Origin of the sequence: Pontibacter toksunensis (genome assembly GCF_042686245.1) — a bacterium.
GTDB lineage: Bacteria > Bacteroidota > Bacteroidia > Cytophagales > Hymenobacteraceae > Pontibacter > Pontibacter toksunensis.
Map to the genome: position 1 here is coordinate 173015 of NZ_JBHUOX010000004.1, position 57671 is coordinate 230685.

32 protein-coding genes (2 of these 32 running past the window's edge) are annotated in these 57671 nt (G+C 48.8%); 15 read left to right on the plus strand and 17 right to left on the minus strand.

What is annotated here, in order from left to right; genetic code table 11:
* The 4 genes from ACFS7Z_RS07245 to ACFS7Z_RS07260 form a co-directional block, all read left to right on the plus strand.
* Positions 1 to 828, plus strand: the 3' portion of a protein-coding gene (locus tag ACFS7Z_RS07245) for a ChbG/HpnK family deacetylase (protein WP_377482838.1). The gene continues 90 nt to the left of window position 1, outside the view; the window shows 828 of its 918 coding nt (coding positions 91-918); its start codon lies off the left edge, out of view; its stop codon occupies positions 826 to 828.
* A 1-nt stretch (position 829) separates the two neighbouring features.
* Positions 830 to 1798: a nitrilase family protein gene (locus ACFS7Z_RS07250; protein ID WP_377482840.1), complete on the plus strand. Its 969-nt coding sequence runs from the start codon at positions 830 to 832 to the stop codon at positions 1796 to 1798.
* Positions 1788 to 2390, plus strand: a complete 603-nt coding sequence (locus ACFS7Z_RS07255) for a DapH/DapD/GlmU-related protein (protein WP_377482842.1) — start codon at positions 1788 to 1790, stop codon at positions 2388 to 2390. The genes ACFS7Z_RS07250 and ACFS7Z_RS07255 overlap by 11 nt, the downstream gene beginning before the upstream one ends.
* 253 nt (positions 2391 to 2643) lie before the next feature.
* Positions 2644 to 3939, plus strand: a complete 1296-nt coding sequence (locus tag ACFS7Z_RS07260) for a hypothetical protein (protein ID WP_377482844.1) — start codon at positions 2644 to 2646, stop codon at positions 3937 to 3939.
* A gap of 138 nt (positions 3940 to 4077) precedes the next feature.
* On the opposite strand, the gene ACFS7Z_RS07265 is transcribed toward ACFS7Z_RS07260, so the two are convergent.
* Positions 4078 to 5253, minus strand: coding sequence for an acyltransferase family protein (locus ACFS7Z_RS07265; protein ID WP_377482846.1), 1176 nt, complete (start codon positions 5251 to 5253; stop codon positions 4078 to 4080).
* Positions 5254 to 5421: 168 nt separating this feature from the next.
* Positions 5422 to 6291, minus strand: a complete 870-nt coding sequence (locus ACFS7Z_RS07270) for a creatininase family protein (protein WP_377482848.1) — start codon at positions 6289 to 6291, stop codon at positions 5422 to 5424.
* A 150-nt stretch (positions 6292 to 6441) separates the two neighbouring features.
* On the opposite strand from ACFS7Z_RS07270, the gene ACFS7Z_RS07275 reads away from it, so the two are divergent.
* Complete coding sequence (locus tag ACFS7Z_RS07275; RefSeq protein ID WP_377482850.1) at positions 6442 to 7203, plus strand: creatininase family protein; 762 nt, start codon at positions 6442 to 6444, stop codon at positions 7201 to 7203.
* A 59-nt stretch (positions 7204 to 7262) separates the two neighbouring features.
* Here the strand turns inward: ACFS7Z_RS07275 and ACFS7Z_RS07280 are convergent, their stop codons facing one another.
* Both ACFS7Z_RS07280 and ACFS7Z_RS07285 read right to left on the minus strand, forming a co-directional pair.
* On the minus strand, positions 7263 to 7793 hold the full coding sequence (locus ACFS7Z_RS07280) for a TlpA family protein disulfide reductase (RefSeq protein ID WP_377482853.1): 531 nt from the start codon (positions 7791 to 7793) through the stop codon (positions 7263 to 7265).
* Positions 7794 to 7913: 120 nt separating this feature from the next.
* A complete protein-coding gene (locus ACFS7Z_RS07285; protein WP_377482855.1) occupies positions 7914 to 8681 on the minus strand; it encodes an NUDIX hydrolase in 768 nt (255 codons plus the stop codon).
* Positions 8682 to 8786: 105 nt separating this feature from the next.
* Between ACFS7Z_RS07285 and ACFS7Z_RS07290 the strand changes: the two genes are divergently transcribed.
* The 3 genes from ACFS7Z_RS07290 (at position 8787) to ACFS7Z_RS07300 (ending at position 13426) form a co-directional block, all read left to right on the plus strand.
* A complete protein-coding gene (locus tag ACFS7Z_RS07290; protein ID WP_377482857.1) occupies positions 8787 to 10733 on the plus strand; it encodes a glycoside hydrolase family 3 protein in 1947 nt (648 codons plus the stop codon).
* A 130-nt stretch (positions 10734 to 10863) separates the two neighbouring features.
* The gene (locus ACFS7Z_RS07295; protein WP_377482860.1) at positions 10864 to 12378 is read left to right on the plus strand and encodes a DUF1593 domain-containing protein; all 1515 of its coding nucleotides are present in this window, start codon (positions 10864 to 10866) and stop codon (positions 12376 to 12378) included.
* A 94-nt stretch (positions 12379 to 12472) separates the two neighbouring features.
* Positions 12473 to 13426 carry a sugar phosphate isomerase/epimerase family protein gene (locus ACFS7Z_RS07300; protein ID WP_377482862.1) on the plus strand — a complete coding sequence of 318 codons (954 nt, stop codon included), beginning with the start codon at positions 12473 to 12475 and terminating at the stop codon, positions 13424 to 13426.
* 124 nt (positions 13427 to 13550) lie between these two features.
* Here the strand turns inward: ACFS7Z_RS07300 and ACFS7Z_RS07305 are convergent, their stop codons facing one another.
* The 4 genes from ACFS7Z_RS07305 to ACFS7Z_RS07320 all read right to left on the minus strand — a co-directional run bounded on the left by ACFS7Z_RS07305 (position 13551) and on the right by ACFS7Z_RS07320 (position 21261).
* On the minus strand, positions 13551 to 15272 hold the full coding sequence (locus ACFS7Z_RS07305) for an IlvD/Edd family dehydratase (protein WP_377482864.1): 1722 nt from the start codon (positions 15270 to 15272) through the stop codon (positions 13551 to 13553).
* A gap of 211 nt (positions 15273 to 15483) precedes the next feature.
* A complete protein-coding gene (locus ACFS7Z_RS07310; protein WP_377482867.1) occupies positions 15484 to 16314 on the minus strand; it encodes a fumarylacetoacetate hydrolase family protein in 831 nt (276 codons plus the stop codon).
* A 38-nt stretch (positions 16315 to 16352) separates the two neighbouring features.
* A complete protein-coding gene (locus ACFS7Z_RS07315; protein ID WP_377482869.1) occupies positions 16353 to 17684 on the minus strand; it encodes a GntP family permease in 1332 nt (443 codons plus the stop codon).
* Between the two features lie 190 nt (positions 17685 to 17874).
* The gene (locus tag ACFS7Z_RS07320; RefSeq protein WP_377482871.1) at positions 17875 to 21261 is read right to left on the minus strand and encodes a ThuA domain-containing protein; all 3387 of its coding nucleotides are present in this window, start codon (positions 21259 to 21261) and stop codon (positions 17875 to 17877) included.
* Between the two features lie 509 nt (positions 21262 to 21770).
* On the opposite strand from ACFS7Z_RS07320, the gene ACFS7Z_RS07325 reads away from it, so the two are divergent.
* The 4 genes from ACFS7Z_RS07325 (at position 21771) to ACFS7Z_RS07340 (ending at position 32843) form a co-directional block, all read left to right on the plus strand.
* A complete protein-coding gene (locus ACFS7Z_RS07325; RefSeq protein ID WP_377482873.1) occupies positions 21771 to 25283 on the plus strand; it encodes a VCBS repeat-containing protein in 3513 nt (1170 codons plus the stop codon).
* A 227-nt stretch (positions 25284 to 25510) separates the two neighbouring features.
* The gene (locus ACFS7Z_RS07330) at positions 25511 to 26863 is read left to right on the plus strand and encodes a vanadium-dependent haloperoxidase (protein WP_377482875.1); all 1353 of its coding nucleotides are present in this window, start codon (positions 25511 to 25513) and stop codon (positions 26861 to 26863) included.
* A gap of 94 nt (positions 26864 to 26957) precedes the next feature.
* Positions 26958 to 30515 carry a VCBS repeat-containing protein gene (locus ACFS7Z_RS07335; protein ID WP_377482877.1) on the plus strand — a complete coding sequence of 1186 codons (3558 nt, stop codon included), beginning with the start codon at positions 26958 to 26960 and terminating at the stop codon, positions 30513 to 30515.
* A 147-nt stretch (positions 30516 to 30662) separates the two neighbouring features.
* The gene (locus tag ACFS7Z_RS07340) at positions 30663 to 32843 is read left to right on the plus strand and encodes an FG-GAP-like repeat-containing protein (RefSeq protein ID WP_377482880.1); all 2181 of its coding nucleotides are present in this window, start codon (positions 30663 to 30665) and stop codon (positions 32841 to 32843) included.
* Between the two features lie 11 nt (positions 32844 to 32854).
* On the opposite strand, the gene ACFS7Z_RS07345 is transcribed toward ACFS7Z_RS07340, so the two are convergent.
* The 9 genes from ACFS7Z_RS07345 to ACFS7Z_RS07385 all read right to left on the minus strand — a co-directional run bounded on the left by ACFS7Z_RS07345 (position 32855) and on the right by ACFS7Z_RS07385 (position 53288).
* The gene (locus ACFS7Z_RS07345; RefSeq protein WP_377482883.1) at positions 32855 to 36454 is read right to left on the minus strand and encodes a VCBS repeat-containing protein; all 3600 of its coding nucleotides are present in this window, start codon (positions 36452 to 36454) and stop codon (positions 32855 to 32857) included.
* Positions 36455 to 36581: 127 nt separating this feature from the next.
* On the minus strand, positions 36582 to 37145 hold the full coding sequence (locus ACFS7Z_RS07350) for a hypothetical protein (RefSeq protein ID WP_377482886.1): 564 nt from the start codon (positions 37143 to 37145) through the stop codon (positions 36582 to 36584).
* Between the two features lie 174 nt (positions 37146 to 37319).
* Positions 37320 to 38942, minus strand: coding sequence for a RagB/SusD family nutrient uptake outer membrane protein (locus ACFS7Z_RS07355; protein ID WP_377482888.1), 1623 nt, complete (start codon positions 38940 to 38942; stop codon positions 37320 to 37322).
* A gap of 24 nt (positions 38943 to 38966) precedes the next feature.
* Positions 38967 to 42128: a SusC/RagA family TonB-linked outer membrane protein gene (locus tag ACFS7Z_RS07360; protein WP_377482890.1), complete on the minus strand. Its 3162-nt coding sequence runs from the start codon at positions 42126 to 42128 to the stop codon at positions 38967 to 38969.
* A gap of 629 nt (positions 42129 to 42757) precedes the next feature.
* Complete coding sequence (locus tag ACFS7Z_RS07365; protein ID WP_377482891.1) at positions 42758 to 43951, minus strand: FG-GAP repeat domain-containing protein; 1194 nt, start codon at positions 43949 to 43951, stop codon at positions 42758 to 42760.
* Between the two features lie 87 nt (positions 43952 to 44038).
* Entirely contained in the window at positions 44039 to 44353 is a 315-nt protein-coding gene (locus ACFS7Z_RS07370; RefSeq protein ID WP_377482893.1) for a hypothetical protein, read from the minus strand.
* Positions 44354 to 44369: 16 nt separating this feature from the next.
* On the minus strand, positions 44370 to 47774 hold the full coding sequence (locus ACFS7Z_RS07375) for a VCBS repeat-containing protein (protein ID WP_377482895.1): 3405 nt from the start codon (positions 47772 to 47774) through the stop codon (positions 44370 to 44372).
* Positions 47775 to 48158: 384 nt separating this feature from the next.
* A complete protein-coding gene (locus ACFS7Z_RS07380) occupies positions 48159 to 49916 on the minus strand; it encodes a RagB/SusD family nutrient uptake outer membrane protein (RefSeq protein ID WP_377482897.1) in 1758 nt (585 codons plus the stop codon).
* Between the two features lie 24 nt (positions 49917 to 49940).
* Complete coding sequence (locus ACFS7Z_RS07385; RefSeq protein WP_377482899.1) at positions 49941 to 53288, minus strand: SusC/RagA family TonB-linked outer membrane protein; 3348 nt, start codon at positions 53286 to 53288, stop codon at positions 49941 to 49943.
* 472 nt (positions 53289 to 53760) lie between these two features.
* Here ACFS7Z_RS07385 and ACFS7Z_RS07390 point away from each other — a divergent pair, with 472 nt between their 5' ends.
* From ACFS7Z_RS07390 to ACFS7Z_RS07400, 3 genes are all read left to right on the plus strand, one after another.
* Complete coding sequence (locus ACFS7Z_RS07390; RefSeq protein WP_377482901.1) at positions 53761 to 54969, plus strand: ROK family protein; 1209 nt, start codon at positions 53761 to 53763, stop codon at positions 54967 to 54969.
* 97 nt (positions 54970 to 55066) lie between these two features.
* The gene (gene nagB, locus ACFS7Z_RS07395; RefSeq protein ID WP_377482903.1) at positions 55067 to 56986 is read left to right on the plus strand and encodes a glucosamine-6-phosphate deaminase; all 1920 of its coding nucleotides are present in this window, start codon (positions 55067 to 55069) and stop codon (positions 56984 to 56986) included.
* Between the two features lie 200 nt (positions 56987 to 57186).
* On the plus strand, positions 57187 to 57671 hold the 5' portion of the coding sequence (locus ACFS7Z_RS07400) for a sugar MFS transporter (protein WP_377482905.1). 841 nt of this gene lie beyond the right edge of the window; the window shows 485 of its 1326 coding nt (coding positions 1-485); its start codon is at positions 57187 to 57189; its stop codon lies beyond the right edge, outside the window.

Consider the following 57671-nt stretch of genomic DNA (forward strand, 5'->3'; position numbering starts at 1 on the left):
ACCCTGTTGCTGCGCGTGGACGACATTGGCATGAACCACGCCGTGAACATGGGTGTGAAGCAATTAGCTGAAACAGGTGTTCCTTTTTCTGCCTCTGTTATGTTTGCCTGCCCCTGGTACCAGGAGGCCGTGGAAATACTGAAGAAGCACCCGCAGGTGGCAGTAGGCGTGCACCTGACACTGAATGCCGAATGGAAAAATTACCGCTGGGGGCCGGTAGCAGGACGCACCGCTGTGCCCAGCATTGTAGACAGCCTCGGCTACTTTCTTCCGTCCATTGAAGCTTTTCTGAAGAGTGACTATAAACTGGCTGATGTAGAGAAAGAGCTGACCGCCCAGATAGAAAGAGCACTGAACTCAGGACTGAAAATAAGCTATGTGGACCCGCACATGGGTATGGCCCTGGCTACTCCCGAGCTGCGCGCGCTCACTGAGCGGCTGGCCAAAAAGTACAATCTGGGTATATCAAACTACTTCGGCGAGACCTACAAGAGCATGTGGCCGGTAGCAGTAGAGACCAAGGCAAAGGAGTTTATGGATTTTGCCAATGCCCTGAAGCCGGGTAGTCTGAATGTGGTGGAACTGCATGTGGCGCAAAGTGCACCTGAAATGGATGTGCTGGTGGATATGAACAGTAACTTGATGAACACAGACGATGGCAAGCCCAAGGCCAGTCAGCACCGCCAGACAGAGTTGAACATGCTTGTATCGCCAGAATTCCTGAAGCTGGTAGACAAGAAGTTCAAGCTCATTACCTATGCGGATTTAGTAAAGACAAGAGGCCTCAGCAGCATGAAGTCACCAGTACCACAGTACGAGAGGAAGTAAAATGAGACACCTTAAAGTTGCAGTTGCGCAGTTTGAGCCAAAGGACGGCGACAAAGCCTATAATCTTTCTGTTATTGAAGAGTTAACAGCCAGAGCAAAAGCCCGTGGCGCTGAAGTCATCTCCTTCCATGAAATGTGTATTACGGCTTATACCTTTCTAAAAGACCTGACACGGGAGGAAATGCTGGAACTGGCCGAGAAAGTACCGGACGGGGAAAGCGTACAGCAACTCACCCGGCTATCGGAAAAGTATGACATCCCTATTTTAGCAGGTTTGCTTGAAGTAGAGGAGGACAAGCTATACAACACCTATGTGTGCGTAGACAAGAGCGGCCTGATAGCAAAATACCGCAAGATTCACCCGTTCATCAGCAAATACCTGGAGCCGGGCTCAGAGTATGTGGTCTTTGACCTGAAAGGCTGGAAGTGCGGTATCCTGATTTGCTACGACAACAATGTGATAGAAAACGTGCGAGCTACTTCGCTGCTCGGAGCAGAGGTTATTTTCGCACCGCACGTCACTATGTGCACCCCTTCCTCCATGCCGGGCCGTGGCTATGTGGCAGATGAACTCTGGCAGGCAAGGCATACAGACCCGGTGCCCCTGCGGCTGGAGTTCGACGGCCCCAAAGGATTACGCTGGCTTATGCGCTGGCTGCCCGCCCGGGCCTACGACAGCGCCGTGTACTATGTGTTCACCAACCCCATCGGGTATGATGGTGAGCACCTCAAAAACGGAAATTCCCTCATCCTGGACCCTTATGGCGAGGTGCTGACAGAAATAAAAAGCTTTGAAGATGAGATTGCCGTCGCCACGCTGACGGATGACAAGTTGGAGCTTGCCGGGGGCCATCGCTATAAGAAAGCGCGAAAGCCCGATCTCTATAAAGACATCATCGGGGCAGAACATCGCTCTGAGACAAAACCTGTCTGGCTGACAAGGAATGCCCCTGCGCCTGATGACAGATAGTTACATAGCAGGCTTCTCCGGAATTTTTGCCGCACAAAAGGATATCCTTCCCTGGCTCATACCTCAAAGCCTTCCAGGCATGATAGAGGAAATGATGGACCAACTGGATAGTGGCTATACCGTGAAAGATGGTGTAGCCATTCACAAAACGGCCACCGTAGAAAGAGGCGTTGTACTGAAGGCGCCTGTTATCATTTCAGAGAACTGCTTTATTGGTGCAAACGCCTATCTGCGCGGTGGCGTGTACCTGGGCAAAGGTGCAACAATAGGAACCAGTTGTGAGGTCAAGACGAGTATCATTTTACATGGCAGTGCTGTCGCGCATTTCAATTTTATAGGCGACAGCATCATCGGCAGCAATGTTAATTTTGAGGCTGGCTCCATCGTGGCGAATCATTATAACGAAAGAAAAGACAACCGAATCTGGGTAGTGCTAAGCGGTGAAGTCATCAACACTGAGGTAACGAAGTTTGGCGCCTTAATAGGAGATAACTGCAAAATAGGAGCAAATGCGGTGCTGTCGCCGGGTACCGTTTTACCTCCAGGCACCATTGTAAAGCGCCTGGAACTGGTAGAGCAGGTTGTTTCCTAACGAATTAACAAAGGCTCATAGCCCCTTTTCTCAAACAGAATACTATCCTTACTCCACATTGCCGGGTGCTCAGGCAAACAGCTTCTTGGCAAAACTTTGTTCTGCTGTTCTCTGCCCTCCTTCCTTCTGCAAGCACAATTCCAGCGAGGCTGCTCCTCCTGCACAAGTATTGAACATACACCTCAATTAAAAAATGCTAATATTTGATAATAGTATATATATTGCCTATAAAATATATGCGTCATATTATCCTATGAAACAACACTTCTTTCTTCTACTCTTACTACTTCTGCTATCAACATTATCTTTCGCCCAAATAAACTACAAAGAAGGCTTTGTGGTCACCGCTAATGGAGACACCTTACGTGGTTTCATAGACTACAGAGAATGGGACTTAACACCCGGCGAAGTGTCCTTCCGGACCTCTGCCACTAGTGGTACCGCACAGGTATTTAACCCTAGCAACACCAGGTATTTCGAAATAACCGGAATGGAAGCGTACCGCAGCTATGAAGGCCCTATTTCTATGGACAAAGTAAATAAGGACGACCTTACGTACGGCAAGGCTGACACGATTACCCTCATTAGCAGGGTGTTCCTTGAAAAACGACAGGATGGTCCTAATGTGGCCCTCTACTCCTACAAAGACAGTGTCAAAGAAAGGTTCTTCATTTTAGAGAAAGGAGAAAGCAGGCCACGGGAACTAAGTTACAAGCGGTACCTGCTTGCCACAAACAACGCAAAAGTTGTGGAGCAGCGTTATTATGTAGGCCAGTTACTGAACGTGGCAAGGCAGCAGGGCACACTAACCGACAAGCTTCAGCAGGAGATCGAAGCAACCGGCTATAAGGAGCAAGACCTCCTTCGGGTAATAAGTAAACTCAATGGCCTTAGTAATGAAGAAATTGAGCTGGACAGGAAGAGTAGAATCGGTACCGCGTATTTTGCTGGACTTGCACTAAGTAGAGGCACAATAAAGACATATGGCGCTGATCACTTTGCTGATGCAGATGAGAACCCTGCTTCGTACATGCCACGATTAGCTTTTGGCTTGGATGTTTTTCTAAACAAAAATGTGCAAAAAACTTTTCTGAGGTTAGAGGCAGGACTAACGAACGCCAGTTACAGTCTAATGAAAAGAGAGCAGACTGGAAACACTAGTTACCATGAGCTTTCTTACGAAGTTACACAGCAAACACTTTCCCTCTCTCCCCAAATTATCTACAGCCTTTACAATAAAGAAAACTTAAAGGTGCATGCAGGCGGCGGCTTAGCCTTCAATTATTCTAACTACTCCAGGAACAGATATCGGAACCAGTACTTTAGCCCAACTTATAATTATCAACGGCCGCCAACTGAAAAGGACAGTTATAATGCATTACTTTCTTTTTGGGGTACCTATACAATTAGAGCGGGAGTTATTGTGAACAAAAAATATGAGATTTCTGCCATGTACCTGGCACCCGGTACCATAACGAAATATGTCAGCAGAGAGGTAAAAACCGGTTCTATGAATCTAGGCATTTACTACCTATTCAGAGATAGATAGAATTATAGGAAAGCTGTAAGCCCATGCCTGTTTCTGGCATTGTGATACCCTGCAGCAAACAGGCACTATATAACAGGAAAGGCTGGTACCACTATCTGCGTTACCAGCCTTTCTTTTTCTGAAAGTAGTAGTGAAGCACTACACCTTAATGTACACCTTCTGCTTGTCCATCCAGTACCCGATGCACCACAGCAGGAGCATATAGGAAACAGCAAACAGCAGGGACGCATTGTTATCTGATAGCCACGTCAGGTACAGGTTTTGATAGATCCACCCGTTCAGGCTTTGGCCGCCTACCCTGGTAAGGCTCATCAACTTGATAATGACACCCGACAGGATGTAAATGAACAGCGGGTTCCGGCCAAACACTTCAAAGAAATAGGTCCATCCCTTGTAACCGGCCACTTCAATCACCAGCATGAGCACAGCCAGTATGAGCAGGTCCAGGCCAACGGTATACACCACATATGAGCTTGTCCAGATAGGTTTGTTGATGGGAAAGAAAATATCCCACACAAGCGCCACCACAATAAAAGCCGCTGCCCATAAGGCCAGTTTGAACACTGTGCCCATGTTGTTACCGTTCCGCTGTATGTACAGGCCAGCCAGAAAACCAGCAATCACGTTCACTACGGCTGGCAACGTACTCAGCAGCCCCTCCGGATCGAAAGGTATACCATATCCTTTGTACAGGTTTTCGGCACGTAGAAGCAGCAGATCAAATTTCAGGGCAGCATTTCCCTCCAGACTGTACGGGTCAGGCTGGTCACCGAAGAAGTACATGATGGCCCAGTAAGAGAGTAAAGCGACAAGGCTGAAAAAGATGGCTCCTTTTACTTTCAGGTAATGCACCACCAGCGCTGCAATGCCATAGCACAGGGCAATGCGTTGCAGGACACCCATTATCCGGATGCTGGAGAAGTCAATGAGTGCCAGCTCGCCGGCAGCATTGCGTGTAACAAAAGGGAAAGTGTTCAGCAGGAGGCCCAGCAGGAAAATCAGGACAGTCCTTTTGAAAACTTTTTTCAGGAAAACTTTGTCGTCTTGCTGTTCAAATTTCCGCATGCTAAAGCTCATGGCATTGCCCACCACAAACAGGAAAGTAGGAAAAACCAGATCCGTCACCGTAAACCCGTGCCAGGCGGCATGCCGGAACGGTGCATAAATAGTCTGCCAGCTTCCGGGGGTGTTCACCACGATCATTAGCGCAATGGTCATTCCCCGCAGCACATCCAGCGAAAGGTAGCGCTGCCGTGCAGTTTCCTTTAGCAAACCATTGTCTGCAACTGGACTGGCTGTATAAAGCTTATTCATGTGTCTGACTTAGCTAGCTCCAATTTTTGTTTTTACAGCAGGAGTAAATATCTGCTGCTTCCTTCCCTAGCCCTTCCCTCCCCGGAAGGGCTATAAGTATACTTTAATTTCCCTCCCCGGAGTGATTTGGGGTGAGTTAAGCATCAATTGCTCTGGTAGAGCCGTACTTTACTTTAGACTGCCCACTTTATCTACCCTATCAAAATATTCCTTCTGCAGTTCCAGTGTCTTCGTATCAGATTTAACCGCTTTCAGCGCTTTTGTCAGTTGCTCCACTTTATTTTCTATCAGCAGCTTCCCCAGTTCTTTAGAAGCTTTTGCTCCCTCACCGGCATAATGATTGGGGTAGCTGGCATACCACCAGATGCCGGTATACAGGTTGGGAAGCGATGCCATTCGCTTCAGGTTTTCGCCGGATTCCTGCGTGGCCCGCTCCTGCTTTACCAGGTCTGGGCGCAGGTACAGCAGCGAGGATGTTTCGTTTTCGCCGCCATGCTGGTCGCCGGCAGGATCAGATTTACGTATTTTGTTCACCTTCTCTGTAAAGGCAGGCTCATTCACTGGGTCAAAAAAGTAAACGGCATAGTCCTGCCGGTCCTCCAGCTGCGACTGCACGAAGTAGCGCAGCAACTGCGGGTTTCCGCCGTGGCCGTTCACGATCACAATCTTATTGAAGCCGTTTCTGGCAATTTCCTTTACCGTTGCATCCAGCAGGTCCCACACCACCCTGCTTGGCAGCGCAAACGTTCCCGGCTGCTGCTGTGCCTCATACACCTGCCCGTAGAAGTAATCAGGAAAAACCACGGCATACTCATTCTTTGCAGCCCGCGCCGCCCACTCCCGCACGTGAATCAGGTCAGAGCCAATCGGGGCATGCATCCCGTGCTTCTCCAGGATGCCGATAGGAAGTATGCAGGTCCGGTTCGATTTCTCCAGCGCCTTTGGCCAGTCGCTGGCAGTTAGCTCATCCCAACGGAAGGGAATATCCTGTGCAAATGCAGTGGTCGAAAAAAACAAGAGTAGTAGCAGTAGTCTCATGTGGTGTTTTTATGTAAGGGTGAGAAAATTCTTTATTCAATATAGAGAAAACCCCTTTTTCCTGCTACTCTTTCCGAGCTTTTGTCTCTAAATTAGTGGAGATAACAGCAAAAGACACCGTACAAAGGCAAAAAACATAAAAGCTCGCTTATGAGACCGTACATTTTAGCAGAAACAAACTGGAGAGACATACAGCACCAGAACTTTGAGGTGGCTGTTTTACCCTGGGGCGCAACAGAGGCGCACAACTACCACCTACCTTATGCCACAGACATTATAGAAGCAGATAACATAGCGGCCGAGTCAGCCCGCAAAGCATGGGAGGCCGGTGCAAAGGTTATTGTGCTGCCCACCATTCCGTTTGGTGTCAACACCGGGCAGGCGGACATCCTGCTGGACATTAACATGAGTCCCAGCACGCAGGCTGCCGTGCTCAACGATGTGCTGGAGGTACTTAATAGGCAGGGAATACAGAAACTACTCGTGATGAACAGCCATGGCGGCAACGACTTTAAGATGATAATCCGGGAGCTGGGATTGAAGTACCCTGCCATGTTTATATCGAGCTGCAACTGGTTTCAGTCTATGAACAAGAGCGAGTTCTTCGAGAACGCCGGTGACCATGCCGATGAGATGGAAACAAGCCTGATCCTGCATCTTCGGCCCGATTTAGTACTGCCGCTGGAGGAAGCCGGCGATGGACGTGACAAGAAACCTAAAATAAAGGCCTACAGGGAAGGCTGGGCCTGGGCAGAGCGGAAATGGTCGCAGGTAACGGAGGATACCGGGGTAGGCAACCCGAAGAAAGCCACAAAAGAAAAAGGAGAAAAGTTCTTTGATGCCGTGACAGATAAAATGAGTCAGCTATTCATCGACCTCGCTAGGGCAGACCTGAACGGCCTGTATGAATAACCTGGCAGCTGACTGAGGGACCGCTAAGACTCCTCAGTCAGCTGCTGTTATACTATTATCTAAAGAGAACTTTTAATCTGCTCGATGGGAGTCTCTCCTATAAAAGAATTTACTAAACGGCCCTCCTCTGAATACACGAAAACAGAAGGCGCCTCTACTGGTCCTAACGTTTGGATAATGTCATTGATAGTGGTCTGCGCAAAATAGATGTTGCTTATACCTGCCAGTTCATACTCCTCGGCAAACTTACTTAGCTGTGGCAGCGCTGCATCTGACACAAAATACAGTATGTAACCCTTAAAAGCATCTAAATTCTCCCGTATCTCAACGGCTTCACGCTGGCAGTGGTCGCAATCGGGCTGAAAAAGCACCAGCACGGTTTTACCTTTCAAATCCTTTGCCACTACCCTGGAACCATCTAAACGGGTGAGCGGAAGCTGGGGAAGATCATTCGTCACTACTGCCGCTACAGGCCCTGCTGCTGTTGGCTCCATTGCCCTGGTTGCAGATCTACTGCCCCGGCTATCGAAGTAAAAAATGAGCGCCAGCACCAGAACCACCCCTACTATAATAATTATGCCCTTTTTCATAGTCTTTTCATGTAATGCTTACCAAGCAGCAAGTAGTGCTATAACATAATTTAAATCTGTCAGTTCAAAAAAAGCCCGCCTGATGCGTAGAAATAGCTTTCAAGTACATGATAAAGCTTTCTACCAGCCCTGCTGCAATCCGTCCTGCAGTGCGGCAGCATACTTATCTTTATCGAAAGAGTAAAGGTACGGTGCCTTGTGAGCTACACCCAGTTTTCGCTCTTCCAACCTGTTCAGTATATCATAGCCCAGCATTTTCCGCTGGAAGTTGCGGCGGTCCAGCTGCTTGTTCAAGATAGTCTCGTACAGCCTTTGCAGTTCCGGCATAGTGAACTTCTCGGGCAGCAGGTTATACCCGATAGGTTGGTCGTTGAGTTGCTTCTGCAGTATTTCCAGCGCTTTCTGCAAGATGTGGTTGTGGTCCATAACGAGTGCCGGCACATCCTGCAGGTCCCACCAGGCACAGTCCTCTGAGGTCGCATCAGGGCGGGGCACAGCTTTAGAGAAATCAACAAGGGCATAATACCCAACGGTAATAAAACGCTGCAGGAACCAGTGTCCCTCATGCGCCTCTATTCCCGAGGATACCAGCAGCTGCCTGTTTAGCTGCCTGTCGGATCGCGAGGGGCTGCCGAAGGTGTGAAACTGGCGTAGAAAGATGTTGCCAAGGCCGGTGCGGGACTGCAGCACCCGCACAGCAGCATGCTCTACCTCTTCATCTTTATACACAAAGCCTCCCGGCAACGCCCACTTGTCCGCATGCTTCATTTTCAGGAGCAAAACCTTCAACTGGTTGTCATGGAACCCAAATATTACACAGTCAACAGAGAGGCCCGGGTGAAAAAGCTCCCCTCCTTTTTTTAGTATGTTTCCTACTTCTTCTACCACTTTTTGTCTGATTTCAATTTTAAATAAGCAATAAAAGGAGAAGGAAGACAAAAAGACAGGAAAATAGTTTACATTGTGTTTCAAAGACACATAGACAGAAATCTTATGTCACTTATATCTCATATGATGCGCGAGTTCTCCAACCATCTCATAATGAAGCTGCCACTGGCCCTGCTGCTGGCGGGCATATCCTGTAACAGCAGCCAACCCACAGGCAGCACAACCACTTCTGCCACTGCTCCTGCTGCAGAGGCCAGTTACCGCGACCTGAACAAAAACGGCACCATGGATGTGTATGAGGACAGCTCCCAACCCGTAGAGGCCAGGGTAAAAGACCTGCTCGCGCAAATGACGCTGGAAGAGAAAGCCGGCATGATGTTTATTAACGGCACCTTTATCAATGAAGATGGCACCATTGAGAAGACTGCCGAAACAAAGGGTATGGCTGCCAGGCTCCCCACAGCAGGCGAATCCATCTCCGGAAAGATGATGAACCACTTCAACTTCTGGGACGCGCCTGGAACGCGGGCACTGGCTACGGGTTATAATGCCATACAGAAAGCCGCTGAAAATACCAGGCTCGGCATTCCGGTCACCATTGCCTCTGACCCGCGCAATCACTTCAGCGAAAGCATCTTTTCGATGGCTGCGGTTGGCTTTTCGCAATGGTGTGAAACACTGGGGCTGGCAGCCATCGGCGATGAGGCCCTGACAAGGCAGTTTGCTGACATTGCACGACAGGAATATGTTGCTGTGGGCTTGCGGGAGGCGCTGCACCCGCAGGTTGATTTGGCAACAGAACCACGCTGGGCGCGCATCAGCGGCACCTTTGGAGAGGATGCCGAACTGACAGCCAGAATGGCTAAAGCATACATTCTGGGTTTCCAGGGGGAGGAACTGGGCCCTAACAGCGTCGCCTGTATGACAAAGCATTTTACCGGAGGTGGCCCCCAGAAAGAAGGTCTTGACCCGCACTTCGAGTTTCAGAAGGGGCAAGTATACCCGGGCAATAACTTCGATTATCACCTTATTCCTTTTGAGGCGGCGTTTGAGGCAAACACGGCTGCCATCATGCCATACTACGGTGTTCCAACAGGCCAGACTGACGAGGAAGTAGCCTTTGCTTATAACAAAGCCATTATCACAGGTTTGCTGCGCAACAAGTATAAGTTTGATGGGGTGGTGTGCACCGACTGGGGACTAATTACGGATGTAAACATGGGCGTAGCAGTTTGGCCAGCACGCGCTTGGGGAGTAGAGCACTTAAGTGAAGAAGACAGGGTAAAGAAAATCATTGATGCCGGTGTAGATCAGTTTGGCGGCGAAAGTGTGCCGGAGCTGGTGGTGAAACTGGTGAAGGACGGCAAGCTGACAGAGACCCGCATAGATGAATCTGTGAGAAGGCTACTGCGCCAGAAGTTTCAGCTGGGCCTGTTCGACAACCCTTATGTGGATGTGGAAAACGCGGTGAAGGTATTGAGCAACCCAGCCTTCAAAGCAGCCGGTGAAGCCTCACAGCGCCGTGCCATGACCTTGCTGAAAAATGACAACAACGTGCTGCCGCTCCAGCAGGGTAAGCTGAAGCTGTACGTGAAGAACGTAGACCCTAAAGTAGCTGCCCTGTATGGCACTGTGGTAGAAAATCCGAAAGAGGCAGATATGGCCATTATCCGCCTGAAAACACCGTGGTACCCGGTAGAGACAAAGAATCCGTTTGCTCAAAGCTTCCACCACGGAGACCTTGACTTCAAAGGCAAAGAGAAAGAAGAAATACTGCAACTCCTTAAAACAGTACCCACCATCGTGGACATCAACCTGGATCGCCCTGCCGTAATCCCGGAAATCAGCCAAAACGCAAAAGGCCTGTTTGCAGATTTCGGAGCCAGTGATGCAGCGGTGCTGGATGTGATTTTTGGCAAGGCTAAACCGGAGGGAAACCTGCCGTTCGAGCTGCCGTCGTCCATGGAGGCCGTGCGCAACCAGAAAGAGGACCTGCCCTACGACTCAAAAGACCCGCTGTATAAGTTCGGGTTTGGGTTGAGGTACGAGTAATTTTATTTACCGACCTTAGCAAAAGCTTTTTCCTCCAAAAAGGAGACGACACATAACTAAGGAGACGACACATAACTTAAGACTGGCAGATGTCAGGTTATGTAACAGGAACTGTAAAAAGGATAGACACATGCAAAAGATAGTATCAACACTTTTAGTGCTGCTAGGTGTATGGGTGGGAACTGTGTCTGTTGCCACAGCGCAGGCAAAAACCGGTAAGCCCCGCACAATTGTCACCACGGATGGCGAAGTAGACGATGTAGACTCTTTTATCAGGCTCCTGCTGTACTCCAGTGAATTTGACATTGTAGGGCTGGTGTACAGCAGTTCGCAGTGGCATTATGCCGGCGACGGGAAAGGGACGTTGTATACCTCCGAAATGCAGAACACAGCAGAGCGGTACGGAGAGCGGAAGGACCTTCGCTGGCCCGGCACCACCTGGATGCAACACCACATTAACCAGTATGGGAAGGTTTACAATAACCTGAAGCAACATGCCGCAGGTTATCCTACTCCTGACTATCTCCTGAGCCTTGTTAAAACAGGCAATATTGAATTTGAGGGCGAAATGGAGAAGAACACGGAGGGTTCAAACTTTATCAAGCAGATCCTGCTCGATGATAATCCGAGCCCGGTGTACCTGCAGATATGGGGAGGCACCAACACCGTGGCCCGTGCCCTTAAATCTATAGAGGAAGAATACAAGGGCACGGCAAAGTGGGAAGATGTGTACAAAAAGGTATCAGAGAAGGCTGTCATCTACGCTGTACTTGACCAGGACGCAACCTACCAGAAGTACATAGCACCTAACTGGCCACAGGTAAAGGTGCTGTATAACTCAGACCAGTTCTGGAGCTTTGCTTACCCCTGGCCACAGGTGGTGCCGAAAGAGTTACAGCCTTACCTCGGCGGCAAGTGGTTTAAAGAGAACATCAAGTATAACCATGGACCCTTGCTGGCAGGGTACTACCTCTGGGGCGACGGAACGCAAATAGAGAATGATCCGGAACACGACCACGGAAGCATGGAAAAGACGCTCAGTTCCGGCCGCAATCAGTACGATTTTATTTCGGAAGGAGACTCCCCTGCTTTCTTTTACCTGGTGGATGTTGGCTTACGAAGCATGGAGGATGCCTCCTTCGGTGGTTGGGGAGGGCGCATGGTGCAGTCCGACAAGAATCCATACCGCTGGGAAGACGGGAAGCACGTGACCGACTATAACTACTACACGAATAAAGCCGATGCTACTTTTCCGCAGACCCGCTGGGTAGATGTGCTGCAGAATGATTTTGCCGCCCGTGCCGATTGGTGCGTGATGAGCTACAAGGAAGCCAACCATCCTCCTACCGTAAAGCTGAACCAGCCACAGGACATCGTCGTGAAGCCGGGCCAGAAAGTAAGCCTGAAGGGCTCGGCCAAGGACCCGGATGGGAATAAACTCAACTACCGCTGGTGGCAATACGAAGAGGTTGATACCTACAAGGGCAAAATAAGCATCCAGAACGCGAACAGTCCAAATGCTGCTTTCACGGTTCCTGATAATGCAAACAGTGGCGAGACCATCCATCTTATACTGGAGGTGACGGACTCCGGCACGCCCAAATTAACCCGCTATCAGCGCGTTATTGCAACAGTTATTAAGTAACCACCTCACCATCTTACTACCTCAGCTGTATGCTGGCTGGGCAAAAGCATGCTATAAAAAAGCACACACCATACTAATTCATATCACTGAACGAATGCTAAACAGAAGAAACTTTTTTAAGACGACAGGTGCCCTCGCCTTAGGTAGCCTGTTACTCCCTGCTTGTGCTGATGGCACCACATCGCAGGCCGAAACCACTGAAACAACGGAAGGCGTGGGCAGCGCAAACACAGCTACAAGGGAGTTGTCTGTAGGCTTGCAATTGTTTACTGTTCGCGAACTGCTGGAGAAGGACCTGCAGGGCACACTGCAGAAGATAGCTGCTTTGGGCTATAAAGACCTGGAGTCAGCTGCTGGTTCGAAGGGCCACTACTATGGCATGAAACCAAAAGAGTTTACCGCCATGGTAGAAGGCATGGGCATGAAGCTCCGCAGCAGCCACGTACTGCCGGGCACGCAGCTCCCTACAGAGGCTCCCCTTCCTCCGGAGTTCCTGACGCTGACTAACGGACTGCAGCAGTTGGTGGATATGGCCGCTGAGACAGGCCAGAGTTATCTTACCTGCGCCTATTTGTTCCCAAGCGAGCACAAGACCTTAGACCAATACAGGCGCCACATCGAGCTCTTTAACCGCGCCGGTGAAGCCTGTAAAAAAGCAGGTTTGTCCTTTGCTTACCACAACCACGACTTCGAATTTGAAACACTGGAAGGTCAGCGGCCATACGACCTGATCCTGGCCCAAACAGACAAGGACCTGGTGGAGATGGAACTTGACCTCTATTGGGCTACCAAATCTGGTAACGATCCGGTTGCCTTATTTGAAAAGTACCCGGGCCGCTTCCCGATGTGGCACGTGAAGGACATGGACAGGACAGAAAAGCAGTTTTTCACAGAGGTAGGCAACGGTTCTATCGATTTCAAACGCATCTTTGACAAAGCAGAACTGGCTGGCATGAAGTACTACTTCGTAGAGCAGGACGTAACGCCGGGCAATCCGATGGACAGCATTGCCACTAGCTATAAGAACCTGGTGAATGTTTTGAGCTAAAACAGGGCTGAGAAAAGAGAAGCACAAGTTATCCTACATAGTTGTAGGCACTTTGTGCTTCCCTTTTTAAGAAGTACGTGCTGAAGCAATAGCTGTGAGACAGGCTAGAACCTACCTTCGAAGATTAGTGTAAATCGCGCGTAACCTCTGAACCGGAACCACCCCGCAATACATCCAGGTCGGCTCCCAGATGGGCCTGCTGCACATGTTCGATGTGTATTCTCACGTATCCTCTTGCAGCCAGGGGCGCAGGAGGTATCCAAGCCGCTCTGCGTTTCTGCAGTTCTTCCTCGCTCACATCCAGATGGAGCCTTCTGTTTGCCACATCCAGCTCAATCATATCGCCGTCCATTACCAAGGCCAGTGTTCCACCAACAGCAGATTCCGGAGATACATGCAGCACCACCGTGCCAGCTGCCGTACCGCTCATTCTTCCGTCGGAAATACGCACCATGTCCCGCACTCCTTTTCGCAGCAGCTTTTCCGGAAGGTCCACATTCCCGACCTCCGGCATGCCTGGATAACCCTTTGGGCCCACTCCTTTCAACACGATCACACAGGTTTCATCAATATCCAGATCCGGTTCGTCAATACGCTGGTGATAATCCTCAATTGACTCAAAGACCACCGCCCGCCCACGATGCTTCATTAGCTCCGGAGAGGCAGCCGAAGGTTTGATGATGGCCCCGTTCTCACATAAATTTCCTTTAAGCACGGCAATACCCGCCTCTTTCTGAAGCGGCGCATCCACAGTCACAATCACATCATTATTATAGCAGGGGATTTCCGCATTATTCTCACCTATCGGGCGGCCGTTCACGGTGATTGCCTCATTATGTAGGTACTGCTTCATCTCCTTCAATACCACAGGCAGGCCTCCGGCGTAATAGAAGTCTTCCATCAGGTACTTTCCGGACGGCTTCAGGTTGACCAGCAATGGTATCTTGCTTCCGATGGTATCAAAGTCTTCCAGGTTCAGTTCGACCCCAAGTCGGCCGGCAATAGCCAGCAGGTGAATGATGAAGTTGGTAGACCCTCCCACTGCCGCATTCACCACTATGGCATTCTCAAAGGCTTTCCTAGTCAGGACTTTAGAGAGTGTGAGGTCTTCTTTCACCATTTCCACAATTCTTCTACCTGATAGCTGGGCCATTACCTTTTTCCGTGAGTCTACGGCAGGAATGGCTGCTGCCCCCGGCAGTGTCAGCCCCATGGCCTCTACCATACAGGCCATGGTGGAGGCGGTACCCATGGTCATACAATGGCCCTGGCTGCGGGCCGCTCCTATTTCCATTTCATGGATATCGGCATCAGAGAAGTTAGCCACCTTTTGTTTCTCCTTATGCAACCAATTAAACGATCCCGAGCCCACACACTCTCCCCTGTACCGGCCGTTCAGCATTGGCCCACCCGGCACCACAATAGTAGGCAGGTCCACGCTGCAGGCTCCCATCAGGGTAGAAGGCGTGGTTTTATCACAGCCGGTCAGCAGCACCACCCCATCCAGCGGGTTTGCCCGGATAGACTCCTCGGTATCCATGGCGGCCAGGTTTCTGAAGAGCATGGTGGTAGGCCGCATGATAGTTTCCCCAAGCGAGGTGACCGGAAACTCCAACGGAAAACCGCCCGCCTCAACTACTCCTCTTTTCACTATCTCTGCAAAATCACGCAGGTGCCCGTTGCAGGGCGTCAGTTCCGACCAGGTGTTACAGATACCAATAACAGGCCTCCCTTTAAAGTAATCATCAGGGTAGCCTTGATTGCGCAACCAGGACCGGTGCACAAAACCCATCTTGTCAGACTTACCAAACCAATCGTAGCTTCTCAATTTCTTATCTGTTGACATACATTAAAGTGTGTTATACTGTAATATAATTGAAGTCAGGATTACCCTGTAACTGTTTACCTCACCTGTTCTTGCCGCTGTTGTGTTTTTTTACCAACAGGCCTGTAGGCTCTACTTTCGCTGTTCTAAACCCACCCCTACCCCTCCGAGGAGGTGAATCTTAGCAAGGGTAGTATCAGTATATCTCCTCTTCCGAGAGGATGGCTAATCCTTACTCCACAAAGTTTACCAGTGTGCCGATGGGAGCTATTGTAATCCTAATTTCATCGTCCTGCTGCAGCGTAAATTCGTTTTCGGGTACTATGCCTGTTCCGGTCATGAGCAGGCTGCCGTGCGGGAAGGAGCATTCTCTGTAGAGAAATGTCACCAATTCCTCTGGTGTGCGCTTCATCTGAGAAATTTCAATACTGCCATCAAAGACCTTATCGCCCTTCCGGTGAATTTCTATTTGAATAAGTGTGTCTGCCGGCAGCGGCTCTTCCGTCACCAGGATGCAGGGACCTACCGCTGCGCTTCCATCGTAGGTCTTCGCCTGTGGCAGGTACAGCGGGTTCTCACCTTCAATGCTACGGGAGCTCATGTCGTTGCCAATGGTATAGCCCACAATCTTACCGGAAGAGGTCACCACCAAGGTCAGTTCAGGTTCGGGTACATTCCAGGAAGAGTCTTTGCGTATGCGCACCTTTCCTCCCGGTCCTATCGTTCGGTGCGCGGTTGCTTTAAAAAACAGCTCTGGCCGCTCCGCTTCATACACCAGCGCATAAAACTCTCCTCCACCGCTTTGTTTCGACTCCTCCTGCCTGCCCACTTTACTGCGATAGTAGGTAACCCCACTTGCCCAGATCTCCTGGCTCTGAATAGGGGCTAGTAAACCCTGCTGAAGCACATCGCCTGCATCCGGGGATGATGCTTGCGTTAGCTGCAGCATCTTTCCGTAAAGCCGATCATCATTCAGAAAATCATCCCACTCCTGGTCCTTTACAAGGTATAGCGCCTCGTTTTTTTCTATTACTATACCTCTTTGCGTTCTGTATAATTTCATAAGATTTCTTATTTATCTAAATCATTTCAGGCGATGCATCATGTAAAGAGCAGGTAGCTCAGGAAAAGAAAGAAAGCGGCTGACATGCCGAGCACCAGCGTCCCAACTGTATAAAGCCTGTACCCCGTCCTGACTTTCATGCCCGACATCTGCGTCACTACCCAGAAAAAGCTGTCGTTAGCGTGTGACACCACCGCAGAGCCTGCCCCAATGGCAATTACCACCATGGCTTTTTCCAGTTCTGTCTCAAAACCAAGCGAAGTCATCATCGGCAACACAATAGAAGCTGTCGTGATTAAGGCAACCGTAGAGGAGCCTTGTGCCGTTTTGATGGCCGCCGCCAGCAGGAATGGTAACCAGATATTCAGGTGTATACCCGCCAATGATTCTCCTAAAGTGTCTGCTATGCCGGAGTTCTGCAGAATTTTCCCGAAGATTCCCCCTGCTCCCGTTATAAGTATAACGGAGGCCGCATCGCGTAAAGCGTTTCCTACCCATCCCTGTGCAGACAGCATTTCAGATTTCAGCTTCCTGGGGAGAAGCAAGGACAAAAACGCTCCGATGCACAAGGCCACAACAGGCTCTCCGAGGAAAGAGATAATGCCATAGGCATTGGGACTAAAGACTTGTTCGAAATTCTGAGCAGAAGATTTAGCAACAATCAGGATGATAGGCACGAGTACCGGTACGGAGGATTTCAAGGGACCGGGAGCATCTTTCAGCAACAGGTTGATTTTTTCTTCTGTGGCCTGTGGATTAGGGTCAATATACGTTTTTGCTGCATACTTTGTGGCATACATAAGCCCTACAACCAGCGCCAGTGCACTTATCGGCAGCCCCACCAGCAACACAAGCCCCAGGTCGGCGCCTAAAATACCGGCGGCGGCAATAGGACCTGGCGTGGGCGGAACCATGGTGTGTGTTGCTGTAAGACCGAGCCCCAGGGCAACAGCAGGACCCGCCAGGGATATGCCTGCTTTTTTAGACAGGCTCCTGTTGAGAGGAGAAACGAGCAGGAAACCGCTATCGGCAAAAACCGGAATAGAAACGAAGTAGCCGATAACGCCCATCGCTGCGGTTACCCGCTTTTGCCCGACAACCTGAAGCACTTTCTCGGCCAGCGCATAGGCACCGCCCGAGTTTTCCAGAAAAGCGCCAATAATGACTCCGAAGATGATGATGAGCCCGATTTTACCAAGCGTTTCGCCGAACCCGGTATTGATGGACTGCACAATGGTGGACAGTGGCATACCTACCAGGAACCCATAGAGCACAGCAACCAGAAACAAAGCAATAAAAGGGTGTACCTGAAGTCGTGTTGTCAACAAAATAATGAGTGCCACACTGAGGAGCAGGTAAATAACGGTCATAGTGGGGTGAGTCCTGTTGGTTTAGTTTCCCTTATTTCAAATGCTATTGTTCGTATTCCCGCTCTCTCTGCAACTCCTCCTCTTTAAGATTTTATGTTGTTTTTAATTTCTTTCTCCTTCCTCTCCCACTTACCTGATATACATGACCACCTTATCAAGGAAAATTTTCGCCTGATTCGAATGGGGTATGTCAGTTTGTGGCCATACCCTGGCCACTGCCTGTCTCAAATAATATCCAATCCAGACTCATCAATGGTTTGTCTTTTACCGCCTTGTTGCGGAACACAAAGAACAGTTCGTTTACACCTCCCGGATCTTTCACGGGTGCAGTCACGGTTCTTGCTGTGCCCCATCCGGAGCGGTCAGCACTTGGGGGCACAGTAGCAGTACCCACCAGCTTACCATCCGGAGCGCCTTCCCTGATTTCGATAGTGCCTCCGTCTGTGCCTGCTGCAAGGTTAAAGGTCACCGCTTTTATACCTGTCAGGTCAATGTTTCGGAAAGAGATATAAGAGTTGTCTTTGATGTCGCTTACAAGTGACGGACCATCGCCATGCGGCTGTTGGCGCCCTACGTTCCGGAACGAGTCGAAATCCTCTGCCTGCACTTTCGGATGGCGCAGGAGCACTATCTCCCGGCCAGTCAGTGGCCCGGTTACCTGGTGCCCTTTGTCGGTGTAACTGGCAGAGACAACGTACGTGCCGGACTCACCACCGCCTGCATGGTCGTTCAGTTTATAAGCTCCGGCCAATGGCAAACTACCCTGGTCACCGTCTGCCAGCGACAGGATGTACCGTACCATCTCCGTTGTTTCCTGCTCGGTATGCTGCGGGTGCGCCGCCATCATTGTTTTACCCCAGTTCCCGTTGCCACCTGAAATAATCTTTTTCGCCAGCATAGGCAAAGCGGCGTCATTTCCTTTGTAGCGCTCCGCTACTTCCTTGTAGCTCGGACCTATGGATTTGTCGGCCACGGCATGGCAGGATTTACAATCACTTTCTGCAATCAACGTTTTGCCTCTCACAAACTTCACCGATCCGCCTTCTGTGTTCTGGCTATTCGAGCTTAGCAAGGCCAGGTCTTTCCCTTCTGAAAGGTAATCCACTGCGAACTTCACCTGATTGGCAAGGATTCCCTGGTTTAGTTGACCGTCTTCTTTGTCCCGCACGTTCACCTTGTAATTCAGTGTTCTGTCGTCGAAATAGAAGCTGCGGTTGCCAGCAATGTCTATGGACACCTCCGGTATGTCGTTCCCGACTTTTATCTCTACCTCGCTTGTTGCTTTGTCGCCTTTTTTATCTGTTACTGTTAGCTTCGCCCGGTAAACGCCTGGCTTGGTATAAGTAAACACAGGAGCTACTTCTGATGACTCTTCCCCGGCACCTGACGCCCAGGTATAGCTTAGTTCATCTTCCTTATCATAGTCATAGGACTGCTCCGCGGAAAGCTTCGCCTTGAAGGGTGCTGCCCCTACTGTTTTCTCTGCCTCTATCTGTGCAACTGGCTGCCTGTTTCCCTCGGCATATTCTATTTTAACAAGCGATGCATCCGGGTTTCGGGCAAAATAATTGGCGCCATACTGCAGCACATACATGGCTCCGTCCGGCCCGAACTTCACATCGATGGGGTGGGCAAACTTCTGGCTATCCAGGAAGGGCTCTATTTTCTGCAGGTTACCGTCCTTATCGAATGTGAGCACTTTCATCCAGTCGCGTGCCCACTCGAAAATGAACATCTTATTGTCGTAGTACTCCGGAAACTTGCTGCGGGACTTCCGGTAATCATCAGCATAGAAGAACGGTCCGGCCATGGCAGAGCGCGAGCCGGTGCCCAGCATCGGAAACTCTTTTGACTCTCCGTAAGGGTACCAAATCATGGCTTCGCGGGCAGGAGGCAGCACCTTTGAACCGTAGTTATATGGCGAGTCATTTATGGGGCGCTTAGGATTAAACTTAGGTCCTACCTCATTCGTAGCGAAATTAAAATCAGAATAAGCTTTGTTGTCGCCACCAAAATAAGGCCAGCCATAGTTCCCCGGTCCTCGGGCCTGGTTCCACTCATCCTGGCTCAGCGGGCCGCGCTCATTGGCTATACCGCCATCCGGCCCTACGTCTCCCCAATACACATAACCCCGTTTGTCCACGGTCATGCGGTACGGATTCCGGGCGCCCATCACATAGATCTCCGGCCTGCCCTGCGAGCCGTCCCGCGGGAACAGGTTGCCTTCCGGAATAGAGTAAGAGCCATCCGGATTCACCTTGATGCGCAGAATTTTGCCGCGCAAATCATGAGTGTTACCTGATGATTTCTGCGCATCGAAAGGCCCACGCCCCGGCCGCTCATCAATTGGGGTAAAGCCGTCAGATTCTTTTGAGCTGGTGTTATCGCCGGTGGTCAGGTAGAGCAAACCATCAGGTCCGAAGTAGACGTTTCCGGCGGAGTGGCAGCAGGTTTCACGCTGCACAGGCACTTCCATCACCACTTTCTCAGACCGCATGATCAGGCTGTCGCCGCCCAAAAGCTTAAACCGGGAGAGGTTCTGCACTGCCTTGTCTCCTACTGGCGAGTAGTACAGGTAAATGTAGTTATTGCGGTCAAAATTGGGGTCCAGTTCCAGGCCCAGGAGGCCGTCTTCATAGTTGCCTTCGGTATGCACATCCAGCTTGGCCAGCACCTTCGTTTCCTTTTTTTCCGGGTCATACAGCTTCACTGAACCAAGGCGCTCGATGAACAGCACACGGCCATCGTTCAGGATTTCCATTTCAATCGGCTCGTGCAGGTACGTATCCAGCACTACCTGCAGGAAGCGGTTATCTTCCGGCACCTGCTCGGTACGTGCTTTATCATAGTCAAGCGCAGGTCCCTCCAAAGTATACTTGATACCATTCAACACATGCTTCAGGAAATCCTGGTTCTGGTAACTTTCAGCGGTACCTCCCGCCAGGGTGTAAAACATGCGGCCACCGTCAAACTCACGGTACCAGGAAACCGGCTTTCCCCCTTTTCCTTTTATCAGTACGGTTGCGTCAGGGCTCAACGTATAGGTTGTGTGAAGGGCATCCTGCTGCTTCCAGCTTTTGGCCAGCCCTTCTGTCAGAGCGCCCTCTCCTCCTACCAGTTGCATGTTTTCTTCAGAAGCCGTGACAAGGCTATCGACCTGTTGTTCAGGGGCAGCGCCCAGCATGCGGTTGTACCAGGGCCACTGGTACTGTGAGGAGCCGGCGGCATGTATACCTGCAAAGCCTCCTCCGGCCTGTACAAAGCGCTCTATCTCATTTTGCTGCCGGGTATTCAGGACATCCTGCGATGTGTTCAAAAAAACGATGGAGCCATATCTTTTCAGGGAATCTTCTGCAAAATAAGCGGGGTTGGTAGTGGTATCCACCTGCAGGCCATTCTCAGTGGCATAGGTTGCCAGGGCTGTCATGGCAGCATCAGAAGTCTGCTGGGCGGTGCTGTTCTTAGAGAAAACAAGAATGCTGTTCTCCTTCTCCCCGGAGCAGCTCCACAGCAAAACAAGCAGGGTATATAACAGGACGTGTCTGAAAAATTTAGAAGGGTGTTGTTTTAGTGTCATTTAGGCTGAAATTACCGTGATTACTCACTACTGAATCAATTTATGGATTTCATATTGTTTAGGCAAACAAAAGGTTCAGTATCTGGTGTTGTGCCTCTGAAAGAAGGAGGGCAACCAAATATTAGTTCCAGTGAGTTTAAGCAACTCGAAACCTGAAAAGGACCACAGCACGACAAAGCAAAGGCTCTTTGAAATATTGAGAGCAGTTTTACCAAAGTCTTGGAATTACAACCCCTGCTTTTATACCCTGAAATGAACTTTATTTTTGCAATAACTGCTAAGCAGGTACTGTGTTGTATGTCCATTTCACATCTGAATAACCCTATGAGAAATTGTTGTAGCTTCTGATTTGCAGAGAGATGGTTTTTGTTTAACTAATTCTTAAATTTAAGGATCCGTTTTACAAGGAATTTGTTCCAGAACCAACATTAGGTTGTATTCATTATTTAAAGTTTCATGTGGCTAACCGTGTTTTCTGTACTGCTTACGCGTCCTTTGCCATGCATAATATGAAGTATATAGTCCACTTTTTTATCTGTGCCATCATTCTGTTTAGCAGCTGTGACAGCAATAAGGGCGATCAGCTCTTTCACTTGCTGTCACCGGGTGATACAGGCATTACTTTCAGCAACACCTTGTCTGAGAACGACACGCTCAATGCCATTGAGTACGATTACCTGTACAATGGAGCCGGGGTAGCTGTCGGAGACATCAACAACGACGGACTGCAGGATATATTCTTCGGCGGCAACATGGTGTCCAGCAGGCTGTACCTGAACAAGGGAGACCTGAAGTTTGAGGACATCACCCAAAAAGCCGGTGTGGCTACCGACCGCTGGGTAACGGGCGTGTCGATGGCTGACATTAACAGCGATGGCCATACGGACATATACCTATGCGTGGCCGGGCCGAATAAATCAGCAGAAAAACCGAACATGCTTTTCATTAACAACGGCGATGGCACCTTTACAGAGTCTGCAAAGGCGTATGGCTTAGCTGATACAGGCTACAGTACCCAGACTGCCTTCTTCGACTATGACAAGGACGGCGACTTAGACATGTACCTGCTGACAAATGCACTGGAGAGTTTTCCGCGCAACAACGTCCGGCCTAAAAAAACAGACGGCCAGGGTCTGAGTACTGACAGGCTGTACCGCAACAACGGTGACAACACCTTTACTGATGTTTCAAGGGAAGCCGGCATCCTGATTGAAGGGTATGGGCTTGGCCTGGGTATTGCGGACATTAACAATGACGGGTGGCCGGATATTTATGCGGCCAACGACTTTATCACGAACGACATCCTGTATATCAGCAATGGTGACGGCACTTTCACAGATCGTTCAAAGCAGTACCTGAAGCACCAGAGTTGGAATGCAATGGGCACTGATATCGCTGATTTCAACAACGATGGCCTGCTGGACATTATAACGGTGGACATGCTTCCCCCTGATAACCAGCGGGAAAAGACCATGATTGCAGCCCCCAACTACGACCGTTACAAGCGAAACCTATCGATGGGTTACCAGCCGCAGTATATCCGCAATACCCTGCAGCTAAACAACGGTAACGGTACTTTCAGCGAAGTGGGCCAACTGGCGGGCATCCACAGAACAGACTGGAGTTGGGCTCCGTTATTTGCTGATTACGACAACGACGGCCACCGCGACCTCCTGATAACGAACGGCTACCGCAAGGATGTCACCAACCTTGATTTCATCATTTACAAGCGCCAGGAAGGTCAGTTTGGAGACGATGCGCATCAGGCTAAAGTAATGGCTAAACTGATAAAGGAACTCCCCGGGGTAAAAGTGCATAACTATGTCTACCAGAACACCGGCAACCTCTCCTTCACAGACAAATCTGAGGAGTGGGGGCTGGATGCCCCCTCCTACACCAACGGCACCGCCTTTGCTGACCTGGATAATGATGGTGACCTGGACCTCGTCATGAATAACATTGATGAGGCAGCCTTCATCTACAGAAACAACGCTAATACCCTGTCCGACCGGCATTACCTGCGCGTTAAGCTGGAAGGCGATGCAAAGAACAAAGCCGGGCTCGGAGCGAAGCTCACTTTAAACTATAACGGCCAGCAGCTGTTCCACGATCATTCTGTGTACCGGGGCTATAAATCTACAGTGGAGAATGTGGTTCATTTTGGAATTGGGAAAGCCACCATGGTTGATGCGTTGGAAGTAGTATGGCCGGACGGCAGGCGGCAAACCCTGCAGCATGTAAAAGCCGATCAGGTTTTAACCGTACGGTATGCAGATGCTAAAACCCCGGATGCTGCCCCTGCCCCCACTACCATTACCACACTTTTCAGGGAACTGGACAGTACAGCAACCGGAATCAGTTACCAGCACAAGGAATACGACTTTGTAGATTTTAAACTGCAGCCCCTGCTCATGCAGAAGTACTCGCAGGGAGGCCCGGGCATTGCCGTGGGCGATGTGAACGGAGACGGACTGGAGGACTTCTATGTAGGAGGCTCTTCTGATGTCTCAGGGAAACTTTATTTACAATCCGCTGCAGGCAAGTTTAAAGAAGCGCCTTTCACAGATGCAGTGAAGCACGGGGATGACATGGGCAGCCTTTTCTTTGATGCAGACAACGACGGCGATTTGGACCTGTACGTGGTCAGTGGGGGGAGCGAGTTTAAGGAAGGATCGGCAGAGTACCAGGACCGGCTCTACTTAAATAATGGCAAGGGAGAGTTTACCCAAAGCCCGTCTGCACTGCCTGCCTTGAGAACCAGCGGCTCCTGCGTGATAGCAGCAGACTATGACCAGGACGGTGACCTGGATCTGTTTGTAGGTGGCAGGGTAGTGCCACAGCGCTACCCATTACCAGCTACCAGCTACATTCTCCAGAATAATGGCGGAAAGTTTACAAATGTGACGGAAAAGGTGTGCCCGGAGCTAAAGCAAATGGGGTTGGTTACCGCCGCGCTCTGGACTGATTCCGACCAGGACGGGCAGGTAGACCTGATGCTTGCCGGGGAATGGATGCCGGTAACTTTGTTCCGGAACAAAAACGGCCGGTTTGAGAATGTAACGAAGAGTTCCGGCCTGCAGGATGCCATTGGCTGGTGGAACAGCCTGACAGCCGGAGATTTCGATAACGACGGGGACATGGATTATGTAGGCGGTAACTTTGGCCTTAACTCAGACTATAAAGCATCCCCGAAGGAGCCCATCACCATTACGGCAAAAGACTTTGACAAAAATGGCAGTATAGATCCGGTGTTAGGCCGCTACCTGATGGGCAAAAATTACCCGGCCCACCCCCGCGATGCCATGACAGATCAGATGGTTTCAATGCGCAGGAAGTTTCAGACATTCGAATCGTATGCGAGCATGAGTTATGAAAACCTATTCCCGAAGGAGGACCTGACCGATGCCATTGTCGCAAAAAGCACGCATCTGCAAAGCAGCTATATTAGAAACCTGGGGAACGGAAAGTTTGAGGTTAGCCCTTTGCCAGTACAGGCACAAGTAGCACCGGCCTTTGGAATCATGGCAAAGGACTATAACGGAGACGGCAACCTAGACTTACTGCTGACCGGTAACAACTATGGCACAGAAATACAGGGGGGCTGGTATGATGCCTCTATCGGATTATACCTGCAAGGAAACGGGAAAGGAGCTTTTGCACCAGTTCCTGTTAACCAGAGCGGTTTTTTTGTTGACACAGATGCAAAGGGCATTGCCGAACTTTCGCTGCCAGATGGCAAAGGCTTAGTACTATCTGCCTCTAACCAGGGCCTGGTGAAGACATTTGCTTATCCGCAGCAGGCAGGAGCCATACAACTCAGGCATGCTGATGCATGGGCCGTTGTGACACTTCTGGATGGCAGAAAAATGCGGCAGGAGTTCTACTACGGTTCAGGTTACCTGTCACAGTCGTCCAGAACAATGGCTGTACCAGCAGAGGCAAAGGAAGTTACCATCTATGACTTCTCCGGAAAGAGCCGACAGGTTTCTGTCCGGACAGACAAACTTGCACTGCGCCCATAGCTCATCCGGCACTGCTTTCTTCATCATTGGATACATCAAATAAGGTTAATTACTTACTTTTAGCAGGTAACTTTGGATTAAAGCCAAACAATAGTGGCGAATGCAGGAACTAGTTTTACAAGAAAGTAATTGGTTACTTACAAGCGCTGTCGTAATTTTAAGAGCCGAAATCACACATAGTGAAGGCACTGAACAAATTGCCGAATTAAAACATCCTTTCAAAGACCATGAAAAGTGTTAAATCCCTATTACTGTTCTTATTTGCAATACCCTTCATTTTTGGTTGCGAGGAAAAGCACGACCAGGCAGGTCTGGATAAGTTCTCTCAGTCACAGTTGGTCGTATGGAACAGGCATCTGAGTGAGATTATTATCAAAGACATCTTTAGCCCGCCAGTTGCCAGCCGCATTTACTCTTACCCGAATATTGCAGCCTATGAGGCCCTGGCGCCTGCCTACCCGGCTTACGAATCCCTTTCCGACCAGTTTAACGGTCTGTCAGAAATTCCTCAGCCCGATACAACAAAAGAGATGTACTTGCCTGTGTCGAGTATTATTGCCTTCTCTACAGTAGGAAAAAAACTTATCCTGGATGAACTGAAGATGGAGGAATATGAGGTCGAATACCTAGCCCGTATCAAAGAAATTGGCATTAAGGAAGAGGTGCTGAATAACTCAATAGCATATGGCCGGCAGGTGGGAGAACACATACTGGCATGGGCCAAGCAGGATGGGTACGTAGAAACACGTGCGCTCACAAGACATGTGATTTCAAAGAAACCGGATACGTGGCAACCCACTGCTCCGGATTATATGCCTGCCGTAGAACCTCACTGGAATAAGATCAGGCCGTTTGTGATGGATTCTGCCGCACATTTTAAGCCTAGAATGGCAACTGCTTTTGACTCCACAACTACTTCTGATTTCTACAAAGAAGCCATGGAGGTATATGACATCGTTAAACACATTGATGAGGAGAAACTCCTGATAGCCCGCTTCTGGGATGATAATCCAAACATATCCTACACAAAGGGGCATGTGACCTATTTCCAGCAGAAATTGACTCCTCCCGGCCACTGGGTTTCTATTACCAGTTCCGCTATCCGCAAGAATAAACTAAGTATGATGGAAGCTGCCGAGACCTACGTAATGGTTACTACTGCACTGGCGGATGGCTTTATTTCCTGCTGGGATGCCAAATACGCCTATAACTCTATTCGCCCGGACACTTACATAGAGCGCTACATAGATCAGGATTGGGACCCTATACTGCAGACGCCTCCCTTTCCTGAATTTCCAAGTGGCCACAGCGTTATATCAGCAGCAGCAGCCACTGTCCTCACACAGAAGTTCGGAGACAACTATGCTTTTGCAGATTCTACACAGTTAGCCATAGGCCTGCCAGTGCGTAAGTTTAACTCCTTCAACGAGGCGGCATACGAAGTAGGAGAAAGCAGAATTTACGGTGGCATTCACTTCCGCCCTGCCTGCGACCTGGGAGCCGAGCAAGGCAAGGCTGTAGGAAACCTTGTCGTTTCAAAATTACGAACCCGAAAACCAGAGCAAACAGCAAAACTGTAGCTCATCAGCCTTCATTCGTTTTTCACAAGTAATTCTTTAAAAGCAGTCTGCAGGTTTACACGCCTGCAAACTGCTTTTTTCAATTGCAGAATCCATGTACAGATTATATAAAGCTTGTCACCTTTACGAGCTAAAAGCTATAGCACTAGCGGCCACTTTTATGCTGGCGGGCTGCAACGCCAAACAGGAAGAAGAGAGCCATAAAAAAGCAGAAGCCGCCGCATCAGCGCCTGCATTGTTCCAAAGCCTTTCCGACGCAGAGACAGGCATTACCTTTACGAACACTCTGACTGAAACCCCTGCCCTTAACGTGCTGGAATTTGAGTACTTCTACAATGGCGGTGGCGTTGCGGCGGGTGATTTTAACAACGACGGGCTTCAGGATATCTTCTTTTCGGGTAACATGGTTCCCAGCAAACTATACCTGAACAAAGGAAATTTAAGGTTTGAGGATATAACAGAGCAGACCGGCATTAACACCTCCGGCCGCTGGGCAAGCGGTGCGTCCGTAGCAGACGTAAATAACGACGGCTATCAGGACATCTATGTTTCTGTAACGGGCAGAACCTCTCCTGAAAAGCGCAAAAACCTGCTGTACATCAACAACCAGGACAACACCTTTACAGAGGCAGCACAGCAGTATGGCCTGGCTGATGACAGCTACTCCACGCATGCCGCCTTCTTTGATTATGACAAGGATGGTGACCTGGATCTCTACCTGCTCAATCACTCGCTGGAAGAAAAAAATCCTAACCTCCTGCGCCCTCAGGTAAAAGATGGTTCAGGAAAGAACACTGATAAGCTGTACCGGAACAACGGGAACAATACTTTCACAGATGTTTCGAAACAGGCGGGCATACAGGTGGAAGGCCAGGGTTTAGGCGTGGCTATCAGCGATATCAACCAGGACGGATGGCCGGATATTTACGTATCAAATGACTACCTGGCAAACGACATTCTTTACCTGAACAACGGAAACGGCACCTTTACAGATAAGGCTGCCGCTTACTTCAGGCACCAGAGCCAGTCGGCTATGGGCAACGACGTAGCTGATTTCAACAACGACGGCCTGGTGGATATCATCACGGTAGACATGCTGCCGGAAGACAACTTACGGAGCAAGCTGATGTTCGGGGGCATGAACTACGACCGCTTCATGGGTGAGATCTACAACGGTTATACCCCACAGTACATGCGCAACACGCTTCAGCTGAACAACGGCAATGGTTCTTTCAGTGAGATAGGGCAACTGGCCGGCGTGCATAGTACAGACTGGAGCTGGAGCCCTTTATTAGCTGACTTCGACAATGACGGCTATAAAGACCTGCACATTACAAATGGCTTCCCGAAGGATATCACCAACCGGGACTTTATCATGTACCGCATGCAGGGCCTTAACAGCACTGTACCAATGGATGTGCTGAACAAGGAGCTGATGAAGGTAATCAACCAGCTGCCCAACGCGGAGAAGTCGAACTACATGTACCGGAACAACGGAGACTTTACGTTCAGCAACCAGACCAAGGCCTGGGGTCTGGAGGTGCCTTCCTTCTCAAACGGAGCGGTGTATGCCGACCTAGATGGCGACGGGGACCTGGACCTTGTCACTAACAACATAAACGGGAAAGCCTTTGTGTACCGCAACAATGCGGACAAGCAAACCGGTAATAATTTCCTGCGGATAAAATTGCAGGGAGATAAGGCAACCGCAGCAGGTTATGGTGCCAAAGTGAGGCTGTCTCAGAATGGTAAGATTCAATACCAGGAGTACTCTCCTTACAGGGGGTTTATGTCTACGGTGGAGCCTTATTTACATTTTGGTCTGGGGCAGGATTCTGTTATAACTGCTCTGGAAGTCACCTGGCCTGATGGAAAAGAACAGCACCTGGAGAACGTAAAAGCAAACCAATTGCTTACCCTGCACTACAAAGATGCTGCTGCGACAAAGCAACTGAAAAAGGATGCCGCAACACCGGTATTTCAAAACGCAAACGCGAAGCATAAGATAAACTACACCCACAAAGAGGAGCCTTATATTGATTTTAAAGTACAGCCGCTGCTTCCGCACAAATACTCGCAGAACGGGCCGGGCATATCGGTGGGCGATGTAAACGGCGATGGGCTGGAAGATTTCTATGTGGGAGGAGCCTTCAAGTATCCGGGAAGAATTTTCCAGCAATCTAGGAACGGGACCTTTACAAGCACAGCTATCACAGACCAGACGAAGTACGAGGAGGACATGGGCAGCCTGTTCTTTGATGCAGATAGTGACGGAGACCTGGACCTGTATGTGGTGAGCGGCGGAAACGAATTTCCAGCTGGTTCGCCTTACTTCCAGGACAAACTCTACAGGAACGACGGCAAGGGCAACTTTAAGCTGGATACGCAGGCATTGCCTAACACGACCACCAGCGGCTCGTTTGTGACAGCTGCTGACATAGACAGGGATGGCGACCTAGACCTGTTTGTTGGGGGCAGAATGTACCCGCAGCACTACCCGGCCCCGGCTATCAGCTATATCCTGCTGAATGAAGGCGGGAAGTTCCGTGATGCCACGGCACAGGTTTGCCCTGAGCTGCACAACCTGGGGATGCTGACCTCTGCCCTGTGGACCGACTTTGACAATGATAAAGCGGTAGACCTAGTCGTTACCGGGGAAGGTATGCCTATTACTTTCTTCCGGAATGTGAATGGCAAACTGCAAAACGTGACTGCTGCTACTGGCCTGCCCAATACCAGCGGCTGGTGGAACAGCCTGGCAGCCGGTGACTTTGACAACGACGGCGACATAGATTATGTGGCGGGCAACCTAGGCCTGAATACCAAACTGAAAGCATCCGACAATGAACCTGTAAGTGTTTATGCAGCCGATTACGATGGCAATGGCAGCATGGATCCTATCGTGGCACATTATGTCATGGGCAAGAATGTGCCGGCGCGTCCGCGCGACGATATCTTTGACCAGATGGTATCTATGCGCAGGCGCTTTACCACTTACGACAGCTACGCACGTGCTTCTGTCACAGAGGTGTTGTCGCCGGCAGAAATACAGCGTTCTTATGTGCAGCGAAGCGTAAACATGCAATCCAGCTACGTTGAGAACCTGGGTAACGGTAAGTTCAGAATAACTTCTTTGCCTATGCAGGCGCAGTTTGCTCCGGTATTCGGTATCACAGTAAACGATTATGACGGCGACGGAAACCTAGACGCGCTGCTTTCCGGAAACTCACAGGCACCAGAAGTGCTTAGCGGTGCCTACGATGCTTTTACAGGCTTGTTCCTGAAGGGAAACGGCAAAGGTGGTTTTCAACCGGTTAGCCTGCAGCAGAGCGGCTTTTTTGTGAATGGCGATGCAAAAGGAATGGCAGAGCTGACACTTTACAATGGCCAGCCGCTTATCCTGGCTGCAAACAACGACGGGCCTTTACAAGCTTATACTGCTGGTGGCACTGCAGGCAAGGCACAGGTAGTCATGGCCAAACCTTCTGAAGTGAAGGTGGAAATAACGCTTGACACTGGTAGAAAGATTGTAAAAGAACTTTACTACGGCTCAGGTTATTTGTCACAATCCACCAGAAGTATTGTCCTGCCTCAGAATGCCGCATCTGTAGTGGCATACGATTACAACGGGAAGAGCAGAAAGATTAAATAGCAAAAGCCTCTGAGGGGGCTCAATCAGTAACCAAAAAAGATGCGTCAGCTTCATAGACATATAATAAATACATCCTGTGCCATTCTTTCAGCTTTACTCTTGCTGACCTCCTGTAGTGAGGAAAAGCAGGCAACCGGTAACAAAGATATGGTAGCACTACTGGAGGATGTTGCACAAAGGTTTTACATTCCTGATAACAGGTTTGCAAACCACGCCCGTGTAAAGCACTTTGATGAACTTGCGTCCAGAGCTTCCGGCAGAAAGAAATTTGATTACGAATACCAGAAAGCGGTCGAATTACTACGGGCAGGAAAACCTGAAGAGGCTGCGAAGTTGTTTGAGAAGCTACATAAAGAGCTTCCTCAGATAGCATACAGCTTCACTCCAAAAGACGTAGGTTTAGCAGACAAGCTGGAAGCAGATATTGCACAGGCCTACTTACGTTTCGGTGAACAGGAGAACTGCCTGATCAATCACACATCAGCCTCCTGTATTTTCCCTATTGCCAGCGCTGGATTTCATCAACTCCCTACTGGCTCCCGGAAAGCCATAGCGCATTATACAGCCCTTTTAACACGCAATCCTGATGCGTTGCAGTATCGCTGGCTGCTGAACATTGCTTATATGACACTTGGGGAGTATCCGCATCGGGTGCCTGAGAAATGGCTTATTCCCATAGAGACAGAATTAGAGCATCCGGTAGCGCGTTTTGAAGAAATTGCCGGAGATCTGGGCGTTGATGTGAATGATATTTCCGGAGGTTCTATCTTGGAGGATTTTGACAACGACGGGTATCTCGATATCATGGCCTCATCCTATGGACTACGGGATCAAATTCATTTTTTTCATAACAACGGCGACGGCTCTTTCTCTGACCATACAGAAAAAGTCGGTCTGAAAGGCATCACCAACAGCCTGAACATGACACAGGCCGACTATAACAACGATGGCTTTATTGATGTGCTGGTGCTACGCGGTGCCTGGTTTGAGCAACAAGGCAAGCAACCAAACTCACTCCTGCAAAATAACGGGGACGGCACCTTTACAGACGTAACGGCAGAAGTGGGCCTGCTCTCTTTCTACCCTACCCAAACAGCCACCTGGAGCGATTTTAACAACGATGGCTGGCTGGACCTGTTCATTGGCAATGAAACATCCGATAAGTTTACTCCAAACCCCTGTGAATTATACCTTAACCGCCGTGGCAGGTTTGTGGATGTTGCCAAAGAGGTTGGTATTGAGTTAAACCAGTATGTGAAGGGAGTAACTTCCGGTGATTTTGATAACGATGGCTGGCAGGATATCTATATTTCCACGCTATATGGCCAGAACTATTTGTTCCGAAACTTAGGCCTAGGAAAGAGTGAGCAGCTGCGGTTTGAAGATGTAACAGCAAAGGCTGGCCTGGATAAACCCATGATGTCGTTCCCCACCTGGTTCTATGATTATGATAACGATGGGTGGCTGGATATTTTTGTATCAGGCTTCAAATTCAGCTCTGACCCCAGCGTCTCTTACAATGTAGCGGCCGAATACTTAGGTTTGCCAAACGATGCCGAAAAAGCCAGGCTCTACCATAACAACGGAGACGGCACCTTTACGGATGTAGCAGAAAAAATGGGTATCAACAAAGCCTTGTACACCATGGGCAGCAACTTTATCGATATTGATAACGACGGCTGGCTGGATATGTACCTGGGTACCGGTGACCCAAGCTTTGAGTCTCTTATACCGAATAAGCTGTTCCGCAACAATGCCGGCAAAGGCTTTCAGGATGTAACGACCGCTGCAGGGGTCGGGCACCTGCAGAAAGGGCACGCTGTTTCCGCCGGAGATATAGATAATGATGGCGATCAGGACATATACACCGTAATGGGCGGTGCTTTTGAGGGAGATAACTACAGGAACGCGCTCTTTAAGAACACTTACCAGGAAAGCACCCCCTCCACTAACAACTGGGTTACAATCAAATTAGAGGGAACAAAAGCTAACAAAGCGGCCATTGGCACACGCCTGAAAATGACAATCACGGACCAGGGCAAAAGAAGAATTCTTTACCGGGATATAAACTCCGGGGGAAGTTTCGGGGCCTCTACCTTACGAGCAGAAATTGGCCTGGGGCAGGCAAGTAAAATTGATAAGCTGGAGATAACCTGGTCTGGTTCTAACAAAACACAGGTGCTCGAGAATATAGCCGTGAATCTGTTCGTACAAATAACAGAAGGAAGTAAGGAAGTAAAGAAGCTGGACATCCAAAAGCTAAATTTTCAAAAGACAAAAAGTGCGCATGATGTACACCATGCGCACTTTTCAGCTCATCAGCAGTAAACTCGATTAACCTACTTTGCTCCTCTGTTTGCAGCCAAGCTTACTTCCTGCACATCAGAAATCTTCGTCCGTACCTTTCCTGCCTTATCCATTATCTGAACAGACTTAGTGCCCGCCGGTAACCACAGGGTTCTGGAAGACTGCGACAAATACCCGGAGCCAAAGTAGAACTCCTGCTTTCTTTTAGTGCCGTTAGCCAATGTAATGATGGCATAAGCATCGGATGGTAACACAGAAACAGCATGTACAGTATTTTGAGGCACTGGCTTATAGGCTCTTAAAGAATCATCATGAGAAGCAATAAGTATCAGCCGGCTTCCATTTCCTGTGTTTACTTCTACCATACCCTTAGCATCAGAATCAATCCTAAACCCGCTCTTGTTCATATGAACAGGTGAGAACTGGCCTTTGCCATTGCCTTTCAGATACAGACCAGTAAAGGCATCATAGCGGCCTACTACCACTTCGGTAGCATAGGAGTTACCGACTAACAGCAGGTCCAGGTTTCCGTCGCCGTTATAGTCGTTCACCGTTATACCACACACGGGAGCAAATTGTGCCTGCATGGGTAGCGCCGTCATCTTAAACCTGCCGTTACCAAGATTCTCAATGTAGCTGGTCTTAAAGTTCTCGCTTTTTGCGGTGTATGCCCCCTCCAGCCTTTCCGTAGTAAATATGTCATCAAACGATTTACTGGCATAGTCTTCATAGCTTCTGAACTCCCTGCGCATCGACACCATCTGGTCCGTCATATCATCTCGCCCGTGCACCAGTTGCTTTTTCCCCTGGATATAGTGCGTCATTACCGCATCAGTTGTCCCGCTCTTGTCAAAGTCTTTGGCATACACCTGTACAGGCTGCTCCTCCGATGCCTTGAACTTTGAATTGAGACCCAGGTTACCCGCTACAAAGTCAATATCTCCGTCATTGTCAAAGTCACCGGCTGCCAGGCTGTTCCACCAACCGCTTGTCGCGCTTAGCCCTGTAGTAGCCGTAACATCTTTCAAATTACCATCTACGTTCTTCAGAAACGTCACAGGCATCCACTCTCCTACCACAACCAAATCGATGGCGTTATCATTATCAAAATCTGTCCAGAGTGCAGCAGTAACCATTCCTAAATCGGCAAGCATAGGACCAACCGTGCTGGTTACATCCTTAAACTTGCCGCCATTGTTCTGCAGGATATAGCTTTTCGCTGGCAACGGAAACTTTCTGGGATCCACCCTGCCTCCGACAAACAGGTCCAGATCCCCGTCTTTGTCATAGTCTGCAGCTGTAACGCAGGAACCGCTGGCGTCTATATGGGGTAGGGCCTGTATATCCAACTTAAAGCTGCCTTTTCCGTCATTCAGGTACAGCCGGTCCTGATAGGCTTTATCTCCAGTAAAGTATTCACTTCCTCCGCTCACCACATACAGGTCCAGGTCGCCGTCACCGTCTGCATCGAAGAACAAGCTGCCCATGTCATCCCCTGGCTTATCACCTTCAGCGAGTGGCTTTGAGGCAAACTTTCCATTTTTATCCTGCAGAAACAGAGTACCGTTATAAGTGGCACTACCGCCAACATAAAAGTCCTCCAGTCCATCGCCGTTTACATCTCCCACTGAAATGCCCGGCCCGTTCTGGGAGAACTTGTGCGGCAGCAGCGGCTGAAGCTTAAAGTCAATATACTCATGATTTATATCCTTGTAAGCTATGCCTGCATCAGCTGTCACCTCTCTGAAGAAAGCTGGACCTTCTTTAGGCTTCTCTCCTCGGTTATCTTCTTTCGCATGCTTGTAGTTTACCACAAGCACCTGGTCTGGCTTCACATCTTTCAGTACCTGGTACCTGCCATCAGGCCACGTAATCTCCACTAGATCTACTCGCTCAGTTGCCCCAAGCCCGAAGTGCAGCGTATTCTCCACCGTTGATTGAAAACCTCTGAACGGATACTGCTCCGCAACCTGCATCTCACCGCCGTACTTCAGCACAGCTTTCGCTCCGATACCGGCTTTGTTACCAGCGGCACCTTCAAAATTTATCCGGAGGTAGTGTCTTTTTCCTGACTCATTATCTTTATCCTCTTTCTTAGACCGCTCCGACACCATGTTCTGATACACAAATGGCTCATCATCTACATTGTTGATCACAATATCCAAGTCACCATCATTATCCAGATCGGCATAAGCAGCACCACTTGAAAAAGATTCCTGTGCAAGGCCCCAGTTCTTCGACTCATCGGTAAAGGTGAGATCGCCATTGTTACGAAACATGAAGTTGTGTTTTTTAGCCCCTTCCATTGTCTCGGCAATCTTCAGCAAATGCGTTCCTGTTCCTTTGTTGCCAAAGCTGGACCTTGCCTGTGTCATGTAATAAGTAGCGAAGTCAAGATGAGTAATATCCTTGCCTATACCGTTTGTTATAAACAGATCTTTTGTGCCGTCATTATCAAAATCGGCAAACAACGGGCTCCAACTCCAGTCGGTATAGTGCACGCCGGCCAGCTGGCTTATTTCGCTGAAAGTGCCATTTCCATTGTTTAGCTGCAGGTTGTTCCGTACATATTGTGGCATGTAGCCTCTCTGGAGCGCCAACTGAAACTCATCGTAGTTTTTGACCCCGTTCATGAGCTTCTGCCGCCTGCTATCATCAGGCATCATATCCACGCTAATAATATCCGGCAGTCCGTCGTTATTAAAATCAGCCATATCCGTTCCCATAGAGAAGTGGCTGGTATGCTTCATGTACTTGCGGATGCTTTCTGTGAAGGTTCCGTTCTGGTTGTTGATGTACAGCAAGTCGTCGTAGATGAAGTCATTTGTTACATAAATGTCTGGCCATCCATCCTGATTTACGTCTCCCACACCTACGCCTAATCCGTAGCCCTCTTTCACGATACCTGCTTCATCGGCCACATTGGTAAAGGTCCCGTTGCCGTTGTTTCTGTACAGTTTATCTACGCTGGAGTTCTTATCTTTTCTAGTATGAGAAGCAATCACATTCGGGTTAGAATCAGAACGGTTAACGGTAGCTAAGTACACGTCCAGGTCACCGTCTCTGTCATAGTCAAAAAATGCAGCCTGTGTTGTGTAGCCGTTATCAGCCAGCCCATACTTTTCAGCTTCTTCTTCAAAGACAGGGGTATTGTCTGCTCCTATGCCTTTGTTTATAAACAGGAGGTTTTTCCGTCGTTCCGGGTCCTTATACCCAGACATGCAGACGTATATATCAAGCAGGCCATCGTTGTTTATGTCTACTACTGATGCACCCGTGGCCCAGTTGGTTGTTTCTACACCTGCCTGCTTTGTAATATCCTCAAACTGCAGATCTCCCTTATTCAGGTAGAGCTTACCGGAAACCATATTACCGGTGAAATACACATCCTGCAGCCCATCATTATTTACATCGCCAACAGCTACTCCGCCCCCGTTATAGAAGTACTCAAAGTTCATCACATTAATGGAGTCGTTGGAAACAAGCGTGTTTGTGAAAGTAATTCCGGTATCTGCGGAAGACTTTAGCTCAAACATTGTTTCTTCCTGCTTGCAGCTGGCAAAGGCAGCTATAGCCACAAAGATGGCTATCATTTTCAGAAGAACAGGAATAGTAGTGGTGTTCGGTATCATGGTAGGTAAGTAGCCTGTGTTCTTATAACCTTTCAGGAGAGAGTTCATGTTAGCGTGCCGCACAATTAAAGAAGCAGCTGTGCATTCGTTAAAATGAAGCACCTGTAACAGAGAACACAGCTAGTTCTTAAAAAGTGACATTTTCTATTTTTCCTGCGATAATGGTATAAGTGGTTTCTCCGGGTGCAGACATGCTGAAGCCAAAGTTACCAGACACATTATAGTTAATGGAGTCATACGCTGCTATCTGCAGCTCCCCGTTTATAATGCCGCCATTGTAATTCCCTTTCGTCTCCTTTAGTGCATTTGCTGCTATACCATCAGGGAGAAAATAAGCTATTCCTTCGCCGGTGCCTCCACTTCTGAGCCTGTAGGAACCTATTTTCTTGGGCTTAAGCTTAACGGAGAGTATAATGGCTGATGTGTCTGTGCCCTGCACCTGCACACCCACTATGGTAAGTGTGTCTCCGGTACCAACAAACGCACTTGTTCCTTCGGTTATGGTGCGCGAACCAAGTTTAAAGTTACCGTTAGATGCTTTCCAATCAACACCATTTACCACGGCACTCATACCACTTGAGTTTGCAACAACAGGATCTGGTGCATCGTCACCATCACAGCCAAACAAAACTACTCCACCAAGAAGTGGTAAAAAAAGGAAAAGGACTCTCCTGCAAAAATATGCCATCACTGTTTTATCTATTAATTGACTAAAATAAGAAAAGGATCGCAGTTGGCGATCCTTTTCCTTTTAACTGATTCAGAACATTATGTAGTTCCTTCTATGCCCTAAAACCAAGGCTAAAGCTCTGTTCTCCCTGCAGGCAAAGCTTTGCTTATCTCAGCCTGAGTAATGAGGAACAGATTACCCTTCATAAGGATTCTGATCTCCCTGCAAGGCAGGGTTTCTGTCGATCTCAGCCTGAGGAATCGGGAACAGTTCATGCTGACCTGTTATGAATGGTCTACCCATTGGTCTTAGTACTGATTCAGCTCTGCAGGTTCTAACCAGGTCGAAGAAGCGGTGCCCTTCGAAAGCCAGTTCTCTGCGTCGCTCCAGAATGATCAGGTCGCGAAGTTCTGCCTGGCTTACACCTGCCGGAACAGGCAGTGGGCAGGTTGCACCAGGCATGCTGTTGCGTGCACGGGCTCTTACCATGTTCACTGCTTCTACTGCATCGGCTGTTCGGCCAAGCTCATTCAGTGCTTCTGCTCTCCATAAAAGAACATCTGCATAACGAATCAGCGGGATGTTGAGTGGAGAGTTGGCAGCGCCGGTTAACTGCGCTTCGGGTATCAGGAACTTCTGGATGCTGTAACCAGTACGTGACCAGGTGTTGTCATAAGTATATACTTTTCCGGCACCGTGGTCAATTATATCTCCTGGCTCCAGGATAGAATACTCCAGACGCGGATCGCAAGGCTCGAAAGCCTCATAAATGTTATTTACCTTGATATTCGGGTTTCCGCCATATCCCTGGGGTGTAACTGGCCCGATTGGGGTACTAAAGCCCCAGCCAGAGAAGTTAGATGTACGTGGTGCGATCCACTGGTTCAGAGCCAGACCATCGTTATCGTTGTTCCAGCCACCAGTTCCGCCTACACCTTGCACAGCGAACACAACTTCAGGACTGTTTTCACCTTCCAGGGTAAATATACTAGAGAAATTTGGGTCCAAGCTGTAAACACCTGAACTCATAACTGCCCCTGTCAGATCCACTACCTCCTGATACTGGTCCGTTGTAGCATAAGGGGTATTGGCACATCCTTCAGGTGTAGACTGGAAAAGGTTAACCTTAGCCAAAAGCGCCTGCGCAGCACCTTTTGTTGCTCTACCTAAGTCTGCGTCAGTATATGATACTGGAAGCACTTCAATAGCATCTCTTAAATCCTGCTCTATCTGATCCCAGTTTTCGGAAATATTGGCAGGGCGTGCTACAAACACCTCATCAGGGTTCAGTACCTTCGTGATGATAGGAACTCGTCCCCAGACTTTCACCAGGTCAAAGTAGTACTGCGCTCTCAGGTATTTGGCTTCACCTATAATTCTTGCTTGCAGTGTCGCATCTATGTTTTGAGCTGGAATCAGTGGTACTCGGTCCAGCACCAGGTTTGCACGGTAAACACCGTCATATAACTGGCTCCAGAAGTCCATCAATAGTGGTGCCCCTGCTGTTTGTGTAAAGTTCTGGAACTGCAGGATTTCACTATAATCCTGGTCATCGGTACTTCCTTTATCAGTATCACCACCCACAACGTCGCCAAATATCCAGCTCATACGGGAGTGAACATCCCATTGCAAGGGGTCATAAGCTGCGTTCAACGCGGCTAAAGCATCATCTGCAGAAGCATAAAAGCTAGCGTCTGTTAATTCTGAAAGCGGCTTCTTATCCAAAAATTCATCCTCACAGGCCTGCAGCGTCATTCCACCCGCGATTAACCCGCCAGCTACTAAAGACAGATAGATCGTTCTTTTAAAATTTATCATGGTTTGTTTGAGTTAATACATTAATTAAAAACCGACGTTCACACCGAATAAGAAAGTTCTAGCCTGCGGATAGATACCACGGTCAACGCCTATCTCCAGCACGCTGTTAGACTGGCCTTCAATGAATCTGGCAGAACCAACTTCCGGATCGAATCCATCGTCGTATCGTGTCCAGGTAAACAGGTTGGCAGCACTTACATACACTCTCAGGCGCTCAATTTTAGCTCTTTGAGAAATAGCGGCCGGAACATTGTAGCCCAGCTGCAGGTTCTTCAACCTTACATAGGAACCATCTCTTACCCATCTGTCAGAATTTGGACGCATGTTCTGGTTAGGATCACCGGCATACAATCTAGGATACTCTGCATTCGGGTTATCGGCGGTAAAGGTGTTACCAATCAACGATCTAAACTTATTACCTGGGTCTGCAGAATAGCCGTAAAGGGCTATGGCACTAAAGATATCATTACCAAAGCTACTGTTAAACAGGAAGTTCAGGTCGAAGTTCTTATAAGTAAAATCACCTGTTAAACCAGCTGTAAAATCAGGAAGCGGGTTACCGATAACTGTTCTATCGTCACCGTCTATAAATCCGTTTCCATTGTTATCCACAAATATGATGTCACCTAATGCGGCGTTCGGCTGTACTTTGATGACTTCAGAAAGTTGTTCCTCTGTTCTGATGATACCGGCAGTCTGGAAGCCATAGAACTGAGCTATTGGCTGGCCTACCTCTGTAAGGCTGACATTGACGAGGTATTCCCCTCTTCCACCAAGGCTCAATACCTCGTTTTTGATAGTGGTCAAGTTCAGACCAAAACCATAGCCGAAAGCATTTTCCATGTTACGGTAGCCCAACGCTAACTCAAAGCCTTTGTTCCTAATCTCACCAGCGTTTGTAAAGGCAGCTGTAGGACCAGTACTTTCAGGGATAGGCTCCTGCAGTAGTAAGTCTTTTGTGGTTTTTACAAAATAATCTGCACTTAAAGTCAGCCTGTTTGACAGGAAGCCCGACTCTATACCAACGTTAAATTGTTCTGTCGTCTCCCACCTGATGTCAGGGTTAACCTGTACACCCAGATAAGAACCTGGTACCTGAATCGCTCCGGCTGAACCACCGCCCAGCGCATATCTACCATTGGCAACAATTACACCGTAGGTTGGATAGAGGCTACCGATGTTCTGGTTACCTGTCTCGCCCCAACTGGCTCTTACCTTCAGGTTGCTTACGAAATCAACGCTATTCTTGAAGAAGTCTTCTTCTGACACTCTCCACCCAATAGACGCAGAAGGGAAAACACCGTATCTGTTGTTCGCAAACTTAGAAGAACCATCCCTTCTTACGTTTGCTGTGAACAGGTATCTGTCTGCAAAGGAATAGTTTACCCTGGCTAATTGAGAGTAAATGGCATACTCACCAGCACCACCACTCACAAAGTAGTCTCTTGTGGCAAGGTTTAAGTACTGGAGTTCAGCATTTTTAAGAAAACCTCCTCCTCTGGCAAAGGTATTCTGGTTGTAGTAGTCCTGTGCCTCAACACCTGCCAGCACATCAATATCATGCAGGCCGAATGTTTTGTTGTAGCTAAAGAGGTTTGTCCACTGCCATCCTCTGCCATAACCAGTATTTACACCCAGCGAGTTAGCCGTGTTGATCCTGTTGCCTATGGCATAGGCAGGGTCAAAGTTCTTGTTAGTGAAGTAGTTAAAGTCCAGGTTAAAGCTGGAACGGAAATTCAAGCCATCTATAATCTCTACCTCTCCATAAACAGAACCCAATATGCGGTAATTTCTGTTCGTGTTGTAGGACTCCAGCGCTAACCACACCGGGTTCTCAGACTCCCCTTCAAAGTTACTTGTAGGACCGGCAAATGAACCTGAACCGTCTGGATTGTAAACAGGAACCGTAGGCAGCTGACGAATACCACGTGAAAGCACCCCTGTGTTCAGGTCCTCGTTGTTAGGAATCAGCGACTCGTTTGTTGTGCTCAGCTGCAAGGTGTTTCCAATCTTTACTCTTGCGCCAATTTGATGGTCCGTATTTACACGGAACGTGTAACGCTCAAAATCAGACCCTATCACAATACCATCCTGCTTGAAATAACCTGCGGATACGTACAATTGAGATGCTTCACTACCTCCTGACCATGACAACTGGTAGTTAGAGATAGGCGCAGTTCGCAACAACTCATCCTGGTAGTTGGTGCCTTCACCTAAAGTCTCAGGGTTTACCCACGCCGGGTTTGTAGGAATTTTAGCAGCTTCCCTTGCCATATTATCCAGCATAGCATATTCTGCTGCATTCGTCATGTCAAGCGTTTTCCAGGCAGTCTGAATACCTGTGTAAGCGTTGAAGTTAATCTCAGCTCTTCCTGCTTTTCCTTTTTTGGTTGTCACCACCACTACACCGTTTGCCGCTCTTGAACCATAGATGGCAGTGGCAGAAGCATCTTTCAGGATTTCAATAGAAGCGATATCATTACTGTTCAGGTAGTTGATATTACCCTCCACCTGAACTCCATCCACTACGTAAAGCGGGTTGTTGTTACCGATGGTACCGGCACCCCTGATACGTATGCTTGATCCGGCACCTGGGGAACCAGAGTTAGCCGTTACCTGCACACCTGGTGTCTGACCTTGCAGGGCCTGCGCTACCGTTGGAGTAGGTATTCTTTCCAGCGCCTCACCCTGTACAGAAGAGATGGCACCTGTTACGTCAGATCTTTCCTGCGTACCGTAACCTACTACCACAACTTCCTCCAGCGCCTTAGCATCTGTTACAAGCGTAACATTCACTGTGGACCTGTTGTTGATCGGTGTTTCCTGCGTTTTGTAGCCGATAAAGGATACTACAAGTGTGCCGGTACCGTTTGGCACGTTCAAGGTGAAGTTACCATTCGCATCTGTGGCGGTACCTATGGTAGTTCCTTTTACTACTACCGTAGCACCCGGTACACCCTCGCCATCAGGTCCGATAACTTTTCCGCTTACGGGTACTGTCTGCCTGATGCCATCGTTGGCATAAAGACCGAAAGCGCTTAAATCAGTAGCAGTAGTTGCTGCCTGCACAGGGCTCTGTGACAAGCATGCAGCCGCCAACAGCAGCGCGAGCACCTTTTTCTGCTGTGGAGACTTCTTATGGCTGCTATTAGTGGGCAACCACATACTAAGGTAATTCTTTTTCATACAGTGTTGATTGTGTTAAAAAGACTATGAATTTGTAAAGAGCACTCCTACCTCCTCTGTATCAGCATGATACATCCCTCAAAAGAAGGTCATTTTTTATTTACCTGAAAAAAGCGATGCTTCAGTTTCTATATTCACGAACGCTTGATGATAGACTTATAGAATCAGTGATTGAGTACTCAGATTAAAAGCTTCCGCCAATTTAGATATATAATTTATTTTTACCATAAGTCTCAGAAAGAATTGCCTCTTTTCTTTTAAAAATACTTTAACTCCGTAGTAAATACTGAATAAATACTTAGAAAAGGCAACTAGCACTACCCATTGTATAACAACTTAGTTAACAGTTAATTGCACAATTATGAAGAAGAAAAATAAATAGCCTCCTATTTTTCTCTTGTTCAAAGAAAGGGAACTGCCTCAGTTGATTTGCACGGTTTATACGGAACAGAATCTTTAAGGATAGAAAAAAAATGTTTTATGGTCCAATTCCAATAACATTCAACATATAACAGTTCAAAGTTCTATCATTCCCAGAACATAATGGCGAACAGGCAACATGAAAGGCCTGCCGGAAAATCATGAATCTTGCGGCAGGCCTTTTCCTTTATAGCTTCCTGAATCCCTTATTACTCTTTATCCAAAGCAGAAACTTTCTTCATCTTCCTTACCTTCTGGTTTCTCAAAACGAATATGTTTTGAACTTCCTTTCTCCACTTTTCCTGCAGGGCAGGCGGCGCAGGCGTGTAAGTGAAAGAGCCCAGGATAATATCCTCATCTTCATCCTGATCATAATCGCCAGCCTTCATGGTGAGCCAGTGGCCCATCTGCGACTGCGCGAAGGTGCTGGCTGTAAGAGCAAGGCCCTTTTCCTCCCGCAGGTACACGAATCCCTTCTCCGGGACATTCTTGAAGTCCGGGAAGAAAGAAATGGCTGCTATATCTAGATCGCCGTCCTTATCGAAATCCCTAGTAAGCACTTTCGAGGCACCCAACATCGGGTAAAAGTAGGCCTCTATGAATTTATTCGTCCCGTCGTTTAGGAGAATCCGAATGCCGTGGTAAGGTTTCAGGACCGGCGAATAGTCAGCATTGTCGCCATTGGAGACAAGCAGGTCCAGAAAACCATCCTGGTTGAAATCAGCCAGTTCAAAGTATCTTAGCCCGTACACAGGCGGGAACTGCACTAAGTTCTTCTCCTCAAATTCTCCCTCGCCTTTGTTATAGAATACCTTTATTGCCTCGGTTCCCTGCGCGAACAGAACAACCAGGTCCTGGCGCCCGCCCTTATCAAGATCAACTACCTCAGCCTTACGCGCACCAGGTGAATTTTTGAGTACTACGGGCTGGTATTTACCCTGCCCCAGGTGCTTATACCAAACCAGTAGTCCTGTGTTATTACCGTAGTTGCAAACGACAATGTCCTGCAAGTTATCTTCATTTAGGTCAGCCACTACCATGGCCGCCGGGCGCTGCAGACCTTCTAAAAGTGTTTCCGGCGTTCTACTACTCTGAGCATTGGAGAACTGGACAAGCTTTCCCTTTTTAAGTTCAGAGGGGTCCATCACTCCGATAGTGAGTACTCTGTAAGTCCCATTATCCAGTGCAATATCCACAGGCGCTGAATCTAACTGGACTGAATCGGTCACCTGCAGTTTACCGTCAAGCCTGAAAAGCCACTTCCTGAGGTCACTTACCCAAAGTGTGTTGGTTGCCGCTTCGTACCTTGTTAATGTGGTAAGAGGGTATTTCCCTTTACCGAGGCTTGGAGCAACTACTGAAAAGCCGTCTAATTCAGGTTTTAAAGCAGTGGATGCCGGCAAGTTAAGCTGCTCAGGCGCGTTTTCCAGGTAGTAAGTCTCTATCTTTTTAAAATCTCTTTCAGCAATGAGCGGACTGTCTGGGAAGATTCATGCCTGCAGCAGTGCCGTCACCTCCTCAGAAGGCTTGTTCATATAGATGTTGTCTCCGGTTCTGTTTAAGCCTAAGCGCAAAGCCATCTGCGGCAGCACGCCCTGCTGCCAGGTCTTCTTATCCAGAAGTTCAGGCTCCGGAAAAGCATGGCAGGTGCGGCAACAGGCCTGCGCCAGTTGCTGCCCTGTTAAATGAAGCGTCTCAGTGGTATAGGGTAAGGTAACGCCCTGCAGGGTCACACGCTCCTCCTCGAGCTTACCCTGATCAGCACTTCCGGTGCAAGCCGATACTATCGCGAGGCACAGTAGCAAGTAGCGAAACAGTATGCTATAGTTCTACCTTTCTCGTTTGGCCATTGTAGTCCTGTATCTGGATAGATGCCATATTGTTAGTCAGGATCAGCTTGCGTGATGACTGCGACAGGTATGTTTGTCCGTAATAGAACTCCTGCACCTGCTTCTTGCCATTCTTATATGTAATGGTAGCCATACGGTCAAATGGCTGCAGCGCTATCACTTTCAAAACACCTGCCCCTCTGCCTTTTGCTGCAAACATACGCAGGCTGTCGTTGTTCTGCGTCACGAGAGTCAGCTTTTGTCCTTTGGCATTTACCAACTGTGCAATAGCCTTGGCATCTCCGCTCACATAGAAACCGCTATTCGCGATGGAAGCAGGAGTAAACCGGCCTTTTCCATTACCCCTCAGGTATAGCCCCGTAAAGGCATCGTACCGGCCGGTGAACACCTCTGTTCCATAGTCGTTGCCAACCAGCAGCAGGTCTAAGTTTCCGTCACCATCTACATCGTCTGGCTGTATGCCATACACAGGCGCAAGTTGCGCCGCCTTCGGAAGCACTTTCATCTTAAACCTGCCATTCCCCAGATTCTCTATATAGCTGCTCTGGAAATGTGTGGCCTGCATCATGAGAGCCCCCTCACGCTCAGACTGTGGTATGACTTCATCAATTGTTGCATTGGCATAATGGACGTAGCGCGGGAAAATGCTGCGGGTGCGGGGCATCTGCGCATTCAGGTCATCCCGGGTGTGCATCGGGAAAGGCTTCATAGTACCATCCGTGGCTTTCAGGTAGCAGGCCAGCACCGGGTCTATACTACCGTTGTTATCAAAGTCTTTCGCAAAAATGCTTAGGGGTTGAGTAGCCGATGCCACATAATTTGTGTTCAGGCCTAAATTACCGGCTACATAGTCTATATCGCCGTCATTATCAAAGTCTCCTGCTGCCAGGCTGTTCCACCAGCCGGTATAGTCCGCAAGGCCTGTTGACTGGGTAACGTTTTTGAACTTACCGTTCGTGTTCTGGAAGAAGGTAACCGGCATCCACTCCCCGGCCAACACCAGGTCAACCTCCCCGTCTCCGTTAAAGTCAGACCATAATGCATCCGTAATCATACCTGCTTTTTTCAGCTCCGGGCTAACGGAGGCCGTAACATCCACAAAGCGGCTACTCTCGTTCCGGAGGATATAACTCTCCGGTGCGAGCGGATATTTTCCGGGTACCACGCGCCCTGCCACAAACAGGTCCAGGTCGCCGTCCTTGTCATAGTCTGCTGCTCTTACACCCGACTTACTAGATGTTAAAACTGGCAGAGCCGCTGCATCTGGCTTAAAGTTGCCTTTGCCATCGTTTATATAAAGCCGATCGTGCAGTTGCTCAGAGCCCTCCAGAAACTCATAGCTTCCGCTGGCAGCATAAAAATCCAGATCACCATCATTATCTGCATCGAAGAACAGAACGCCCATGTCCTCTCCGATTTTGCCACTCGGGATGCTTCCCTTCGTTAACTCAAAGGTGCCGTCCGGCAGCTGTGTGAACAGTCCCCCGTCTTTGCCGGCAGATCCGCCTATGTAAAAGTCATCCAAACCATCCCCGTTAACATCACCAACTGCTATGCCCGGCCCAAATTGGGACAACTTGTGAGGCAGTGTGCGTTGCCAGTTAAAGTCAATGCCGTCGTCTTCGCTGCTCCTGTACTGCACACCGTGTTCTGCTGAAACCTCCCTGAATACCATGTGTTGCTTGTTGCCTTCCACATTTTGCGGAGAAACCTGCATCTTAGCCTCCCGCTGTTCCAGTGTCAGCACCTGGTCTGCTTTTATGTCCTTTAGCAGCTGGTATTTTCCATTTGGCCACACCACCTTCAGGGAATCAACATTATCAACACTGCCTAAACCAAAGTGCGCGATGCTTTCTACAGAAGAGAGGTAGCCTTTATAAACACTGTTCTCATGGAACTGCTTTTTGCCCTTGCCATAGTAGATAGTAGCCATGGCTCCCAGACCAGAATTATTAGGTGCATTTCCATTAAACTTCAGACGCAAAAAATGGCTCTTCTCCTCTCCTTCTTTTGATGCATAGAGGCTGTTGCGGTATACAAAGGCGCTGTCGTTAATGTTGTTTACTATAAAGTCCAGGTCGCCGTCGTTATCTAAATCTGCATAGGCGGCACCGTTAGAGAATCCCGGAATATCCAGTCCCCAGTTTTTGGTCTCATCACTGAAAGACAGATCGCCTTTATTTTTGAAAGCGTAGTTAGAAGTTTTAACTACGGGGATAGAATCTGCCAGATAAGCATAGCCTCCAACTGATCCGGCTGGCCCGTTTCGGTACACACTAAAATCCAGGTCTGTTATGTCTTTTGGAAAACCGTTGGTGATAATCACATCGCGGAAGCCATCGTTGTCAAAGTCTGCCACTAAGGGTGTCCAGCTCCAGTCGGTTTGGTGAAGTCCTGTTAACTGACCGACTTCGCTAAATACCGGGTGACCATCCGGCGTCATACCTTGATTCAACTGCAACGTGTTACGGAAATACTGATGCTGGTAACCGTAAATGTCATTGTTAATATAGTTGGCGTAATTGTTTGCCATCAACATCATTTTCTTTCGCTTATTATCTTCAGGCAGCATATCCAGGGCCAGGATATCCACTAATCCATCGTTGTTTATATCGGTTACGCTGTTACCCATAGCAGAGTAACTAGTGTGTTTGATGTAATCTGTTATTTTGTTTGTGAAGGTGCCGTCCTGGTTGTTGATGTACAGCAGGTCGTTTGAGAGATAGTCATTCGTAACATATATATCAGGCCAGCCATCTAAGTTTATATCGTTGATGGCAAGACCTAAGCCGAATCCTTCAGTCAAAACACCTGCCTCTCGCGACACATTGGTAAATGTGTTATCTCCGTTGTTGCGGTAAAGCCGGTCTGTATTCAAGGCTGAACCGTCAGTTATCTTCTTGCGGTATTTACTGGGTACGCCTGTATTAATCACGCTGATAAGAACATACAAGTCAAGGTCACCGTCCTTATCATAATCAAAAAAAGCAGCGTTGGTTGTATAGCCTGTGTCGGCAACGCCGTAATTGGCGGCTGACTCCGTAAACGTCGGCACGCCATCTTTGCCTAGGCCATTGTTTATGTACAGCAGATTGGCGCGGCTCAGCGAGTCCTTCTTCATGGTGGCTCCCACGTATATGTCCAGCCAGCCATCGTTGTTTATATCCACCAACGCCACCCCGGAACACCACTTGCCCTCTCCTGTTACGCCAGCTTTTCCTGTCACATCATCGAACGCAAAGTCACCTTTGTTCAAGTAAAGCTTATTCGAGACCATGTTGCCTGTGAAGTATATATCCTGCAGTCCATCGTTGTTGAAATCTCCGATACCTACGCCGCCGCCATTATAAATATACTCCGACTTAAGGACGTTCATGGTATCGGATTCAAAAATGCGATTTGAAAAATGGATTCTAGTTTCGTCCGAAGGCAATCTTTCGAATAGGTGCTTTTCTTTCTGCTTACATGCCGGCATCGTAAGAAAAAGCAGGACGAGTAACAAGAGAGGATTGATGTTGAAAAGGCGCATAAAATAAAGAAAAACAGATAGGGTTTGTTGGTTACCAACATCCTCTACCTCACAAACCAAGCAGCTGTTTTTTAGGTTCTTTAGAGCAGGCAATATGCAGAAATAAAGAAAGAATCTGTTCTTATTTATGACTGTAAACAAGAAAGTAAAAGCCTCCGGCGCTAATGCTCCGGAGGCTTCTTTTGATACCCTGTCAGCTTATAACCCGATAGGGTTCAGAATCGCTGGCCGCTAAAAGCCTGGGTTCTGTGTTAGCACAGATTCTCCGCCTACTGTCTGCAGGTCGATCTGTCGTTGCGGAATCGGGAAATACTCGTTTTTGCCTGTAGTGAAAAAACCACCCTCAACATCTGGAAGAAGGGCGCCCTCATAGTCAAAGAAAGCATTCAGTTTCTCAGCCGCTTTGCCCCAGCGAACCAGGTCAAAGAAGCGGTGGCCTTCCAGGGCCAGTTCCAGTTTGCGCTCAAAGTAAATAGCTTCTAATGCTTCCTCTTTGCCAAGTCCAGCAAAATAGCCTTCCGGGTAAGGCTCTACGTTGTAGTTGGCTGCCGGCACATCTGTAAAACCATCCAAAGGCTCGCTTGGATCTACATAGGTAGTCACAATATTCTCGGGTCTATCGGCTCTGGCACGTACCATATTCACATATTCCTGCGCCTGCGCAAAGTTACCCAACTGCGCCTCAGCTTCGGCCGCCATCAGCAGCACGTCTGCAAACCGAATGATGAGCACATTGATTGCAGAACCCGGAGCCCAGGAACTCTGATCTGCGTAAGTATCCGCTGTGGCTTGCCAGTAGATGAACTTTTTGGCAGAGTACGGACCCGCACTAGATTGCTCACGAATCCAGGCCTGCCCCGGGTGCAGCCCCCAGTCCAGGAAAGGAATGCCACGACGACCTACTGTCCAGTCCAGGCGAGGGTCTACTGATTGCTGGTCTGGTACAAAAGCTTTGTCAGAGGTTATACCCTGGTCATTCTTAAGCGGGTCAATATTGTAATTGTCTACCATGGGAAATCCCTGCGCCGTTGTCTGGTAAGAGTTTGCCAGGTCCAGGGTAGGCTGGTAGAATCCGCAGCAGCGGAAAGGGCTGTTATAAGGAAAGTTCAGCATCTGGCCCATGTTGCCATTCGCAATGGTGTTGGTTCCATCGTTCGCCACCATCTGTACCGCAAATACAGACTCTTTGTTGTTCTCGGCGCTGGCATCCCAGTTGTCCTTGAACTTGTCGACAAGACCGTATGTAAGGCCGTTGCTGGTAACGCCATTTGCGATAACATCATCAAATATTGCTTTTGCCTCAGCAAACTCTTGCTGATACAGGTAGGTTTTACCAAGATAAGAAGCGGCTGCCCACTTATTGGCTCTGCCCACCTGCGGCTGTGAGTTTGGCAGATTTTCCATAGCGAACTTGAAATCTTCCTCAATATTAGGCCAGATGTCCACGTTGTTCGGCTGGTTGAAATCCGTGGTTGTCTCATCAATCCAAGGTACCATGTTAAACATCTTCTTCAGCTCGAAGTAGTAGTGCCCGCGCAGAAAGCGTGCCTCCCCTGCAATTCGCTGCTTCTCTCCTTCAGAGATACCTTCTGCCACTTCGAGTAAACTCAGCACAGAGTTTGCACGGGTAATGCCCTCATACATCGCCCTCCACTTCAGGTTTAGAAAGCCATTGCTCGGATCCACGTTAAACGTTGCAATAGGGTTGATAGCAGGCTGATCCGCGCCGTCGCTGCCTTTGTGAGCTTCCCCTCCGGCCACACTACCATACACCCAGTTAGAGGGGTCTGTTTCCCAGTTGCCTATACCTATACCGTCCAGGGCAGCGTAGGCACCAATCAAAAGTTTTTCCACACCCGCCTCATTGGCCAGTACTTCATCACTCAGTGCACCTATGGCCGGCTTTTCCAAAAACTCATCCTCACAAGAGGTAAATAGCGGCATAGTAGCCACCATGGCCGTGTAAAGTATATATTTAAACCTTTTCATATTTAAAATTATTAAGATAAAAAATTAGAAGGAAACATTTAACCCTACCAGGTACTGGCGCATGTTCGGATAATTGCCCTCATCTATACCAAAGGCGGTAGTGCCTCCTGAAATTTCAGGATCTATGCCTGAGTAGTTTGTAATGGTAAACAGGTTAGCCGCCTGCACATACACCCTTAGGCTTCCCATTCCGTATTTGCTTATCAAAGCAGCAGGCAGTGTATAGCCTAGCTGCACGTTTTTCATCCTCAGGTAAGAACCGTCTTCCACATAATATGAGTTAGGGACGTTGGAAGTACTGAAGGAGCCTACGTTTTCCTGAATAGGAGCTATGGCATCGCGATTTTCCGGTGTCCAGGCATTGTACACAGCGGTCCTACTTTTCGCACCCTGGAAGTTCGGGTAGAAATCAGTCCACCATTTTACCTGGTTCCATATATCGTTGCCCTGGCTACCATAAATGAACGTGCTAAAATCAAAGTTCTTGTAGGTGGCTGTGATGTTCAGGCCGTACGTAAAGTCCGGGTTAGGGCTACCCAGTATCACCCTGTCATCAGGCGTGATGATGCCGTCACCATCTGTATCGGCGTAACGGAAGCGGCCGAGGCCTATACCTGTCTGGTAAATGGCTGCCGTGTCGCCGGTGGCTTCTTCCGCCAACTCGTTAGCTTCCATAATTTCATCCTCACTATCCCAGAAGCCTTCGATCTGATAACCAAAGAATGAACTCATGGCATCTCCAACCCGGTTACGGATTATATTGCTACCATTAAAGCGGCGTTGCTCTAAATCGAAGTTCTGGGCACCGTTCGATATCTTCAGGATCTCATTGTTATACGTTGTGAGTATCCCGGTAATATCAAACCGGAGATCTGAGGTAGCTTCGATATGACCGGTTACTGAGGCATCAATACCGCTGTTCCGCATCTGACCAATATTCACAAACGGCACAGTAGCTGCTCCGGCAGTACCCGGAAACTCCGGGTTAAACAGCAGGTCCTGTATCTCTTTCACGTAATAATCAGCGGTAAGGTCTATCTTTCCGTTGAATAACGTGGCATCAATACCTATATTGCTGTTGATGTTGGTTTCCCATTTAGCACCCGGGTTACCGATACGGCTCTTTCTGAAACCCTCAGTAGTAAGCATGTTGGTGCCATCAATGTCGTAGAACGAAAACTGTCTGTTTGAGCCATAAGTGGTGAAGGCATTCCCTGGGTCAACATTCAATTGGTTACCCATTACACCATAACCCCCACGTATCTTCAGATCAGTGATCCAGCCAACCTGCATAAAGGATTCCTCGGATATTCGCCAGCCAGCACTCACCGCGGGGAATACGCCATACCGGTTATCTGGCCCGAAGCGCGAAGATCCATCGCGGCGGACAACGAGCCCCAGTAGGTACTTATCCATTAGGTTATAGTCTAACCGTCCAATTAGGGAGAAGAGCGCATCTTCGCCTCTGCCGCTATAGTTTGTCGGGGTACCTGAACCCGTGCTGAGCGTGGTAAAGTTTGGGTCAAAAGAGAAGTAACCCTGTGTTGAGCCACCTAGGTTGTTCCAGAAATTATTATAAGCTTCGGTTCCAACAACCACACCCAACTCATGTATATCGTTGAAAGTATTCTTATAAGTCAGCGTATTCGTCCAGGTCCAGTTATAGCCGTTAGCGGCACTCTGATTGAACTGGTTGACAGTATTATTCTCGGCATTCTCATATTCCGGATAGGTAAAAGACCTGTAGGAGTTACTGTACATCTCGCCACCGAAGCTGGTGCGGGCCGTAAAATTGTCCAAGAAGTCTACTTCAGCGAACACATTACCAAAGAGGCGGTTGCCCAGCCCGTTGTTATTGCCGATTCTGGCAAGTTGCGCCACCGGGTTCCGGGCGTTCCCAAGTCCAGTACCAAATGAGCCGGCAAAATTCCCCATGATGTCATACACTGGAATGATGGTCTGTTCCCGATATGCCATATTAATGACATTTTCGCCACCGCCAATCTGCCGGTCATTAATAATGGAGTACGCCAAGTTCTCTCCTATACGTATATTTTTGGTCACATTGTAGGTGCTGTTTGCCCGCACGGTATACCTTTCATAAAAGGTATTCATTAAAGCTCCCTCCTGATCGAAATAATTTGCCGAAAAGTAAAAGCTCCCCATATCACCGCCACCGCTCACAGCAACGTTATGGCTCTGGATAGGTGCCGGATTGAAGACTTCCTCAAACCAGTTAGTGCCTTCTTTGTTTGCCCGCACGATTCGGTAGAAAGATCCCAACTCTCCGCTACCTCCCGTATATAAAGGATTCACATTGTATAGGGAAGGATCAACCCTAGGGTCACCTTCCATCAGGCCGGTATTTCTGCCGACAGCGAGATAGTCCGGTAGGACGGGGTTTGCACCCGAGCCATATAACGCCTCAGTTGGTGCAACCCGAAAGTTAAGCTCAGCCATTTCCTGCGGATTAGCCAGATCCCACACATTGCCTTCAGGCGGCCTTTGGGTGCCATAATACCCGTCGTACTGTACCCTTACTTTCTCCTTGCCTCTTTTGGTGGTAATGATAATAACTCCGTTGGCGGCGCGGGAACCATAGATGGAGGCAGACCCCGCATCCTTCAGCACCTGCATAGAGGCTATGTCATTAGGGTTAATATCGTTGATGTTTTGTGTTGGTACACCATCCACTACATACAAAGGGCTATTATTCCCAAACGTGTTGAAACCGCGTATCCTCACCTGCTGTGCCGCACCTGGCTGGCCAGAGCCAAGTACTGTAACACCGGCAGCCCGTCCCTGTAGCATACTTGTTACCTGGGCCTCTGGCTGCTTCGTCATCTCACTTACATCCACCACAGCCACTGCACCTGTCAGGTCCTTTTTCTCCTGCGTTGCATAACCTGTCACAACTACTTCTTCTAACGCTCTTGCATCAGTAGCAAGCGAAATGTTGATAGAGGATCTGTTGTTTATCGGCACTTCCTGTCTTTTATAACCAATAAAGGACACAACAAGGGTTCCGGTACCATTTGGCACATTCAGGGTAAAATTACCGTTTGCGTCTGTGGCTGTACCAATAGTAGTTCCTTTTACCATTACTGTGGCACCCGGAACGCCCTGTCCGTCATCGCCTACAACTCTTCCGCTCACAGGCACTGCCTGCCTTAAAGCCTCGTTTGTAAACATCATAGCATCCGCTGCATAGTGCCCGGAGGCATTTATGTCAGCAACAGTAGTTCCTGCCTGTACAGGGCTTTGTGACAGGCACGCTGCAGCTAGCAGCATAGCAAGCACCTTTTTCTGAGGTAAGGTTTTAAAATGGCTGCACTGGGAGAGCATCCATGTACTAAAGTATCTCTGTTTCATACATTGGTAGTTGAGATGAATTAACTTTGAACTGTACTGACAATACATCAGCCAACACATCTCCCCCTTCAAAGAACTCTAAGAGAACAGATATATGTGCGTGCCGATGATACTATGAGGATTCTGTTGTGTGCTTTTGTAGCAGTATTACATAGGCATGGTGATTGATTACTCAAATTTATAAGAAAAATAACAATTAGCTAACATCTTTTATTATTTTTTATTAACTCTCCCAAATGAATGATTCCATTAAGTTTCTGCTGCTCTCAGTGCTAATTATACGTCAAATAAACACTTTATATTTTAACCTTTAATTTTAAGTGACTAACTTATCTTAATTTTTAGCAGAAGTTATTGCTGATGTTAAAATATTTATTCAATTTGTGCTGACCATAACAATACGAACATGAGCTATCCATCAATAGTGAGTACCTACACAGACAGCCTAAATACTATTGAGAGAAAAAAACGTTTGCAGAAGATTAAAATTATCAAACACCTGTATGTAAAGGGTGCCAAGACAAACACAGAGCTTTGCAACCGGTTCAGCATTAGTTCTCCTACTTCGATGGGTCTGCTGAATGAACTGATTGCAGAGGGCCTGGTAGAGAAGCAGGGGCAAGGGAAGTCTGTAGGTGGCAGGAAGCCAGATCTATATGGCCTAAAGGATAACTCCCTCTTCGTTTTGAGTATTGAGATGGAAAGGTTCAAAACCAGGATGGCTATCTTCGACAATAACAACAACATTGTATCCGGCACCTGCACTTATCCTATTAAAATATCCAAAGACTTAAGTGCTGTTGAGCAGCTTTATGAGTACGCCAGCAGCCTAATACTCGCTTCCGGTATTGATACAGACAAACTTGTGGGGATTGGCATCAGCATGCCGGGTCTGGTCACTCCTAAAGAAGGAAACAACTACTCCTACCTAGTATCGCAGTATATACCGGATTTATTAGTACAGCATACCACTGTGTCGCTGCAGCAAATATTGGAAAAGAAGTTTAACAAGCATGTTTACCTGCAGAATGATGTGAAGAGTGCCGCGCTGGCAGAGTTCCGCTTTGGCCTCGCTCAGAATAAAAAAGACGTGCTGGTCATTTCAATGGACTGGGGCATCGGGCTTGGAGTAATAATGGATGGAAAGCTACGCAACGGCTCTTCGGGCTTCGCCGGGGAGTTAGGCCACATTCCGCTGGTGGAAAACGGTGCGCTTTGCCACTGTGGAAAGAGAGGTTGCCTGGAAACAGTGGCGTCTGGTCTGGCATTGGCACAAATGGCAAAAGAGGGTATTAAAGCAGGCAAAGCCTCTATCCTGAACCGGTTATCTGACCAGGAAATAGACCAGATAGAGCCTCAAATTATTATAGATGCAGCAAATAAAGGAGATCAGTACGCCATCAGCATTCTCTCCGAAATCGGTATACACCTTGGCAAGGGCATTGCTATTCTCATCCAGCTGTTTAACCCTGAGCTGATTATTTTAGGAGGCAAAATTGCCGAGGCGAAGCAATTCATCACCACACCTATTCAACAGTCTGTCAACACCTACTGCATGACGCAGCTGAGAGAGTCTACCACCATAGCCTTGTCTAAACTAGGAAAGGATGCGGGCATACTTGGCTCGGTGGCAACAGTAATGGAAAATATCTTTGAGACTCAGATTGAATTGGCCAGGTAAAAACAAGGGAACAGTCACAAAGTCAGCTAGCACAGACACCAGCATAAAAACCTGCATCACCTGAACAGATCATCTATACTTATTCAACAAAGAAACTATGGCCCGATTAAACCTTTTGGAAGAGACACGCTTTGAGAAGCTTCCGGTAACAGTGTACCCTGATGAGCATACCGCCTCCCTGAAGGTTGCCGGGCGTATTGCAGATCTAATCCGCAGCAAACAGCAAAAGGGGGAAAAAGCAGTGCTTGGCCTTGCCACAGGCGCTACACCCGTGGAAGTGTATGCCGAACTGGTGCGCCTGCACCGGGAGGAGGGTCTCAGCTTTCAGAACGTCGTCACCTTTAACCTCGATGAGTACTACCCCATGAGCCCAACCGCAGCCCAAAGCTACGTCACGTTCATGAACGAGAACCTCTTCGATCATGTGGATATTCCCAAAGCCAGTGTGCATATACCGGATGGCACGCTGGAGAGAGAGCAGATTACAGCTTACTGCCTGGACTATGAGCGGAAGATTGAGGCGCTGGGAGGACTGGACCTGCAGATACTGGGGATTGGACGTACCGGCCACATTGGGTTTAACGAGCCTGGCTCTGCGCCCAACTCCGGCACCCGCCTCGTTACCCTCGACGACCTAACCCGCCGCGATGCTTCCCGCGACTTCGGGGGAAAAGAGAATGTGCCCACCAAAGCCATCACCATGGGCATCGGCACCATCTTCAAGGCCCGCGAAATCATCCTCATGGCCTGGAGCCAGAAGAAAGCGCCCATCATCAAAAAGGCCGTGGAAGGGGAAATTTCCAGTGAGGTGCCTGCCACTTACCTGCAGCTCTCCGAGCATGTGGAGTTTGTGCTGGATGCCGATGCCGCCTCTGAACTGACACGCTTTAATACACCATGGCTGGTGAAAGACTGTGTGTGGGATGAGAAACTGACAAAGAAGGCTGTTATCTGGCTTTCTGACACAGTTAATAAGCCTATTCTGAAACTGACGGACGAAGACTATAACAACCACGGTATGGCACAGCTGGCCGTGGAGAAGGGTCCGGCTTATAACATCAACATCCATATCTTTAATAAGCTGCAGCATACCATTACAGGCTGGCCCGGGGGCAAGCCAAACGCCGATGACTCGCAGCGGCCCGAGCGGGCAAAGCCGGCACAAAAACGCGTGCTTATCTTTTCACCACACCCAGATGATGATGTTATTTCCATGGGAGGCACCTTTATTCGCCTCGTGGACCAGGGGCACGACGTGCATGTAGCCTACCAGACCTCGGGCAACACAGCGGTGTGGGACGATGATGTGCTGCGTTATATGGAGTTTGCCATTGACTTTGACAAGAGCATTGGCGAAGACAGCAGCAAGATCAAGAACCTATACGGGGAGATGCGCAGCTTCTTTGAAACAAAGCAACCCAACCAACCTGACCCGATGGAGGTGCGCAATGTAAAGGGCTTCATCCGGAAGAGCGAGGCCATCGCTGCGGCGCGCTATGCCGGGTTGAACGATGACCACATTCACTTTATGGCGCTACCGTTCTACGAGGAGGGCAAAGTGCGCCGAAACCCGGTCACAGAAAAAGACATTGAGCAGACTATGGAACTGCTGCGCCAGGTAAAACCGCACCAGGTATTTGCCGCCGGTGATTTTGCTGATCCGCACGGCACGCACATTGTCTGCTTCCGCATTATTCTGGAAGCGCTGCACCGCCTCAGCAAAACCGAAAGCTGGATAGAGGATTGCTGGCTGTGGATGTACCGGGGCGCCTGGCACGAGTTTGAAACCCATGAGATAGAAATGGCTGTGCCGCTGTCGCCGCAGGAGGTAGAAAGAAAAAGGAATGCTATCTTCAAGCACCAGTCGCAGAAAGACAGGCCGGTGTTCCCGGGCGACGATGCCCGCGAGTTTTGGGTGAGGGCTGAAGCAAGAAACCGCGAGACAGCGAAAGACTACGACTGCCTGGGCCTTGCTGACTACGAAGCGATGGAGGCTTTTGTCAGGTACAGATTTTAAGAAGAAGGGATGCAGCGAGGCTTAGCCTTACCTACTGTAAAATAGGGAGCTTCGCACTTTACCTGCAACGCCTGAAGCAAAGCAGCGGAAAAGAATTATAGCTGATGTACAAAAGTGGCATCAGCATATACTGTAGTACTGTTGCACAACACAAAAATAAAACTCATCATATTCACTAACTACACAATCAGCAACTTTCAATGGCACAAAACTCAATGTTAAAAGAAGAGAGGGCAGCAGCTGCCAATCAAAGTGGAGGCAGCATGCGGTCGATGCTGATCATCGGGGCGCTGTTTTTTATCTTCGGCTTTGTTACCTGGCTGAACTCCGTTCTTATCCCCTATCTGAAAATCGCCTGTGAGCTCAACAACTTCGAGTCTTACCTGGTAGCCTTTGCCTTTTATGTTTCTTACCTGGTAATGGCCATTCCGTCTGCGTGGGTGCTGAAAAAGACGGGCTTTAAGAAAGGCATGTCGCTGGGGTTAGCTGTGATGGCCGTAGGTGCGCTTATCTTTGTTCCGGCCGCCATGACAAGGACATATCTTTTCTTCCTGATAGGCTTGTTTATACAAGGCACCGGCCTGGCTGTGCTGCAAACAGCGGTCAACCCCTATGTAACCATTCTGGGGCCACGCGAAAGTGCGGCAAAGCGCATCAGTATTATGGGTATCTGTAACAAAGTGGC

Bases quoted from the DNA above. Each gene is read 5' to 3' on its own strand.
- ACFS7Z_RS07250 (WP_377482840.1), top strand. From the start codon at position 830: ATGAGACACCTTAAAGTTGCAGTTGCGCAGTTTGAGCCAAAGGACGGC.
- ACFS7Z_RS07295 (WP_377482860.1), top strand. From the start codon at position 10,864: ATGCAAAAGATAGTATCAACACTTTTAGTGCTGCTAGGTGTATGGGTG.
- ACFS7Z_RS07310 (WP_377482867.1), bottom strand. From the start codon at position 16,314: ATGAAATTATACAGAACGCAAAGAGGTATAGTAATAGAAAAAAACGAG.
- ACFS7Z_RS07330 (WP_377482875.1), top strand. From the start codon at position 25,511: ATGAAAAGTGTTAAATCCCTATTACTGTTCTTATTTGCAATACCCTTC.
- ACFS7Z_RS07340 (WP_377482880.1), top strand. From the start codon at position 30,663: ATGGTAGCACTACTGGAGGATGTTGCACAAAGGTTTTACATTCCTGAT.
- ACFS7Z_RS07380 (WP_377482897.1), bottom strand. From the start codon at position 49,916: ATGAAAAGGTTTAAATATATACTTTACACGGCCATGGTGGCTACTATG.
- ACFS7Z_RS07260 (WP_377482844.1), top strand. From the start codon at position 2,644: ATGAAACAACACTTCTTTCTTCTACTCTTACTACTTCTGCTATCAACA.
- ACFS7Z_RS07345 (WP_377482883.1), bottom strand. From the start codon at position 36,454: ATGATACCGAACACCACTACTATTCCTGTTCTTCTGAAAATGATAGCC.
- ACFS7Z_RS07385 (WP_377482899.1), bottom strand. From the start codon at position 53,288: ATGAAACAGAGATACTTTAGTACATGGATGCTCTCCCAGTGCAGCCAT.
- ACFS7Z_RS07360 (WP_377482890.1), bottom strand. From the start codon at position 42,128: ATGAAAAAGAATTACCTTAGTATGTGGTTGCCCACTAATAGCAGCCAT.
- ACFS7Z_RS07375 (WP_377482895.1), bottom strand. From the start codon at position 47,774: ATGAACGTCCTTAAGTCGGAGTATATTTATAATGGCGGCGGCGTAGGT.
- ACFS7Z_RS07255 (WP_377482842.1), top strand. From the start codon at position 1,788: ATGACAGATAGTTACATAGCAGGCTTCTCCGGAATTTTTGCCGCACAA.
- ACFS7Z_RS07355 (WP_377482888.1), bottom strand. From the start codon at position 38,942: ATGATAAATTTTAAAAGAACGATCTATCTGTCTTTAGTAGCTGGCGGG.
- ACFS7Z_RS07280 (WP_377482853.1), bottom strand. From the start codon at position 7,793: ATGAAAAAGGGCATAATTATTATAGTAGGGGTGGTTCTGGTGCTGGCG.
- nagB (WP_377482903.1), top strand. From the start codon at position 55,067: ATGGCCCGATTAAACCTTTTGGAAGAGACACGCTTTGAGAAGCTTCCG.
- ACFS7Z_RS07320 (WP_377482871.1), bottom strand. From the start codon at position 21,261: ATGACACTAAAACAACACCCTTCTAAATTTTTCAGACACGTCCTGTTA.
- ACFS7Z_RS07325 (WP_377482873.1), top strand. From the start codon at position 21,771: ATGAAGTATATAGTCCACTTTTTTATCTGTGCCATCATTCTGTTTAGC.
- ACFS7Z_RS07290 (WP_377482857.1), top strand. From the start codon at position 8,787: ATGTCACTTATATCTCATATGATGCGCGAGTTCTCCAACCATCTCATA.
- ACFS7Z_RS07275 (WP_377482850.1), top strand. From the start codon at position 6,442: ATGAGACCGTACATTTTAGCAGAAACAAACTGGAGAGACATACAGCAC.
- ACFS7Z_RS07315 (WP_377482869.1), bottom strand. From the start codon at position 17,684: ATGACCGTTATTTACCTGCTCCTCAGTGTGGCACTCATTATTTTGTTG.
- ACFS7Z_RS07270 (WP_377482848.1), bottom strand. From the start codon at position 6,291: ATGAGACTACTGCTACTACTCTTGTTTTTTTCGACCACTGCATTTGCA.
- ACFS7Z_RS07265 (WP_377482846.1), bottom strand. From the start codon at position 5,253: ATGAATAAGCTTTATACAGCCAGTCCAGTTGCAGACAATGGTTTGCTA.
- ACFS7Z_RS07305 (WP_377482864.1), bottom strand. From the start codon at position 15,272: ATGTCAACAGATAAGAAATTGAGAAGCTACGATTGGTTTGGTAAGTCT.
- ACFS7Z_RS07300 (WP_377482862.1), top strand. From the start codon at position 12,473: ATGCTAAACAGAAGAAACTTTTTTAAGACGACAGGTGCCCTCGCCTTA.
- ACFS7Z_RS07335 (WP_377482877.1), top strand. From the start codon at position 26,958: ATGTACAGATTATATAAAGCTTGTCACCTTTACGAGCTAAAAGCTATA.